Source organism: Robertmurraya sp. DFI.2.37, from assembly GCF_029211245.1.
In the GTDB taxonomy this organism is placed as follows: Bacteria; Bacillota; Bacilli; order Bacillales; family Cytobacillaceae; genus Robertmurraya; species Robertmurraya methanolica_A.
In genome coordinates this window covers 1-57,126 of record NZ_JARGEJ010000027.1, presented here as the reverse complement: position 1 = coordinate 57,126, position 57,126 = coordinate 1, and the positions used below count along the sequence as shown (strand labels likewise).

Genomic DNA, 57,126 nt, shown 5'->3' with positions numbered 1-57,126 from the left:
TAGCCGAAACCATCTTTCAGCTTTCAAACATGTGTTCAAAAGCATTATCCGGTATTAGCTCCGGTTTCCCGAAGTTATCCCAGTCTTATAGGCAGGTTGCCCACGTGTTACTCACCCGTCCGCCGCTAATCATCGGGAGCAAGCTCCCTCCGATCCGCTCGACTTGCATGTATTAGGCACGCCGCCAGCGTTCGTCCTGAGCCAGGATCAAACTCTCCAAAAAAAGAGTAAGATTAGCTCTTATGTTTATAATAAACGTTGGCTAGTTTCGGCTCTCACAAGAGTGCCTCCACTATAATTTGTTGACGTATGATTTGTTTAGTTTTCAAAGTGCAATTATCTTTTCTTCATTAAAAATATTACTCAGTGTATCGCAAGAGCAACTTCCGTTTCTCAAGCAACTATATTAGAATAACATCCATCTCCATCAGTGTCAACAGTTTTTTAAAAATAACTTCAAACAACTTATTGGAGAAGCAGATTTCTATTTTAACATGCATCTGCCATTTCGTCTAGTAGTAATTCGCAATAACTTCTCACGAAGACGACTTACTTATGATATCATCCTGATCGTCATAAGGCAATCAAAAATTCGTGGTAAAATTATGTAATTAAAACGACCTCACGAATTCGCAAGGCCGTTTTTTCATCTAGTCTATGACTTAGAAATCGTAATGATATCCGCTTCACCCATATCTACTTCACCTTGCTTGTTTAAAACAACTTGTTCACCCTCAGCTAGGTTTGTAAAAACAACTGGTGTCATAATAGATGGAACTTTATCTTTAATCGCTTCAAGATCTACCTTTAATAAAGGTTGACCTTTCTCAACACGGTCATCTTCATTAACTAAAGCTTCAAAGCCTTCGCCTTTTAAATTAACCGTGTCAATTCCTACATGAATAAGTATTTCTCGACCGGAGTCAGCTAAAATTCCTAAAGCATGCTTTGTCGGAAAGAAATTAACGATTTTACCATCGACTGGTGAAACAACAACTCCCTCAGTCGGTACTATCGCAAAACCATCACCCATCATTTTTCCAGAGAAAACCGCATCTGGAACTTCAGTAATCGACTTGATGTCACCTTTTAATGGAGAAACAAAATCATCTTTGCCCAATTTCATATCAGTAGGAGTTACATCTTCTGTTTGCTCCGCACCTTTAACAGGGGCTTTTTCAACAGGGCGAGGTCTCTTTCCTTCCATTATATCTTTCATCTGCCCTTTAATCGTTTCAGAGCGTGGTCCAAATATTGCTTGAATATTGTTTCCTACTTCAAGAACACCAGACGCACCTAATTTTTTCAAACGTTCTTTATCTACATTTCCAATATCATTTACAGATACACGCAAACGTGTGATACAAGCATCTAAATGAGAAATATTTTCCTTCCCACCCATTGCATCAAGAATATCGTATGGAAGATCACTTGTTTTCCCTTGTGAACCTTCATCACTTGCGTCCGCTTCTTCACGGCCAGGAGTTTTCAAGTTAAACTTGCGAATGGCAAATCGGAATCCAAAGTAATAAATAACCGAAAACACTAGACCAACCGGGATAACTAACCAAGCGTTTGTTTGCGGGTTAATTAATCCGAATAAAATATAATCAATTAATCCACCTGAGAAAGTCATACCGATTTTTACATTCAACAGGTGCATGGTCATAAATGACAAACCAGCAAAAATAGTGTGAATCCCAAATAATACAGGTGCTACGAATAAAAATGAGAATTCAATTGGCTCAGTGATCCCTGTTAAGAAAGCAGTAAGGGCGGCAGATGCCATCAATCCTCCAACGACTACCTTTCTTTCTGGACGAGCCTCATGATAAATGGCTAACGCTGCCGCTGGTAAACCAAACATCATGAAAGGAAATTTCCCTGTCATAAATGTTCCAGCTGTTAAGTCTTGTACATTATCTGTAATTTGCGCCATGAAAATACGTTGGTCACCACGTACCAATTGTCCTGCCGCATTTACATATTCACCGAATTCATACCAGAATGGAGAATAGAAAATATGGTGCAATCCAAAAGGAATTAGCGCTCGCTCAATGACACCGAAAATAAAAGCCGATAAAGTCAAATTAGCGTGAACCATGTTTTGCGAGAAAGCATTTAATCCGTTTTGAATCGGCGGCCAAATAATCAGCATCAATAATCCTAAAATAACTGCTGATCCTGCTGTAATAATCGGTACAAATCGCTTACCTGCAAAAAAACCTAAATAAGATGGCAATTCTATTTCATAAAAACGATTGTAAAGTGATGCAGCAATGATCCCAACAATAATACCGCCAAATACTCCCGTCTGTAAGGTCGGAACTCCAAGAACACTAGCATAATTTAACCCATTGACATCTTCTGCTGTAATGCCAAGAGTCGTCCCCATTGTTACATTCATGATCAGATATCCGATGATCGCCGCTAATCCAGCAACACCGTCACCTCCAGCTAAACCAACAGCTACCCCTACAGCAAATAAAACAGGTAGATTACCGAAAACGATATCACCAGCGTTTTGCATAATAGATGCAACCAAATCGACCCCGCTATTATCTAAAAAGGGTGCTAATTCAAGCAAGGCCGGGTTTCTTAGTGCAGCTCCCAACGCTAGTAAAATACCTGCAGCCGGTAGTAGTGCTACTGGTAGCATTAATGCTTTACCAACTTTTTGTAACACTCCAAACAACTTTTTGAACATGTTGCAAACCTCCTATTAATATTTTTCAACTCATTAAGCTTATTTTGAAAACTCCACAAAACATTAGCTTTGAAAGCACAAAAAAGGCATGAGGAAAAAATAACTGAAATAGAACCGTTTGGGCTTATCGTACCCTTAACAGTCTAATTCAATTACATTTTTCACTCATGCCTGATCGAATCAGTAACACGTGATATTGAAACCGAAAGGCTTCTTTCGGAATTTAATTAGCTATTTAACCTTTTTTTGAAGGCGCTGTAAATGCATGGTCAAGTACACTGCTTCAGCATTATAAACAGGCTTCCTTAGCTCTTGCTGCATAACCTTAATGAGTTTCCATGAAAGATTGTAACACACCGGATATTCTTCCTTCAAGAGCAAACTTATTTTTTCTGGTTCTTCCACTTTTTCCCCTGAATGAACCCGTTCAATAGTGAAACGAATGTGGCGTACAAGACGCATATAATCAACGCTTTCCTTATCCAATTTAATTCTCAATCTTTCCTCAATCATGTCCACCAACTTTGTGACAAGTTGGGAATGACGATTCACATCTGAAAGATTTTTATTCATGACAGCAGAATGGATATGAAGAGCGATAAAACCAACTTCCCCTTCTGGAAGCTTTACGTCTGTTTTCTCTCCAATCAGCTTCACAACATCTCGGGCAATATCATATTCAAAGGGATAGAGCGCTTTCGTTTCGATCAAAAAAGGATTGCTCATTTCCATCCCTTTTGAAAGTCTTGAAACAGCGAAGAATAGATGATCAGTTAGCGCAACATGAATATGCTCGTTCAAAGTTGCCTTTGTTCTCTTCTTGATTAATTCAATACAAGAAATGAACACTTCTAATAAATCATTATCTAAGAAGGGCAGAAGCTTTATATAATTCTTTTGCTCTTTTTCGTCTTTCAAAACAAATAGCTTTTCCACAACGGTCGGATCAATGCTATCTCCTTGCTTGCGATTGAAACCGATCCCTTTTCCGATGATAACAACTTCCCCATATGTTGGATGATTACCAATTAACACATTGTTGTTGAGCGCTTTCAATACTTTTAATTGTTCCATCGTATCTCCTCTTTCATCACACCCATTCCTTTATGCTATATAAATATTGATAAAGAATCAATAAGAAATAATACAAAATAACGAAAAAAGAACTACACATTAAAGTGCAGCTCTTCTTTCAGCAATTATTATTTCAAGAAAATAAAGTAAAGAACAAAGATGACAAATAATCCGTACATGATTGGGTGAATTTCTTTAGTTCTTCCTTTTACAATCATTGTAATGGGATAGAAGATAAAGCCGATCGCAATTCCTGTTGCAATGCTGTACGTTAATGGCATCGCAAGAATTGTTAAAAATGCAGGAACGGCAATTTCAAATTTTGTCCAATCAATTTTCCCAAGTGACGCTACCATTAAGACCCCAACAATGATCAATGCCGGCGCAGTGACCGCAGAAGTAACCACTGATAACACAGGGAAGAAGAATAATGATAGTAAGAATAAAACAGCCGTTACGATCGAAGCAAATCCCGTTCTCGCACCTGCAGCAACCCCAGCAGATGATTCAATGTATGAGGTTGTTGTTGATGTACCAAGCACAGCACCTGCAACAGTTGCAGCCGAATCTGCGAAAAGAGCTTTACCCGCGCGAGGAAGCTTATTATCCTTCATAAGACCAGCCTGATTTGCTACACCAACTAAAGTTCCTGCAGTATCAAAGAAGTCTACGAATAGGAATGTCAATACAACAACAAGCATTTGCGTTGTAAAGAACGAACTGTCTCCAAAAGCGCCAATTGCCGCACCAAAGGTCGGAGATATATCTGGTATTGAGTCAACAATTTTATCAGGTCTATCAATTAATCCAAAAAGCATTCCGACAATAGCAGTAATGACCATTCCGATAAAAATTCCACCATTTACGCCTCTTGTCATTAAAATCACTGTAATGATGATTCCGAAAACAGCGAGTAGAACACTTCCATCATGAATATCACCTAAAACAACTAAAGTCGCATCGTCATTGACTATTATTCCCGCATTTTGAGCGCCGACAAACGTAATAAATAAACCAATACCAGCACTTACTGCATATTTTAATTCCGCTGGAATCGCATTAATGATTTTTTCACGAACTCCTGAAAGAGTTAATATGATAAAGATAATCCCGGAGATAAGCACTCCGCCTAGAGCGTGCTGCCAAGGAATCCCCATTGTTAACACAACAGTGAAAGCGAAGAACGCATTCAAACCCATTCCCGGTGCTAAAGCAATCGGATACTTAGCAATCAATCCCATTAAGAGAGAACCGATAGCTGCTGCCACTGCAGTTGCTACGAACACCGCTCCCATATCCATTCGCATTTCATCTGGCAAATCTGGAATATCCGCTAGAGAAAGCATAATAGGATTTACAACTAAAATGTAAGCCATTGATAAAAAGGTAGTTAAACCACCGATAATTTCGCGTCGATAGTTTGTACCGAGCTGTTCAAACTGAAAATAATTCTTCATTCCTTCGATTCCCCCTAAAAAGTTGTCAGCGCTACTTCATATTTTTAAGAATAAATAAAAAAACGCCCCATAAATACCAGGAGCGTTGACAACGAGCTTGTGAAATAATCGAAAAAAGAAAAATAAGAGCATTAACCGTTCGATCATCACTTACTTCGTAGTCAAGCCATTTACGGTAGCCTGGTAGAAACTTTTGGGCCATATCCCCAACATTATACGATGTACACGACAATATTAAATTCTTTCTCATTTTAACAAGGACAAAGTCCTACGTCAATATAAAAAAGCGAACATTATTTAAAAAAATTTTTTTATTGTTCGGATATTATTGTTTAGTTATTGAAGAAAATTTCTTCTTTTTGGCCCGCTCCATTACTTGCTTCATATTCCAAAAATCATTTAAGGCTTATTTGCTATAATAAAAGTAAAAGTATCGGTTACAAAACATACCTAATCATCCTAATTTAATTTAAAAATTGCCGATCTGTAAGGATAAAACTAATTTGTTTAGGAGTAGAAAAATGAATGAAATTTCAATATTGATTGCCGATGACGAAAAGGAAATCGCCGACCTCATTGCAATACATTTAAAAAAGGAAGGCTTCCATGTTATTAAAGCATCAGACGGACTAGAAACAATTCGTATTGTGGAATCTCAATCAATTGATTTACTAATTTTGGATATCATGATGCCGAAAATAGATGGATATGAAGTGACCAAACGGATTCGTGAAAAATATAATATGCCTATCATTTTTTTGAGTGCAAAAACACCTGATTTCGACAAGGTACATGGGCTTGTTATTGGAGCCGATGATTATATGACTAAACCATTCACTCCGATAGAACTGATTGCTCGTGTCAATGCTCAGCTCCGCCGTTTCATGAAATTAAATCATATAGTTAAAGATAATAAAGGTGATTTAGAATATGGAGGCTTAGTTATTTCGCTTGAACAGCGTAAAGTTACTTTATATGGCGAAATTATCGAACTAACACCAAAAGAGTTTGATATTTTATATTTATTAGCAAGTCATCCAAACAAAGTTTTTAATGTAGAAAATATCTTCACACAGGTGTGGGGAGAAGCATATTTCGAGAGTAGAAACACCGTTATGGTCCATATACGCACTCTGCGGAAAAAGCTTGAAGAAGATACACGAAAAGAGAAATGGATCAAAACAGTTTGGGGAGTTGGGTATGCATTCAATGGTTAAAATATCCCGTAGTTTTCGTGCAAAAATGATACTATTATTCGGAATAAGTATGTCTTGTTCAGCAAGTATTACCTATTTACTCTTTAAAAGCTTGCAGTTCTATTATCACACCAGTGTTCAACACGAAGATTTAATGGCTCAAATTCGCATTCTGATAGGTAATTTTGGAGATTTTAATCTTTTTTCATTTTATTTATTTTATTATCTTTCCTCTTTTTCTTTTTACTTACTAAACCTTATTCTATCTACTTTAATGAAATTTCAAACGGAATTCGTTATCTCGCGCGCGGTGACTTTAATCATAAAGTGCATATCCCATCAAATGATGAATTTAGAGATATCGCTCTAGACATTAATTTAGCAAGCGAGAAATTGCAAGAAGCGATTCAACGAGGAGATTTTTCAGAAAGCAGCAAAGATCAGTTAGTCGTAAATTTAGCGCATGATTTACGCACTCCACTTACCTCTGTACTTGGATATTTGGATTTAATCCTTAAGGATGAGAACTTAACTAAAGAACAAGCCAGACATTTTTTAACCATTACTTTTAATAAATCCAAACGATTGGAAAGACTAATTGACGAATTATTTGAAATTACTAGAATGAACTATGGAATGATTACCCTTAAAAAAAGTAGAATTAATTTAACCGATCTCCTTAATCAATTAAAAGAAGAAATGTATCCTTTACTTGAAAAAAATCGTTTGACTGTTCGCTTGGATTGCACTCCTCATCTATTCATTGTAGGGGATGGAGATCTACTGGCACGTGTTTTCGAAAACCTTCTGACTAATGCTGTTCGTTATGGAAATGATGGTCAGTACATCGATATTAACGGTTTTATAGACGAAAGCAACGCTGTCGTTCAAGTAATCAATTATGGAGGAAGCATCCCTTCCGATGAACTTCCACATCTCTTTGATATGTTCTACACAGGGGATAAATCGCGAACGCATAAAGAAAATAGCACAGGTCTTGGATTGTTTATAGCAAAGAATATTGTGGAACAGCATAATGGAATGATTACTGCCGACAGTAACGTTATAGAGACTTTGTTTGAAGTACGGTTGCCAAGAGAAGAGTAACTCTATCTAGCTCTAATTTCTTAATTTAAGAAAAATTTAAGATTTGCCCTGACTAATATTTAAATAGTTTTACCTATACTTTACCTAGCATAAAAGAATATGTTAGCAAAGGATAGAGGTTACATGAAAAAATTTATAACGTTTATGTTAGTAATTGCAGTAGTAGTGATGTTTTATTTATTTAAATTAGAAGATAACAAAAATACAGAAATGAAGGAATCGAATGATTACGTTAGTCCAAACATCGATATCATTGAAGAAAAAATAGAAAGGGATACGACCGATTACACCAGTCCACATATTTATATGATCGATAGAAAAACAGGGAATGTGGTTCATGAAAAAAATGCGAAGGAAAAGGCATATCCCGCATCGCTTACAAAAATAATGACGGACATCGTAGCACTTGAGCATATTAATGATTTATCGGAAACTGCCCCTATAGATATAGATACATATAAAAAAATGGTGGCGAGAAACTCTTCAATGGCAGGTTTTTTTGGAAGAGAAAAAGTAACCTACCGTGATCTATTGTATGGTACGATTTTAAGTTCAGGCGGAGAAGCCGCTAACTCCTTAGCCGTTCACATCGCAGGAAATGTGGACAGTTTTGTTCAAATGATGAATGACAAAGCGGATGAAATCGGCTTAAATGATACGCACTTTACTAACCCAGAAGGTCTCCATAATGAAGATCAGTATACGACGGCATTTGACATGGCCAAACTGTTAGATTATGCATTAGATAACGGTCATTTTAAAGCGATTTTTACAAAAAAGACATTTTTAACAACGTCAACAGCGGAGCATCCTGATGGAATTTTGTTAGAGTCCTCTGTTCTTAAGTTTCTTAATAAAGAAGAGCAAAACGGATTTGAAATTATTGGGGGTAAATCCGGCACAACGTCCGAAGCTGGACAATGCTGGGCAACACTTGGGTTGGTAAACGGTCATGAATATATATGTATTGTCATGGGCGCTCCATTAAAAGATATTCGTAATCCAGATAGAGCCCAAATCGCAGATACGCTAAAGCTATATACAAAAGCCAAGTCTAACATATAATCAACATAACTTGTAGATGATATCGCTCCCTTAAGGGCTGGTCCGCCCCACGACTGTGCCACTGATTTTAATAAGTCACAAAGCTGGAATGAGTAATCATTTCGGCTTTTTAATCTTTAAAACTCTTTTTTGTAAAAATTCAAAAAACAACAAATAAATTTTATTTTGAACATTGATTTTATTTTAAGAGAATTATTGATTATGTCTTTGATTATTTGGCAGTTAAATTATCGGTGGTCTTAGTTTTTGGGACATCTCTTGAGACTTCTTCACTATTGTTAGCAGGTGCCAGATTAGAAGAATACACTTTAACTAATGGAGTTAATTTGCCTAATCCATTTTTTAGCTCTTAAAAAATTTTGTAAACTAATTCTCCCTCACCCTCTAATTCTATTTGGGGATTATCGACTGTAATATTTAATTTAAAAACTCCCATAAGTTCTTCCCCTGTCGAGAAATTAACATTTTATTACACTTAGTTAGATAGTACCTCATTTTATACATTATGCAAGATTTCGGATCGTAGATAGTATAATTACTCATTCAGAAATGAATAGTATGTAAAACTAAAAAGATTAATTATATAAAGCCCTGAAAATCGATTAAACAGTAAGTTATAAAATTCCATCATTCTATAAATTATTACTACGGATGTTTTGGAGGTATAGAATCTAAAGTATAATTAAAAAAGAGCCGAACTCCCTGTAACAAACAGGGGTCGGCTCTCCTGCTACTTATTCCCACTCAATCGTAGCTGGTGGCTTACTTGTAATATCATACACTACGCGGTTAACATGGCTTACCTCGTTGACGATGCGCGTTGAAATGACTTCGAGTACATCCCACGGAATTCTTGCCCAGTCAGAAGTCATTCCATCGATAGAAGTAACGGCACGGATGCCGATCGTGTAATCATACGTTCTTGCATCGCCCATTACACCGACGCTGCGAATATCCGGAAGAACAGTGAAGTATTGCCAAATATCACGGTCCAACCCAGCTTTCTTTATTTCTTCACGTAAAATCCAATCGGATTCACGGACAATTTCTAGCTTGTCCTCTGAAATTTCCCCGAGAACGCGAATACCAAGACCTGGTCCTGGGAATGGCTGTCTCCAGACAATCTCATCAGGAATTCCTAATTCTGTTCCTAAAGCACGTACTTCATCCTTAAAGAGCGTATTCAACGGCTCGATTAGCTTAAATTGCATGTCCTCTGGTAGTCCACCAACATTATGATGTGATTTGATTGTTTGCGCTGTTGCTGTCCCACTTTCAATAATATCCGTATAAAGAGTTCCTTGTGCTAAGAACTCAATTCCTTCAAGCTTCGTAGCCTCATCATCAAAAACATAAATGAATTCATTTCCGATAATTTTACGTTTTTTCTCTGGATCGCTAACCCCTTGGAGCTTAGATAAGAATCGCTCCTTGGCATCGACTTTAATGACATTCATGTTAAAGCCGTCAGCGAAAGTTTTCATAACACTATCAGCTTCACCCTTGCGCAATAAACCGTGATCGACGAAAATACAAGTTAATTGATCACCGATCGCTTTGTGAATCAAAACTGCTACAACAGAAGAGTCAACTCCACCGCTAAGGGCACAGAGAACTTTTTTATCTCCAACGGTTTGACGAATTTTTTCCATTTCAATTTCAATAAAGTTCTCCATTGACCAATTCCCTTGACACTTACAAACATTGAATACAAAATTTCTCAATAGCTCATTTCCGTATTGGGAATGACGCACCTCAGGATGGAACTGCACCGCATACAGATTGCGAGATTCATCGCTCATCGCCGAAATCGGACATGAAGGACTCGTTGCATCAACAGTAAAGCCAGCCGGTGCTTCAACAACAAGATCGCCATGACTCATCCACACAATTTGCTTCTGTGGAAGCTGGCCAAAAAGTCTTGTCTCATTTTCAACTTTAATTTCAGCCTTTCCATACTCACGATTCTTCGCCGGCTCCACTTTCCCATTAAAATGCTGAGTCATGAGCTGCATTCCATAGCAAATTCCCAAAATTGGGAGTCCTAAATCAAAAATAGCCTCATCTGCACGGAAGGAATTCTCATCATACACACTATTTGGTCCGCCTGAAAAAATAATTCCTGTCGCATTCATTTGTTTAATTTCTTCTGCTGTAATCGTATGTGGATGAAGCTCACTATAAACGCCAAACTCACGTATTCTTCTTGTGATTAACTGATTATATTGACTTCCGAAGTCCAACACAACTATTTTTTCTTGTCCTTGTAAACCCTCAATTGTCATCTCTTTCGTCCACCTCGTTATATAATCTCAGTACTAGTTTGCCTCATTATGTGTTTATAAACCCTGCAAATGAGGTTCTAGCAAGTGTTATTCCATACCGTGTTTTATCCATCCTTCATATGAGTGACCATTCTATCTCCGCAATAAAAAAACTAGAGTCTCCTCCAAAAAAATGACGTGAAGGCAGAATTCTAGTTTCGTAGCTAAAATAGAATATTCCTGCCTTCATAGTCAAATCATTTAAGGTGATTCGGTAGAGACTCTCGGACCATATTACCGAGGATATATGAAGGATTCATGTTATAAACGCTCATCGTTCCAATTAAGACATATTGTAACAACATGAAGATCGACAGGTCAAGCTATTGTTTTTTTAATTAAATTTTCCCACAATTCTTTTGTATTTTCCCAGCTACCCTCTTGCAATTTTCCCTTATAAAGATACTGCTCATAGGTTGAGGTTAATGCACTCATCTCCCCACTGGAAAAATAATGATCGACATAGCGGGCATATTCCCTTAAGGTTTGTTCCTGATTTCTCTTCAAGCCGTATCGATTTAACTGTGTTAATAATGCAATATAAGCTTCAGGGAAATCCTCGTCCTTTTTTCTTCTCCTGTAGCGGAAGATTAAAAAGTAAGGAAGCCATTTTAATCGTTTTTTATACAAAATATAGGTTGTTAAGGTAAGCACCGCAATCGCAGCTGCAAACCACAGCCAATTTGTACGCAAAAATTGCGTAGTCTTATCGAAAGTATCTTTCCATGAAAAAGAGGTTTGGGCAGATTGCTCAGGGGCATCCGTTTCTTCTGGTTTATCCACTTCCGGTGCCTCCGGCGCTTCTAAAACATCATCCTGCTGACTTGGCTGCTCACTGTCTAAATCAAATGTAAATTGAGCGTTATTCGAGAATCCTTTCGTCGGCTCAAACGGCACCCAGCCTACTTCAGGAAAAAACACCTCTACCCATGAATGGGCATTATTATTCGTAATAACATACAGCCTCTTACCGGAGTCTGTCATCCCGCGAAAATCACCTTCCGTGTAACCCTTAACCCAGCGCGCTGGAATTCCAATCGACCTTAGCATCACAACCATTGAAGTTGAAAAATTGTCACAGTAGCCTTTCTGCGTCTCAAATAAAAACTGATCTACATAGTCTTCATTTCTTCCTGGAACTGCTACGTCCTTCTGATCATATTGAAAATCTACACGGCCAAAATAGTCTTCGATCGCTTTCGCTTTCTCATACCAATTCTCTTTGTCCTGTGTAAGCTCTAACGCCAAGTCTCTAACTCTCTCAGGCAACTCATCCGGCAGTTGTGTGTAACGGGTAAGGAAATCTTCTGTTAAAAGCGGATGGTTTTGATCAACCGTACTCATCATCCCACGAACGCTAAACCTTGGCGATTCATATTCCACTGTATACTGACCGATACCTGAGAGGTTTCCTAAATCAGCACCGCTTATTTTTTCCAAGCTTAAATCCACTTCATATGAATGACCAATGTCATTTTCAACAAATTTCAATCCTAGCGGATAAATAATATGAGGATATTGAAGAAACGGTCTTATCGTCGCTGTTCTTTCATCCACGGTCATTTCTTCATCTGTATAGTTAGAAATTGGAAACTCTTCTCCTTGAGCAAAGGCAATCTTTTCTCCATTCTCTTCAGCAGTAACCCAACCTTTTCCTGTATAAACATCTTTCGTTTCAACCTTCCAATACTGACGATGATCCGCTTCTGTCTCATAAACAACGGTATCATCCGGCATGAACGGACCTCCCAAAGTGGAGTCATCGATTCCATACCCAACCTTTCGTATTCCCCCGGTACCATTTCCATCTTCACGAGTATCTTGTGAATAGGATTTAATATACGGAACCGGATCAGGCCAAATAGGACTTGCCTTCGGTGCAGCATAACCAATAATAATACTTACGCAGACCATCCCAACCAATGGAATAAGCCATTTTCTCGCGAAAGCAGCTGGCATTTGCAGCTTCTCCCGATCTAAAATCCGATAAAATGTCAAAATTCCCATGAGCGCAAAACCAATTACGATCGTTCGGACAATGGCAAATTGAGCTTCATAGGGAGTAAACGTATCAAGGACGGTAATGTATAACAAGGTCATAAAAAAGAAAACGAAGATTTGCCTTCGACTTATGAGCCAATATCGAAGCAGGTAAGCCATTAGCCCAAGCAAGATAAAAAACAGGATGCTCCGAAAATCATCGGTTAAGGACATCCAGTTCCCTTGAAAAACGACGCGCATGTTCTCAATTACTGAATCTGTCATATAAAAGAGCCATTTTAGCTTAAAAAAGGAGTCTTCAAAATACAACAGATTTATAGTGTAAAGAACATAAAGAAGCTTAATGCCATTTCGGACAAAAATATTGACCTTAAAATAAGCTAAAACAAGGGATATGACTAGAAAAATGATAAAGACAGTTAAGTTAGCCGTATCCGTCAACTGTTTTAACGGTCTGAGCCATTCCCATAATAAAAAAAAGCCACATATATAAAGCCACATATTCAATATTTTGCTTTGTAATTTCCCTCCGTTCATCCTCTACCCACCTCCAAGAAAGCCTGGGAGAACTGGCCATTATGAACAAATACGACTCGTACGCCTCTTGAGTTCGCTTCACTTTTTAAGGCAATTTCTTTGTTACCGATCGTTTCTTGCTCCTCTTTTAGCAAATATATCGTCATCATTCCTTTTCTCATGGAAAATTGACTTGCTTTCTCTACTAACTCTTTCGTTAATTGGGAAGTGATTAACATAAAGGAAGCATTTTGCCACATCATAAAGCTCTCACTATCAAGTACAGCATCTAATGTTACTGGACTTCGATCCTTTACTTTCGCCAAATGGTAAAAAAGTTGCTGCTGATGACTCTCACCACCTTGGATCGGAAATAATCTTCTCTCCTCTCCATAAGTAAGAAGTCCAACTTGGGCCCCTTTGCGCAAAATCCCTCTCACCAGCGATGCGGTAAATGAAACAATTGCCTCAAATCTGATATCTGGAGCACAATCCATCATTAAAAAAACATCATGTGATTTCCGTTGTTCAAATTCTTTTGTCATAATGTCATTTCTTTTCGCCGTCGCTTTCCAATTAATCCACGAATAACGATCGCCCGGCTGATACTCTCTAATTCCAATCGCCATGGAAGTGTCCCTCTGCACTCTTTCCTTTGATGCAGTCATTCCCTGCTCATAATGATTGTCCATTAACCGATAGATGATTTCTTCATAAGCAGGGTAAACAAGAAGCTTATCATTTTCTGTTTCAATGTGAATTTGTTTTTCTATGAGCCCTAAAGGATCACCGAACTTAATGTGAATTCCCTTTAAGTGATGTTCTCCTCTTGGAAGGGATTCAATCACATACTCAAAATCTATTTCCTTACGAAAATGGGGATAGACAAAAGTCTTCATCTGACCTTTCTGAGTCGGAGCCAATAATTCATTGCTTAAATCATCCTCAATTATCATATAAAAAAGAGGAAAAGATGAGGGGCGTTTCAACTTGATTTTTACTTTAAGTTTTTCGCCTGCATGGTATTCTTCTTTTAAAAACTCCCTTTTCACTGTCATGTGCCGAACTCCATAAAACACCAGGGCTAGACTATATAAAGCAAAAGGAAGAAAACTATAAAATAGAAACCAACTCACAAACCCTCCCTGAAACATTGCATAGGAAAAGGTCAAGACAACTAAAAATAATAGGACTAACAGCTTCCACACAGGCCTCATTCGACTCATAAATTGTCTCATTTTATTTCACAAGCCTTTGAACTGGAATCGGCACCCGAGCCAATACGCGCTCCAGCACATCCTCAGCTGAAATTCCTTCAAACTTCGCTTCCGATTTTAATATAATTCGATGAGCAAGCACATATGATGCCAAAAATTGCACATCATCTGGTAGTACATAATCACGTTTATACATATAAGCATATGCCTGTGCCGCTTTCATAAGCGCAATCGAACCACGAGGGCTAGCACCTAAGTAGACACTGCTATTTCTTCGTGTTCCGTTTACGATATCGACAATGTAACGTTTAATCGTATCATCTACCGTTACAAGTTTAATATTTTCTTGTAGTTCTCTAAGATCGTTCAAATCGATAACCGACTCTAGCTCTTCAATTGGCGTCGTCCTTTGAGCACGACTAAGCACTTCCATCTCTTCGTTCACATCAGGATAGCCCATTTTCATTTTTAACAAGAAACGATCAAGCTGGGCCTCTGGTAAAGGATAAGTTCCTTCGTATTCAATAGGATTTTGCGTCGCCATGACAAAAAAAGGCTTCTCCAAACGATGGGTTACTCCATCAACGGTTACACTGCTCTCCTCCATTCCCTCCAGCAATGCCGACTGAGTTTTAGGAGAAGTACGATTAATTTCATCAGCTAATATAATATTTCCCATTATCGGACCTGGGCGAAATTGAAATTCTAATTCCTTTGGATTGTAAATAGACACACCTGTCACATCGGACGGAAGAAGATCAGGGGTGAACTGAATGCGTCGAAACTTGGCATTCACCGATTTTGCAAGCGCACGAACCATCATTGTCTTTCCTACACCTGGGACATCCTCAAGTAGGACATGCCCACCTGATAACAGCGCAACTAAACTTAATTCTGCCACATTTCTTTTTCCAATCATTACTTTTTCTATATTTTCTAAAATCCTTCCGATCGTCGGATTCATTTGTTCGTGTGTCATGCTTTCCCTCCCGCAATTTGCTTTTGATGTTTTCTTCTATTTTAACTTATTTTCGATATGATTCTGCAAAATTCCTCTTAAAAGGAGAAAATTAACAATGTATTAATGTAGTTAAAACCTCTAGCTGCTCTTCTCTTACCCTTGTTTATTGTCCAAATAACCTTGTACTTTAGAGCTCATATTTATAAATTTCTTTAATTTCAAGCTAAAAATAATACTTATTAATTAGACGCTTCCTACTAATGAAAGTTTCAACTCAGCCATTTAAGTCCTCTTCGTACTACTTGACCTTTTCTGAGAATAACTTATAATAGTTAATGCTGATTATTGGAAAAACACAGCGATGTTTAAAGGAAAATTCGTGGACAACATTTCACATAACGAACAGCTTCTGGAGCATTTCCTTTCACGTGTGCAATTAATTATGTCCAAGTAGCTCAGCAGGATAGAGCACGTTCGAGTCCGCTTCTCTGATTTTTCTACAGCGTACTGATTGAGCCTCTCCTTGAGTGTGCTTTCTGAAATCAGGACGACAGCTTCCTTTTGTGTGAGTAAATTATCATAAATATTATTTCAATATGTCCCAGTAGCTCAGCAGGATAGAGCACGTTCGAGTCCGCTTCTTTGATTTTTCTACAGCGTACTGATTGAGTCGCTCCTTGAGTGTGCTTTCTGAAATCAGGACGACAGTTTCCTTTTGTGTGAGTAAATTATCATAAATATTATTTCAATATGTCCCAGTAGCTCAGCAGGATAGAGCACGTTCGAGTCCGCTTCTCTGATTTTTCTACAGCGTACTGATTGAGCCTCTCCTTGAGTGTGCTTTCTGAAATCAGGACGACAGCTTCCTTTTGTGTGAGTAAATTATCATAAATATTATTTCAATATGTCCCAGTAGCTCAGCAGGATAGAGCACGTTCGAGTCCGCTTCTTTGATTTTTCTACAGCGTACTGATTGAGTCGCTCCTTGAGTGTGCTTTCTGAAATCAGGACGACAGTTTCCTTTTGTGTGAGTAAATTATCATAAATATTATTTCAATATGTCCCAGTAGCTCAGCAGGATAGAGCAACAGTTTCCTAAACTGTAGGTCGGGGGTTCGAATCCCTCCTGGGACGTCCTGTATGTTTTAAAGTGTTTTAACGAAAAACGCCAACCCCAATTGTATCAAGGGATTGACGTTTTTTATTTTTCTCAAAATCCTGATGAAACTGAAGTTTTTGATTCTATTTTGCATTTTTCGCATTTGATTTTTAGGTTTCAATTAGTTGCTCAGATGATTAATATTCGCATTCTAATTTTTTGAAATCTTTTTTATCCCATGTAAGTACAGGGAGATTTTCTTTTGATTTTACACTTAGTAATGCGTCGGCAAAATCAACGTTTTTTTCTGCAAAAACTTTTAATGCTTAAATTGAAATACTTTCTTCTACTTCCATTATTTCTGCGTCTAAAATTTCTAACAAATATTCGCTTATCAAATGTTTATCTAACTTGTAGAATGACTTTAACGGCCAATAACATTCTGCGATAACTATTGTTGATATAATTAGTTCTGTTTGATTCGTTTCTAATCTTTTAATTAAGTTCTGTATTGCTTGAAAATTTTTTTCATTATCTTTTGTGAGGATTCTAATTAATATATTTGTGTCAACAAGAAACTTATTCATTATCTCCTAAAATGTCCTCTCTATAGAATTTCTCAGCAACATCTTTTTGTGCTACTTCTCTCATTATTTCAATATCAATTGGTTTCTCAATTTTTATTTTTCCTATGATTTCACTGAGTTTCTTTTTTTGATCGGTTTTAGATTAAAAGAATCATTTGTTTCTTTTTATCCAGAATATGGATATAACCAAAGAATGACTCAGGTAATGTTACCTAAATTTTTATCTACTTCTACCTTTTCGTTTCTCCCTGTTTTATTATCCATTTTCCTGCTGGATTCATTTTGTTTAGCTTCTTGCTTACCGCCGCTGGCAGCGAGAATCATTATAGTCGCTAAAAGTATCATTAATGTTATCAAGTATTGCTACCAAAGCATATGTACATAATGAAAAATTTAAAGTTACAAATCACCTACATATTAGTGCTTACGTCAGGGAATTTTATCCTTAACGAGGAAAATATAATTTCTTTATTAATCACTTTGCTATTGAATCGTTTTTGTCATTACAGCTGCTAATATAAAATCGTTTTTATTTACATTTTTAAATGCCAAAATTTCGTTTTTAACTTGAAGTACACAATTAAAAAATGAACGAACTCTAGTTGGATCCCAATTTAGGAGGAAGTGCAACCATGGCAATTAATTTCATTCGAGTTTTATTAATTTCTTCTTTAGGGAGCTTATATTTTATTCCTCGAAAAACAATTAAGCGATTTTTGCCAGTAACTACTCTGTCACTATTAATCACAATGACCATTAATTTTATTGGAGCACACTTTAATTTATTTAAAGTTAAAGGCGGAATCTCAAATAAAATCATTAATATCTTGTCTCTTGTTTTGTGTGGTTTTTCTGTTGCTACAATTTGGACATTCAAATTAACATACGGGAAATTTTGGTTATATTTACTGACAAATTTATTGCAAAATTTGCTTTTTTCATTTCCATTAATAACTTTTTTTGAAAAAACACAATTTCTTAACTATGTGAAGTTTTCCCGGTATCACCATTTATACCTCTCAATGGCAATGGCTTTATTTTTATATGGTTATCAAAAATTTATTGATAAGTAAGAGCCAAGAGTTTAATACAGACTCAAATTCGTATTTTAAAACCTAAATTTTTCACTTTTTTCTGACAAACACCTATATTTTTAATTATTGTTTATATGCCAAGCACTTGAAAGCATAAAATTAGGAATAACAAAAAAGGCGGAGTGCGAGTGAAGACATCTAATCATAAATTTATTTTTTACACCATTGAAGGTTCTAAAATAAAATCAATCTTTACGTATGATATTATGTTAGGAACAACCCTTTATTATGTTTTTAAAGCGCTTTTTTCAATTGAAATTCTTTCATTAATTGGTTGTATCGTTGGAACAGAAGCTGTGAAAAGATTACGAAACTACAAATTTACTTAAAATTAGGTTTCCTCTCTATCCTAGCTCCGTATTTGCCTCCGCTTAGTCTCACTTATTTCACACTCCCTTGTCTCAAAAGCGCTTTTTTCGTATAATTGACCATAAAATAAGGGGAGACAGATATGATCATTAGAAAAATTGAAGCAAGCGATGCCGACCAATTTCTGAAGCTATGTAAACAATTAGATGTAGAGTCAAAATTTATGATGTTGGAGCCACAGGAAAGAAACACTACAGTAGCACAGCAAGAAGAAGCGATAAAAAATATGCACAAAGACGGTTTGTCCGTTATTTTTGTTTGTGAGATTGATGGAAAGATAGTCGGTCATCTTACAGCAAATCGAGAAAATTATACAAGAATGAAGCATAGTGCGTATATTGTGATCGGAATCCTTAAAAACTTCACCGGTAAAGGAATAGGGACGCAATTATTCAAAGAGTTAGAGATATGGGCATCTCAGCACCGGATTCACAGACTCGAACTGACAGTGATGTGTCACAATACGCCCGGTATTGCACTTTATAAGAAAATGGGTTTTGAAATTGAAGGCGTGAAAAAACATTCTTTAAAAGTCGATCAGCAGTTTATAGATGAATACTATATGGCAAAATTATTGTAAGCTCCACTTTGCTCCTCCAAACAATGCTCACTCATCTCATGAAACTCGGCTTCACCCAAATTGCCTCTCGCTTCAATCTATATTAAACTTTTATTAACAATACAAGATGATAAAATCGGAGGAATTTGAAATATGAGTGTGTTGGTTTTAGGTGGGGCTGGTTATATAGGCTCTCATGCCGTTTATCAATTAATTGACCAAGGTGAAGAGGTTGTCGTTGTTGATAATCTCGAGACAGGGCATGAAGAAGCGGTTCATCCAAAAGCAAAATTTTATAAAGGGGACATTCGTCATCTTGAGTTCCTACGATCCGTGTTCGAAGAAGAAACGATTGATGCGGTTCTCCATTTTGCAGCCCATTCTTTAGTCGGAGAATCGATGGAAGTTCCACTTAAATACTTTGATAACAATGTTTATGGAACACAAGTTTTGCTTCAAGTAATGAACGAGTATGATGTAAGGAAAATTGTCTTTTCTTCCACTGCAGCTACTTACGGTGAACCCAAGGCTATTCCCATTTCAGAAACGATGCCGACGAACCCGACGAATACATATGGAGAAACAAAACGGATGATGGAAAGAATCATGAGCTGGGTCGAGAAAGCACATGGAATCAATTATGTTTCCTTACGCTATTTCAACGTAGCTGGCGCTAGAGAATCTGGAGAAATCGGAGAAGATCATTTTCCCGAAACTCATTTAATCCCGCTCCTGCTCCAAACAGCACTTGGGCAGCGACCACATATTACCATCTTTGGGGAGGATTATGACACTGCAGACGGGACATGCATCCGTGATTACATTCATGTAGAAGATCTCATTGCTGCCCACCTCTTAGCATTGACATATTTAAGAGAAGGTGGAAAAAGTGATATTTTTAATCTTGGTAGTAGCCAAGGTTTCTCTGTCAAAGAAATGATTGATACGGCAAGACAAATCACAGGTAAAGAGATTCCCGCTTTGTCAGGACCACGCAGAGCTGGCGATCCTAGTATTTTAATTGCAAGTTCAGAAAAAGCGCAGCAAGTGTTAGGCTGGACTCCTGTCCGCACCTCCATCACGAAAATTATGGAAGATGCTTGGAGGTGGCATTCTACACATCCAAACGGCTATCTAAAAGAGAAATAGCTTGATGATCCACTATAATTTAGGAATGACATGCCTCTAATCATAAGTGTTGCACAACTCAAATAAGTATGTATCGGAGATTTTTGTGATATATCGGCGGAAAATTGATTTTATCGGCGTTTATGGTGATATATCGGTGAAAAAATAAATATATCAGCGGATCCACCTTAACTGTTGAAAAAGCTGTGGCAAAATGGCGTTAACACAGCTTTTTCGTGGTTAATTTAACTCTTTTTTTACTACAGACAAAGCAGCAGCTATCACCTGATGCATATCATAGTACTTATACATCCCTAATCGGCCACCAAAAATGACTTGTGGTTGTTCGTCGGCAAGTTTGGCATACTGCCTAAATATCTCATTGTTTCGGGTATCGTTCATTGGATAATAAGGCTCATCGCCCATCTCCCATGTTTTCGGATATTCTCTCGTGATGACGGTTTTCGGCTGATTGCCAAATTCAAAATGCTTATGCTCAATAATTCGTGTATACGGGGTTTTGGCGTCCGTATAATTCACGACCGCATTCCCTTGATAGTTTTCCTGATCTAAAACGGATGTTTCAAATTGTAGACTGCGATATTCTAATTGGCCAAACTGATAATCAAAAAATTGGTCAATCATGCCCGTATAAACAATTTTCGAATGATCTTTTAAATATTCCGCTTTATTCGCAAAGAAATCCTTATTCACTTCCACCTCGATTTTCTCGCTGGAGAGCATTTTCTCAATAATTTGTGTATAGCCTCCGATCGGAATCCCTTGGTAGCGATCGTTAAAGTAATTATTATCATAAGTAAATCGCACAGGAAGACGTTTAATAATAAACGCAGGTAGCTTGGCTGCTTTTCTCCCCCACTGTTTTTCTGTATAACCCTTAATCAGCTTTTCATAAATATCAATCCCCACTAAGGAAATAGCCTGTTCCTCTAAATTGGTAGGGTTCTCGATATTGGCTTCTTTTCTTTGTTCCTCAATTTTTGCCTTTGCCTCTTCAGGAGTCGTAACGCCCCATAATTTATGAAAGGTGTTCATATTAAAGGGCAAGTTATAAATCTCCCCGCGGAAATTTGCAATAGGACTATTCGTATATCGGTTAAACTCGGCAAACTGATTGACATAGTCCCATATTGCTTTATCATTCGTATGAAAAATATGTGCCCCATATTTATGCACGTTGATCCCTGCGATATTTTCCGTATAAATATTCCCACCAATATGCGCTCTTTTTTCAATTACTTTTACTTTTTTTCCTTTTTTGGCTGCCTCATAAGCGAACGTACTGCCAAACAAACCAGAACCGACAACTAAATAATCAAAACTCATACTAATATTCCTCCAACCAATAATTAAGCAAAAATAGCTCTCTATGAGATTCTTTCATAGAAAGCTATTTTTATATGAACATTAATTGAATCCAACCAATTTCTGTGATATTTTATAGGCTCCTACTGAAATACTGCGTCCAAACCTACCTGGTAAATTCATTAAGTGCCCCATCATACCATAACGAATATCATGATACAACTCTGAGTCTTTTTCCTTAATATAGTTCCATAAATCTTTTTTCTTCTGGATATTTTCGGCTGTCCCAGAGCGGATCAAAAGGATTGCCGATACAACTGTAACAATTTCAAGATGATGGAATAAATACTGGCGCAAATTTGGATTTTTAATTGTGCTTAATGGAATCGTATCGATCATCAACTTATTCACTTTAATCTGTTGGTCAATTCTTTTAATCATGATCTTTTCTTGAACTGACTGGTCTTCTCTGCCAATATAGTATCTATAAAACTCCACATTCATATAGTACATCGTCTTAACATAGTTAAGAGGAACATAGACAAATAAATTGTCAACATAAAAAGTATGCTTCGGTAACTCTAACCCGCAGTCTCTTAACAATTGTGTTCGATATATGAGCGAGTGCATTAAAAGATACTGTCCTTTGCGAAATGGCACTATATCGTCCCAAGTGAAAACTTCTCCAATTGGCAGCACATTTTCATATTTCATCACTTTCTTGTACTTTGCGCCTTCTTTTTCATAAACGAAATTGCTAATCAGCATGTCGATCGTTTGATTTTCTGCTGTAAATTCTTGCAGCTGATGCAATATTTTCAGATAAGCTCTCGTATCAACCCAATCATCGCTGTCAACCACCTTCAAATATAAGCCAGTTGCATGACGAATACCTGCATTTACAGCTTCCCCATGTCCACCGTTCTCCTGATGAATCGCCCTGATGATTGAAGGATATTTTTTAGCATACTCATCTGCAATTAAAGCGGTATTATCAGATGAGCCATCATTCACTATCAGCAGTTCAACACTTTCACCACCAGGCAAAAGAGATTCTATGCAATATCTCATATAGGCTTCTGAATTATAGCAAGGAATTACCACTGATAATAATTTCATTACTCGCACTTCCTTTACTTGACCTCGTTTTCAGGCTCTTGCTTGAAAATAATTTTAAAAATCGGAAAGAACACCCAGAATGAAATAGCACTATTGATAATCATCGTTATAACATCTGCCGTTGTTTCCCCGACTGCTCCCCAGCCCCAAGTATTCATCAATAGGTTGTAAATTGGAGCTTTGTAAAAGCCTTGTGCTGCCGCTGCCCCTATTGTTATGACAATATAGGCAACTAAGTACCAAAAAGCAGCTTTCCAAATATTACTGTTTGATTTAAATGTAATACTTCTTTGGGCAAAAAAGTTAATGACTTGGGCAATAGCGATCGTAATCTGCACCGCAAGGAAATAAGCAAGACCGCCGCCGCCACCGGCAGCAAGGGCTCCAGCGGCATAGTCAAAAACGTAATATGGACTGCCGTCAAAATTGTGACCAAACTGCAATACTTGAAAATTTGTAGTGACTAAGGCTGTCTTCGCGAAAATACTCTTAAAAACAGGCATTAATACTAACTGTAACACGGTTATCCCATTGCTTAACATAAAGAATACAAGGAACTGGGCAATATTAGGATGTTTTTCTTTATAATTGTTCCAAAATCCTACTGTCCTAGCAAGAACTTTATTATTTTTGTTATCCAGGTTGCTCATTCTATTCTACATCTCCTTCTCCACTCTTGCTAGGGGCTGTTCTATCTTTATCTTTTTTTTCATCTTTTTTCTTTCTCTTAACACATGTCTCAAGCCTTTAAAAAACTGACCATTAACAATCATTAAAATACCATCTAACATCGGCATATTGATGATTCCTCCAGTCATTCTCGCTACACCTCTAAACGGCATATGATAGACTGACATCATAATTAAATTAGCTGTACTTCGTTTCCCAATTTTCCATAAAAACTTATGGGCAAAAGTAATGGCATGAAAGGCAAATCTTGCAAAAGTACCCTTTGCGTACTGGCACTGGGCAATCGTATCATTGTATCCAAGCGGACGGGTGCGATCCCATTTCGAGGCTGGGGCTTTATAGCCTAGCAGCTCCTCAAATTCCTCCACGCTCACATTATTCGCTTTACCAGAGTAGTAGCTAGGTAGCTTCATTTTCTCATACGGAAGTGGTGCACCTGTACCTGCAACAAAATGAGAATCTACTAAGCGAATATCTTCGCTTGATGCACCAATCATAATCTCATACTCAGCTTCTTCAATTTCCCATTTATTTGTCTTTATATTGAAATAACGGAATGTTTTGTCATCAAACGGGATCAAGACCGTTTTCGTTTCACCGGCATTCAAAAATACTTTCGCAAAGCCTTTTAACTCTTTTTTCGGTCTAAAAATATCTGTCGACTTACATCCTACGTATAGCTGAGCTACTTCCATCCCAGCCATCTCCCCAGAATTCGTTATGTTAAACGTAACTCCTTCGGTTGTGACATGGATATTTGTATACTCAAAGCTTGTATAACTGAGTCCAAATCCAAACGGGAAAAGAACATCCACATTTGCCGTATCATAATAACGATAGCCGATATAAAGACTTTCTCGATATTCTACACTAACTTCTTTCCCCGGAAAGTTGTGATAAGAAGGGGTATCCTCATAACGAAGTGGATACGTTTCTGCTAATTTCCCCGAAGGATTTACAACACCGGTAAGAACTCGAAGAATTGCCTTCGTTCCAGCCTGTCCAGCTAAGTATCCATGAACCAACCCTTTCACCTTATCAATCCACGGCATTTCTACTGCTGCTCCACATGAAAGAACGACAATTATATTTTCATTCACTTCATGCAAAGCCGATAATAAATCAACTTGATTCTGCGGTATCTTCATGTTTTGTCTATCTAAGCCTTCCGCTTCGGTTACTTCATCAAGACCCATATATAAAAGAACAACATCTGCCTCTTTCGCAAGTGCACATGCTTTATTTATCTTCTTCCAACTATTTTTCCCGTAACGATCAAATCCTGGTTCATAACCAATGCTTGTAATCCCCGAATCGTTAACGCAATCCAATGTATTATCAAGTCGCGTTGGATTAACGATTGATGACCCTGCCCCTTGATAGCGTGGATTATGGGCAAAATCGCCAATAATGGCAACCTTTTTATCCTTTTGCAGCGGTAAAATATGGTCGTCATTTTTTAGCAGTACGATCGACTCTTCAGCAGCTTTTTGGGCGAGCTTATGATGTTCCTCAACATCGAATTCTCTCTGTGGTTGTTTGTAGACCTCTTCGGTTGTAAAAATTAACTCTAATAATCGATCTACACATTCATCTAAGACTTCTTCTTTTAGATTGCCACTCTTAATGGCAGCGATTATTTCTTCGTTTGTTTCACCTGCTGTCGTTGGCATCTCCAGCTCATTACCGGCAATCAGTCCTGCTACACGATCATTGCTGCCACCCCAATCCGTCACAACAACTCCATCAAATCCCCATTCATCACGGAGAATTTCGCGCATTAAGTGGATATTTTCATTGGTATAGGCGCCATTTAGCATATTGTAAGCAGACATAACTGTTTTTGTTTTGCCTTCTTTTATGGCGATTTCAAATGCTGTTAAGTAAATTTCCCGCAGTGTCCGTTCGTCAACAATCGTATCAATTGACATCCGTCTTTCTTCCTGATTGTTTACGGCAAAATGTTTCACACAAGCTGATATTCCGTGGGATTGGATTCCTCTAATCATGCTTGCAGCCAGCTTACCTGCTAGATATGGATCTTCACTAAAATATTCGAAGTTTCTCCCAGCAAGTGGATTTCTCTTCATATTGATCCCTGGACCAAGAAGGACATTCACTTTTTGGGCAAGTGCTTCTTTTCCTAAATAATCTCCTATTGTTTCTCCTAGTTCAACATTCCAACTATTTGCTATTGTTGCAGCAGTCGGATAACAAGTTGCTGGAATACTTTCATTTAATCCCAAATGATCTGCAGCAGCAGCCTGTTTGCGAATTCCATGAGGTCCATCGGCTAAAAAAATGCTGTTAATGCCGAGACGCTCTATGTCCATCGTTTGCCAGAAATCTTTACCCGACATTAAAGATGCTTTTTCTTCTAAAGTCATTTTATTTACTAGGTCTTTGTATTTCATTTTCATACCTCATTTATATCTTCGGCGGTACTCCCATTTTAGGAAGTACCGCCGAAATAAATTAATAAAAGTTATACGTGCTATCACAGCTTAAAACATTTATTTCATCTTTTTTGAAATCACTGCTGTCTATAATTTATTCATGATCCATTTTCCAAGTTCTAGAAACTGCATAAAGTACATTTTTACTCGCTCTATATAAGTTTTTAGTCATATTAATCTCAGTTTCTGGATTTTGAGCGGCCTCTAACATATCCTTATTTTGGCCCGCTCCTCCTTGCCATACTGCCATCGCGTCTAAGGTTACATCTCCACCTGCTTGAAGCATTTGCAATACATTCATGTGCCCATACATATTCGCATCAGTAATGACAAGACCTTTAAAGCCCCATTCATTTCTTAACACTTCAGTAAGAAGCCCTTCATGTCCACCAGCCCATGTTAATCCAATATAGTTAAAGGATGACATGACCCCAAGACTTCCACCTTCTTTAACAGCAAGTTCAAATGGTTTTAAATAAATTTCTCTAATCGCTTGTTCATTAGACCATGTAAAAAGTTGATTACGAACCCCTTTCTCACGTTCATTAAGTGCAAAATGCTTAATATAAGTGATGACACCCTTGTCAGTAGCGCCTTTTACCACTTGTGCGGCAATCTTACCGGAAAGAACTCCATCCTCACTATAGTATTCAAAATTTCTACCATTAAATGGTGTTCTATGAATATTCATTGCAGGCGAGTACCAACCACTATAACCAAATGCTTGTGCTTCAGTACCAACACTCGTTCCCATTAAATGACCAGCATCCTGATTCCATGTAGCAGCCGTTATTCCTGGTGAAGGATACGTAACCCCTACTCCTTCAACTCCCATTATCGGCCCAGAGTAAATATTGGAAGCGATTGCCATTGAACCATCAGGTTGTAGTGTTTTGGGAACCCCTAGTCTTTCAAGTTCAAGCAATTGATAAGCTCCGGTTCCACTAAGGTTAGTCATTTCCTCTAGCGTTAATTGTGAAAGAAATTCATCCCACTTCGGATCATCATACTCAACATCTACCATATCGGAAAGCATAATTGTTTTATCCAAATTCTGTCCATATTTTGGCATATCCTCTGACGTAAGCCCTAATTCTTTATCAGTCGGTAATTCGAACGACATAGCATCAAGTATTTCTTGTGTTGCAGTAAAGTCAGACTCTTGTGGTCCAGTAAATGCACGACTTTCTTGATTCCATTCTCTTGTTAAATAATCGTCAATATGATAAGCATCATCAAAATGATTCGTAGCTACCTGTTGATCTGAAAGCCTCTTACCATCGTTCTCGTCATTATAAACAATTGCCTTATCAAGAGCGTATATTTCTGAATCAAGTTTTGTATGAGCATCATCCATCAGCATGATCTCATAATCACCCGCTTCAAGGACATACGCTTTATTCTCCTTATAATCGTAAGATGCCATATCCTCTACATTAAACTCGAGTGAATATATTTCTGTTGCTCCTGGTTCAATTTCATTTGTTTTTTTGAATTCAACAAGATTTACTGTTGATTTTTCAATAGCACCTGTATAAGGCGGGTTATAATAAATTTGAATCGCATCTTTACCTGCTATATCTCCTGTGTTCTTGACCGCAACACGTAAAGTAATCACATCATCATCTACATTCATTTCGATGATTTCTTTTTCAAATGTTGTATAGCTTAAGCCGTGACCGAACGGAAATACAACATCAGCATCATAGTTATAACTCTCATCGGTAGCATGACGCGTTTCATAATATTTATATCCTACATAAATTCCTTCGTGAAGCTGATTAAAATACCCAAATTCCTCAGGAGCATTTGTATAATGATTTAAACTATCCGACCATTTTCCATCATCATCTATTTCCATATAATTGTTGGCCGCAGGCATACTCATGACATCAGCAATCCATGTATCAACTAAATGACCTGAAGGATTTACCTTACCATTTAAAATTCTAGCCAAAGATTTTGTCCCTGTTTCTCCAGGATATCCGATCCAAATAACACTCTTAATTGCAGGATAATCCTTTAAAAAGTCAAGTTCCATAACATTCGCTGAATTAATCACTAAAATTACATTCTCAAAATTGGACCCGACAACATCAACCATATCTTTTTCTTCCGCTGTAAGTTGAAGTTCTTTCGGACCTAGTTCAACCATTTCTCCTCCACCACGACCTACTACAATCATAGCAGTGTCAGAGAATTCCTTTGCATGATCTATTAAGGATTTTCCATCATTGTATAAAGAAGTATCTTCGTATGCACTTTTAGGGATCTCTGGCAGAATAAGATTCGTTGCTTCTCCTAAAATCTCTGAGTCGCTCTTATTCTTTGGTGCAGAAGTTTCTTCGATTGAAACTTTTCCTTTTTTGTAAAAATTGTAGTGAAGATATAACAAGTCTTGATTTAATTCAAAGTTTCCATCACTACTTTGAAGAGCATCTTCAAGCTTAACAGCACTTGTAACGTCTGTTGCTGTTGATCCACCTGAATTAAATAAAGTTACGACAGATCTTGTGCCGAATACATTAATTTTTGCTTTTTCCTTTTCAGAGGTTTTAATTGGAAGGAGATTATCGTTATTTTGCATTAACACAAATCCCTCATCCGTAATTTTTTCAATGGATTCAATTGCCGTTGAATAAGACAATTTTTGCTCTTCTGTATCAGGCTTAAATTTAGCTAATAGCCAATAACCTGATGAGGTAATTACAAACCCATATAACAGAATCCCACCGAGTAAAACAACAAGTGCACTTAAAGCGATGAGTATGTTTCTTTTTTTCTTACTCATCTTTACTTTTTCGGTTTTTTCCATATAAATGCTCCCCTTTAATATTGCTTTTTCTTTCATCACCAACAATGACTACGCTTACATCAATAACAAAATGGCAGAAATATTGACATAGTCATATAGGAATTCAATAGAAAACGCTTGCTTATCAAATTCCCTTAAACTATCTCTTCCTATTGCTTCACTTCGAAATGTTAACACATTTTTTCAGAGATGTTACAGAGCCTGCACAAACTGTTAGATTTTTTGCATGAACTGTAAGCATAAAAAATAAGAAAGCCTGAATAGGCATCTTAACCCATCCAAGCCAAATTATTTTTTAGACAAATCATTTATTCCTTTATGTCAATTGAGGCATTAATATTTTTAATTCAAACCATTGATCTTTCTTCGCTACATTGACAACACCGTTGTATTTTTGCACGGAATAGCGAATACTTTTTAAGCCGTAACCATGGTTAAATGTATCTAGCTTCGTCGTTGTCGGCAATCCACCTTCAAGATTAAGTTCTCCTTCAAAGTAATTTTCAAAGCGGATCATAATGAACCCCTTTTGAGAAAAAAGCGAAACATGGATTAATCTCTTTTCCCGATCAGCAATTTTTTGCACATACTCAATCGCATTATCAAGGGCGTTCCCAAATATCGTACAAATATCGATGACGTCCATCCCATTCAACAATGAACCATCTGCAACACAAGTTAATGTAATCCCATTCTTGATACAGTGCATATTTTTACTGGTGAGCACAGTATCCAACACTTGGTTTCCTGTTTTATTTTGAGCTTCATACGCCTTAATTTCATTTTCCATTTGCGTCAAAAATGCATTTCGTTTCTCCGGATCTTCCTCAGCTCTTAATGCAATAATCTGATTTTTTAAATCATGATACTTATAATTAATCATTTCAATACTTTCTCTCGATTGCTGGTATTGTACGTATTGATTTTGAAGGATATCGTTTACTGCTTTTAACTCATGCTTAATCCTTAAGTCGTTTAATTGAATATGGTAGGCATATAATATGGAAAAACCCCCCAAGTCTACTAATGTACGAATATTAAATATCTCCTGAGCATACTGTCCACTAAACGGGGTACGAGACGATACAAAGCTTAAATTACTAATTCCAAAAACAGCAACTCCGATTAAAACTGTTGACCATAGTTCCCCCTGTCTAATATTTAGCTTTCCTTCGTCCGGTATATGACGTTTTTCTAAAAACCAGATAAACAAGAATAAAAGTGCAAAAATAACAACCAAAAGAGTTAAATCTAAAATCAAACGATTTCCTTCTCCACCTACAAAAAAGAAATGCACTTGCCACTCTAATGAGGCAACAAATTCTGCTGCCACAAATGCTCTTACGCTAAAATAACCTACTTCTAATGGATTGATGTCGCAACACATATAAATGAATAAATACATGATTCCGATCGCGACAATCATACACGGAATCCAAAAGACAATCGGCAAATCTTTTGTAACGATTAAAAAAACAGACTGAAGAATGAGAATTCCAGCTGCAAAAGAATAAAACTTCCATCCGCTCAGCCTCTTCTTTAAAACAGAAATATAAATCATGCAAGCAATCCATTCAGCCAACGCTGTATAAAACCGTGGAATATCGGGAATGACATCAATCACTTGATCACCTCACCCCAATAATGGGACAATGCTTCCATAAATGCCTTTTTTCTATTTCGACTTATAAGAAGTTCCTTCCCCTTCACAATGGCACAATTATCGTTCATTCCTTCTACATGCTCCAAATTAATCAAATAGCCTTTATTCCCACGAAAGAAATGAAAGCTAGATAACTGTTTTTCTAATTCCTTTAACGTTCCTGAAGTAATAAAATCTCCTGCCTTGGAAGAAAAAATAAGGTTATGCCCCTGGCTTTCAACATAATAAATATCGGAAATTTTAAACCGTTGTATGCCCCCTTTTACCTTTATTGTAAGATGCTGCGTTTCCCTTTTCTTCATTCGTTCTGCCGCCCGATGTAATCGCTGAGAAAATTGGAAATACGAAATCGGTTTCAAAACATAATCTAGCGCATCAACCGCATAGCCTTTGATCGCATACTGCGCCAAATTCGTAATAAAAATAATGACTACTTCCGAATCCTTATTTCGAATTTCCTCTGCTGCGGACATGCCATCCATAAATGGCATTTGTATATCCATTAAAATGATGTCAAATTGCGCCTGATAGTTTTCAACAAATTCATCGCCGTCAGTATAGGTTTCAATTTCAATTTTTTCGCCCCTGTCTTGCTCAAACCTGCGAAGAAACTCGAGCAACTGTTCTTGATAATTCATTTCGTCTTCGACTACTGCAATTCGTATCATTTTATCCCTCCTTTATAAAAAGGTCATTTTATATGAAGCTAAGAACAATTTATTTTAAAATTTGGTACTAATCCAATATGGTTATGTACATACATTACATAATCAGCCAATCTTTTGAATATAGACGAGCGCCTAAGGACGCCATTTAGAAATTGACTATACTAATTATAAAAGGATTCTACTATATCACGAAAGCCTTCAATTATAATAAACTATCGTTCCTTTTGCCTATTATAAGACAAGAATACCTTTTTAGCATCTAGAGCTGCTAAATCTTTTTTAACAGGAAAAACGTTATACCATGAACGACCATATCATAAGAAACAGCTGGATCACCATGCAACTTATTTCGCTTATAACCAACAATAGCAATTTTTGATTCTTTGATTGCAGGATCACGTAGTCAATAAAGCGAAAACAAGGCCTAGTCCATACCTAAACAAAAATTAAATTGCCAAAACGCTCAAAATAAAAGATAATAACTTTAGTACTCCATAAACCATAAATAGAAAAAATTACCAATCAGGTGATCTATATGAACACAGCTAATATTTATTTTGAAATTAGCGATCTTGAATACACAGATAGTGGTTACCGTATTTCCGTGTCTTATTCCTTTTGGAAGCCGCTTATGAACTATATTTTAGCTATGTCTGATTCGTTAGAAATTAGATGCTGGAATGATGAAAAAGAAGTGATAAATGAGTTAAAGGAAAGATTCTTGACGGAGCTTGTCTATAAAGTGGATCGGAATGAAACGGTATATTCCGGAGCATTAACACCAAAGATCACAGAATATCTTACTTCTAATTTTCTTGGCGATGAAAACCAGCTAAAATGGTTTTCCTTATTCTTCCGTAGAAAAGGTTGTTTCTTTTTTTCCTCTGAACATAATGGGACCGAATTTGTTGGTTATGATTTAAATCCAGACCAAATTGAAGCCATAAAAAGACTAATACCTAACAATATAAACTTTCATACATGGTAATCTTTCTAAAAAAAACGAATAGCATCGATTTTGATTTCTATTCAAAAGTCGATGCTATTTTTAATTTAATATGCTTATTCTCCTTCCTTTGGATTTGAGATAGCACCGATAAACAAAATTGTACCGGACTGTTCATCCGTCATGACTATCACAAATGGCCGATTCACCTCCATGTAGAATGGCTCGTCAGCAGTGACTTTCGCTGATTCCTCCATTGTTACTGAAGTTACCGCAGCCGCTTCCGCCCCTTCTTCATTCACGTTGAGAAATGTTTTCTGCTTTACCTCACTAATTGCCACAGAAGAAGCACCTTCGAACATGTTTGAGAAATTTGCATCATCATTAAACGCTGAGGGCATTCCAAGAGCGATTAACGCATCATTTAACAGTGTTTCATATTCTATTTGAAACTTCGGGAGGATCATCGTTCCTTCCTTTTTTTGAAAGTGAGAATTCCACTTTATCCAATTATCATATGAGAATATTTGTTCAAGCTCTTCTAAACTGGAGCTTTCTCTCGGCAAGAATATTTTCATACTCATTTCTCCATCGCCGTAAGGAAGAGACACTGCTTGAAAATCCTCGTTCTCCATGTAGGGTAATTCTTCATTAAGAGACATTGCAGGAAGCTCATTAATAGTCTCACCATCGCTATAAAACGGACGATTCTCTGTTTGATTCTTATTAAAACCATACTTCCATTCACCATGAAAATAAATGGCGTTAATAAGCATCGCCACTAATGACGGATTCAATTGATCCGAAACAATTTTTTCTATTTTTTTATTTGTGTTTTCCTTAACCCAATTGTTAATCTTCTTAGCTGATTTAGGCGCAGAAGGATCAATTTCTTCGATCATGGCATTATAGTAATCTTGATTATTTTGAGCAAAATCAGCTTGAAACTGATAAGCCTCATTTAGCCATATTGAATTGGCCACATTCAATTGAATTTTCTTGGAGTCCTTTTGCAGCATCGATGCCATAGATGCATTAGCCTGATTCAACTTCTCTGCATCTATTCCTTTACTATTTAAAACATTGGTCATTTCATCTTTCGTTACACCATCTGCTCCATTAAAAACCATTGATAATGCCATAAATAAACTAATAGGTGAAATCAAAATATTTCCATCATCATTTGGTTTCACCTTAGAGAATAATTCAAACCCTAATTGATTATTAGGTGCAACGATTTCCTGATAGTCATCTTTTCGAAAATCTGCGTTACTAGTCTCTTTCCCACAGCTTGTTGTCAATATTAAAAGAGTAATCAAAATACTAAGCATGTTTAACTTTTTCAAGCTATTCACCACGCGATCTGTTTATTGCATTAGACTGTAAAAAGGAAGGATTCGTTACGCGTTCATCTCTGTTAAATAGTACTGGTTGATGAATAGAAAACGAATTTTTAAAAGAGTATATAACTGAAGATGAATTCATGCTTAAATCCTTTACAACAAATTGATTTTAAGAAAGGAGGTGTTCCCATTGGCTAACAACATAAATAAACCTCAAACGAAACAAGTGAAAGAGTTTAACAAAGAAGGATCAAAGTATCATCAAGAACATGCAGGAAATGTGGAAGGATATGGAGAGCCGCATCCTGTGGATGGCAAAACAACTAAAAATAAAAAATAATTCGTTATGGTTGAAGAGTGAATGATCTCCCATTCGCTCTTTTTCAGCTTTTGGTGTCGCTTCATTTTATAGTCCGGCTCCATCATTTCTCTCTATCAGTGACAACCTATTGTTTAAGTACTTTTGGCTAGTCGAGTAGCCATTGTGTATTGTCATCACGACAATTGATAAAGAACAAAAAATCGTGTGTATTACTTAAACGAAGGTGAATTCCGGAAAAATCGTGATTAATTCCGGAAAAAGCAGACGTATTTCCGGAAAAATTGCCTTAATTCCGGAATTTTACCCTACAATTCCAGAAAACAGCTCAAAAGCGTGGAGCAAGCTTTGTCCTGCGAGGATGAATCAAAGGAGATTTCTTTTTTACTCAACGTCGGATAAACAATACAGCACCCGTTCTTGCAATAAAGAAAACTTGCGCCTGTAAATATCCAAGTGCCGGTACATGAAGTTTGTTAGACTCTTGTTCCAATTCATGCTAAACGAAGATGGACCCATTAAAAAATGAAGCTTCACGCTAAATTCACATCTTGCTGTACACAGAATCTATTTCCCCATAAATCATGGAAGTGTAAAAACAGGTTTCCAAGTCCATCATCAATGATATCCTCCACGTATACATGATGTACTTTCAAGTGCTCGTATAGTTTTTCAATATCAGAAGCTTGAAACGCTATGACATTGTGCTCCCTCCCGTTTTTCATAAAATTTGCATTCGTACCTTCATCACTCGTTTCATTTAAAAATATCATCTGACCTGAAGGAAGATTTAACTGTGCCAGCCCCTCCTCCTTTGAATACCAGACCAGCTGCAAACCAAGAACCTCTTTATACCATGAAATGGACCTCTCCATATTTCTGACAGGTATTTCATTAAATAATATTTTTTCGAGCATCGCCTTGCCTCCCCTATATAAATAAAAAATTACAGTGATGAACAAATAAATACGATAAAATTCAATAATACATATTTAGTTTAAAATTAATTTTCTCAATATTCAATCTGAAAAATATGCAAGAAACCTCCTTTCCTTATAATTGGATCGGAGGTTTCTAACATATTTACTTTTATAATTTAAATTGCTTAATTAAATCTTGAAGATTTTCAGCTAAGTAAGCTAAGGAATGGGCTGATGATGCAATTTCCTCCATCGCTGCAAGCTGTTCTTCCGTCGCTGCTGTCACTGATTGTGTACTTGAAGCAGCCTCTTGTGAAACCCCTTGTACTTCCACAATCGATGTATAGACATGATCTGTTCCTGTTAGGAGCTCTTTAATTAGTTCCGATACTTGATTGATTTGCGGAACAACACCGTTAATAGCTGTCTCGATTTGCGTGAATGTCTTGCCAGCTTCTCCTACAACGGCAATCCCTTCTTTAACTTCAACAGTAGTATTATTAACCGTATCCATTGTTTCTTCAGTATCTCTTTGAATTTGTGCAACCAACATAGAAATTTGTTCTGCAGAGTTTGCAGATTCCTCTGCGAGCTTTCTTACCTCGTCAGCAACAACCGCAAACCCTTTTCCATGTTCACCAGCTCTTGCAGCCTCAATCGCGGCATTTAATGCTAGTAAATTTGTTTGTGCTGCGATATTAGTAATAACCTCTATAATATTGCCAATCTCTTTTGAACGTGCAGATAATACATTAAAAGACTCAACAAGTGAAGTCACCTTATTATCAATGAAATTCATCTGTTCATTTACTTCGGTAATTACTTTTCTTCCATCTCCAGACATTTGCGCAGCTTGATGGACTGTTTTAGATACTTCTTGTGTATTTTCATAAATTTGCTGAGTGCTATTATTTATTTGATTGATAACGCCTGTACTTTCTTCAATGTGTTTAACCTGATCCTCAGCTCCTACAGCTAGCTCTTGAATCGTTTCTGAAATATGCTCACTTGATCTTGTACTTTGCTCAGCGCTTGCACTCAATTCTTCGGAAGATGCGGCAACCTGTTCAGAAGTTTCTCCCACAGTGCGAATAACCTTATTCACACCTGCAATCATGTTATTAAAGGATTGATTCAACATGCCAATCTCATCTTTTGAATCATAACGACCGACCACGGTAAAATCACCCTTTTCAGCTAGTCCTAATAATTCTTGTATGTTCTTGATCGGCCTTGTAATTAATCCAGCAATTAACACACCACCAATAGCAGTAATCAATATAGAAATAATGATTACGATAATTACTGTTACTGTAGCTTGATCCGCATTGGACACTGCTTGTTCGTAGGTTGCTTTTGCATTAGACGAATTTAAAGTTATAACTTCATCTATAAGTTCATTCAATTCTACTCTTTTATTTTCAATTTCTTGTTGAAACAACTGATACGCCTGCTCATTTTTATTTTCCATCGCTAAACTTTTTACATATTCTCTCGCAATATTCAGATCTGCATTAAGCGTAACTAACTCATCAAAATGCGACCTTATTTCAGGTATTAGTTGCATGGAAGATAATTCGTCTACTACTATTTGCGAATTTTTGATCGATGCATCAATGTTTTCGTTTAAATATTGATTTCGTGCAGTATCCTCCGTTATTAACAGCTCTAATAAATAGGTGTTGATTGCTCTGTTATTGACATTGATTCCGCTAAACAACTCACTCGGAACCAACTGCTGCTCATAAATTTCAACCGAACTTTTGGCAGTATCAGCTAATCTACTAATGCTAACATAAGAAATAACAAGGACGGAAATAGCAAAAAATAAAATAAGACAAAGTAATTTGTGTAATACTTTCATATTTTTAAAAATTTCATCGCTGTTCTCCCTACAAATAATTTAATTTTGAATGCATTAATGACCCATTCCTATTGATAAATAGAATGGGCCATTTTATTAAAAATCTTTTCCATTTTTATTACTTTTTTTCGCTATCTTTCCCTTTCGCCCAATCCTAAAAAAAACGTAAATACTAGAGCGAAATACCTATCGATTCTCCCCTTTCATACAAATCTTGTCTACAATTTTTTTGATGTGTAAGCAAATATTATCACAGTTAAAATGAGTTTAATAGTTTTATTTTTTTCTAATTAGAAAATTATTTCGATTCAGTTTCACAATGAACAAATACCCATTAAAAACACAAAGGGGCATGCTACAATTTAAGCTGTAGAAAACAGATTCTATCAGCATAATGGTAAATTTCCACTCTGTTAATTGCAGGGAAAATCGTCATAAAAACAATCCTATCTTTGTTGCGAAGGAATCCTCCGATTGGAAACCTTCTTACTTGTGTACTTATTACGATAGAATTTATTCTATTTATTGGAGTGTTTCATGAAAAAACTCTAACGTCATCTTATTAATCTTTTTATGTTGCATTCTCCCTGTCATCCCTACCCAAGACGTAATAGGTGATAGTAACGGAAAGTCACTAAAATCTAAATGCAGGGCTCCCTCCAGTGAAATAACATTTTCTTTTCCGCTGATCTTTTCAACTTTCTGATAGTAGTCTTCCAAATACTCTTTATCATCGATATAATTTGCCACTCGTTCTGTATCACTCATAAGCGTTAAAAAAGGCTGTTCTACTCCCAATTCATCCGCTTTCCCATATGGAAATCCATCCATATTGATTCCTGAACGAAACCGATCATCAACCGCTAATGTGTGACTTGCGGTTGCTCCACCAAATGAATGTCCAAAATATCCTACTTTCCTCAAATCTATCTGACCTATAAACTGCTCTTGTTGAAGATCAATATCGCCTTCTGCAACTTGTTCCAGCCAATTCAACACACTTCTTGCGTCCTCACTCCATTCAAAAATATACGGATCCATGATCTCTCCACTCTCGCTAAACTCTATATTTGCCAATCCCGGTTTTGTACCATCAGGAAAAACGGTTCCAGGTGAGTAATAGGTATGATCAATTCCGACTACTATATAGCCATGACTTGCAAGCTCAATAACTTGAAATTGATTTTGGCTTCTGTTACTTCCTAGTCCATGCGAAAAAAAGATAAGTGGATATGGTTGGTCTCGGTCTAAGAGGTCTGCTTCTTTATATGCTGGAGTTTTTTGCTTTGCAAATGATTGTAATAAAAATCCCGGTATGCCATTACTTTCAGCAAATTCTTTCATAAATAATGAAGGATGCTCATGGTAAGGTGCTTTACTTGTATTATTTACATCTTCAGTTGGGTACCATAGCTGGACCATGATCCTACGTGATTGTTCGATATTAGACCACCGTTCATCTCGTGTATGATCCACTACTTCGTAGGAATGTGTGCCCACTTTATAAGCTCCACTTGGTTCAGCAATGGTATACCATGGAAATAAGTATCCTGGTAACACGAGAGCAAATACTAGCAATAATGCTGTCAGTATGACCTTTCTTAAATTGCGGACCTTGTGGTGTATCTTCGTAAGCAAGATGGTAAAAGCGATAGTAAATAGATACAAAGGTATCATCGGCCAACGCCAGCCGGATATCCATATTTGTAAGATGATCATCATCCATTGCAAAATAAGTAATATTTTCAAAACGTTCTGATTTTTAATCACCCAAAAACATAGTTGTCACCATAATGACGGAAAATAATAATTCCAATAAAGTCAAGAAAACACCTCAATTCTAGTTTTCGTATTTATTCTTATAATTAAGATAACAATATTGTTAATAATTCGGAAAGCTATATTTTTATTAAATTAGATCAAACGTTTGTTTAGAATATAAGATGTTATTAATTTTATTAGATTTTTATAACTTTTTAGGATAGCCAACTTCACTCTATCAGCACTTTGCCTAAAAAGCTCTCCTTATTTTTGTGCAAGATGCCATTGTCCATATGTAAAGCTAACGCTAGACTATTATTGTAAGCCTTTTCAAAACAAAAGGGAGGTCATAAGGATGGCTCAATTAAAATTAGATCATGTTTATAAAATATACGACAATAAAGTTACTGCGGTGGAGGACTTCAATTTACAGATTGAAGATAAAGAATTCATCGTATTTGTTGGCCCGTCTGGATGTGGAAAATCGACAACATTACGAATGATTGCAGGACTTGAGGAAATTTCTAAAGGCGATCTTTACATCGACGAGAAACGGGTTAACGACGTACCACCAAAGGACAGAGATATTGCGATGGTATTCCAAAACTATGCCCTCTACCCGCATATGACCGTGTACGATAATATGGCTTTTGGATTAAAGCTGAGAAAGTTTTCTAAGAAGGAAATTGATGAGCGGGTCAAGGAAGCGGCGAAAATATTAGGATTAGAATCTTACTTAACTCGTAAACCAAAGGCTCTCTCTGGTGGTCAACGTCAGCGTGTAGCACTTGGTCGTGCCATTGTTCGTGATGCGAAGGTCTTCTTAATGGATGAACCTTTGTCCAATCTTGATGCCAAACTTCGTGTGCAAATGCGTGCAGAAATCGTTAAACTTCATCGCCGATTAGAAACAACAACGATCTATGTTACCCACGATCAAACCGAAGCGATGACGATGGCAAGCCGCCTAGTTGTTATGAAGGATGGCATAATTCAGCAGGTTGGAGCTCCGAAAGAAGTATACGAGAACCCTGAAAATATCTTTGTAGGCGGTTTTATCGGTTCTCCTTCCATGAACTTTTTCAATGGAAAAATTGAAGAAGGCAAATTTGTAACTGGCAGTACAGCAATAGATATTCCTGAAGGGAAAATGAAAATGTTGCGCAGTCAAGGATATGTCGGGAAAGAAGTCATCCTGGGAATCAGACCAGAGGATATTCATGATGAGCAGTTATTTATTGAGGCCTCGCAAGGATCTAAACTTCAAGTAAAAGTTGATGTGGCCGAGCTTACAGGTGCTGAAACGATGATCTATTCTTCTCTGGAGGATCAGGACTTTGTTGCCCGCATCGATTCGCGTAGCCAGATTGCTCCAGGTGAAACCATCGATATCGCATTTGATATGAATAAAGTACATTTCTTTGACAAGGAAACAGAAATGAGAATTCGCTAGCATACCAAAAGCAAGCAGAGCGTAGGCAAAGTCAACAATAACAGATAGCCGTTTCCTTTGAGACGGAATGAAAACATGTATCTTTCGAGAAACAGAGTTCCTATAATCGGTAATGAGCGCCGGGTAAGGCGAAGCAATAAGAAAGTCAAGTGTTTGTAGACAGTCTAAAAGGAGAACCTTTTCACATGAAAAGGTTCTCCTTTTATCGTTATTGAAATGGATTGTAAAAACGATTCCCATCATGAAATGTAATGATAAGACTCGCAACTAAAATCAGAATAAAGCACGTTATGACAAAATAATCACTCTTTTGAAAAGGTCGGGAGCTGTACCACGTTCTTTTTTTGTTTTTCCCAAAACCGCGAAGTTCCATCGCATTGCTAATGGTTTCAATTTTATCTAAGCTAGATAAAATGAGCGGAATAATGATAGAGGCGGCATTCTTCACACGCTTTGGCAGCTTTTCCTTATTCGACATATCCAGTCCTCGGGCCTGTTGGGCCAGAGCGATATTACGAAAATCTCTTTGCACATCTGGAATATAACGAAGTGCCAAAGAAACTGCATAAGATATTCGATAGCTAATTCCAATCTTATTTAATGAAGCAGCAAATTCACTTGGATGTGTCGTTACAATAAAGAGTAATGCCACAGGGGCAACTGTAAAGTATTTTAAGGTAATATTAAATTGATAAAAAATCTGTTCCAGCGTTACATTGTATCTCCCTGCTATTTCAAACAAAACATGGCTTGTACCATAAATCTTGACTCCTTCTTGAGGAGAAAACCCATAAATCGCCACATTATTCAGCAGCAAAAAAATGAAAATAAAAATGAGAACAAAGGAAACCTCCTTAATCTCTATCTTTGAAACAATGAAAATCCAAATGCTCATGAGAAACAAAAAAATAAGGATGCGGGTATCATAAGTAAGCATTGCCGCCGTAGACCAGAGGATAAAGCATAGGAGCTTTGTAACACCAGTTAAGCGATGCACCGCCGTATTTCTTTCAATATATGAGAGCATTTCTACTGCCATTTCCCTCGCTCCTCCCTATCAAAGACAATGAAGCGTTCCACAAACTCCTTTGGATCCTCTATGCCGATGCGCTCTGCTAACTCAAATAAGGATGTTTCATTTAAATTAGCTTGTTTAATAAGTTCTCTATTCGTCAACACAGCCGCTGCAGAATCGTCAGCAATGATTTGTCCATCTGTAATGACAATAGCTCTCGGTGTGTACTCAAGCATAATATGCATATCATGAGTAACCATGAGAATCGTCATTCCTTGCCGATTTAATTCAACTAAGAACTCCATAATCTCTGTATAATGGCGAAGATCCTGTCCAGCAGTTGGTTCATCAAGAATGAGGATTTCCGGCTCTAAAACAAGAATCGAGGCAATGGTGACTCGTTTTTTTTGCCCAAAGCTTAAAGCTGAAATCGGCCAGTTTCGAAACGGATAAAGGCCGCAAACTTTCAGTGTTTTTTCCACTCTCTCTTTAATTTCGTTTTCCGGGACACCACGAATTGTTAATCCTAAAGCAACCTCATCGAATATCATATTTTTTGAAATCATATGATTGGGGTTTTGCATCACCATGCCAATTCTAAGAGCTCTCTCTTTAATCGAGTCCCCAGTCACCTCTTGACCATGAAACATAATTTTCCCTGACTGAGGCCTTTCAAATCCACAAATCAGCTTCGAAAGAGTTGATTTCCCTGCTCCATTCTTACCAATGATGCTGACCATTTCACCTTTTTGGATGGAAAAAGAAAGGTCTCGAATGATTTCCTGATCACCGTGATATGAAAAAGACAGGTGTTCAACTTCTAGTACAGGTGGGCTGCTTTTTGTCCGCCCTTCTCTTTCCACGTTTTCATACCATGCTATCAGCTGTTCTTGACAATCTTTTAAAGCAAATGTACGCAATTGGGAAGGACGCATCTCTGCTGTCAATGAACACCCAGCGTATTTTGCTGCTTTCACATATAATGGTTCTCGAATATGATGCTGTTCTAAAATTGAACCTGCCAATATTGTATCCGGGTGCTCATCAGCAATGATTCTCCCCTCATCTATAACGATAATGCGATCAACATTTCGGTGTAAAACATCTTCTAAGCGATGCTCAATAATGATGATCGTTTTATTCATCTGCTCATGAATCTGATCAATGAGTTCAATGGCTGATTTCCCTGTCGTCGGATCAAGATTTGCTAACGGCTCATCAAATAATAAAATATCCACTTGGTCAACCATCACTCCTGCTAATGAGACCCTCTGCTTTTGTCCGCCAGACAAATGATGGACTGACGATTGCAAGCGTTTTTCCATATCGACCATTTTCGCAATATCATCGACCATTTCCACCATTTCAGATTGGTCAACACAATCATTTTCTAACGAAAAGGCAATGTCCTCCCCAACTGTTAAGCCAATGAATTGACCATCTGGATCCTGCAGAACAGTTCCAACCATTTTGGATAAAGTAAAAATATCTAAGTCCCTTGCTTCTTGCCCCATAATCGCAAGGCTCCCAGTCACTTCACCTTTATATGAAAAAGGAACCAATCCATTGAGGCACTGACCAATCGTACTTTTCCCGGACCCAGAAGGTCCGACAATCAATACTTTTTCCCCTTCATAAATAGTAAGGTTCAGATTATGCAGCGTGGGCTCTATCTGGCTGTTGTATTTAAAGCTATAATTGCTAAATTTAATGACTGGTTTTTTCATCTTCTTAATCGAATCCTCTCGAAAAAAACTCCTTATAATTCCTTATGCAAGCTGTTGCTTTGGCTGCGCGTTTTGGCATAGGCGAATAGCAAAATAGTTCCTAATACCCCTACCGTAACAATGTTAGATAATCCTGCAAATATACCTTGTGCGAATACTTTATTGGCCGGCTCGGCATAAATAAGAATGTCTAACGCCGGGGCAATTAAAAACCAACCAATTCCTTGAGCCACTACTTGAATAACATTGAATGTAATGACTTTTTTTACGGTAAAACCACCTGCTTCAATGTTTATATTTTTCGCAAACAGACCAATCACCGCTCCTACAAATAAGGAAACAATAACCCAGCTCCACCACACTGACCCATAGGAGATCGCATCATTAAGAGCGTGACCGATAAAACCAATTAACCCTCCTGCAATCGGCCCAAAGACTACAGCCATTAACGCTAAAAATGCATAAGAGGTTTGGATTGAAGTATTCGGAATCGGAGAAGGAATGGAAGCAAATTTGGCTAAAATCATAAATAGTGCAGCTCCAATTCCAATAGCTACGATCGTTTTAATGGATAAATAATTTCTTTTCAATATGTCCAGCTCCTTATCTTTTGAATATTACAATTACTAATTATAAACTCTTTTCTAAATATTTGTTATAGTTTCCCGCATATTCACAAATGAATTATCGTTAATCGTTCGGAAATACGATTAATTATAACTTATATTCTGAACTTTTCGTATCGAAATTGTCCAATTGACCCCTGTTTCTACATGATATGCTTTTGCAAAAGAACCTTGGTTTAGAGCAACGCCTATATTATCTAGAGAATTAACATATAAAAGCGGTTCTCCTAAATGGCTGTCTGCAAAAGAACGGCCAAAAGTCATAATATTCTTATAAACCTGACGTGTATCATTTTCTATCGTCACTTCAAAGGAATCACCATAAACGACATCTAATTGTTTAAAAAGTTCTCTCTCGATATTGGTCCATAAGTTTCCAAAACGAACATCAAGAATATCAATGCTGCCACTCACGCCCCCTTTAATTAACTTTGCTTCAGATACTGGCAATTCAATAATTGAATCAACCTCTACCTCAGGACCAACTTGTTCGTACGTGATGATTCCTGTTGCCAACCTTGCACCCGTAAATGCATATACATCACGGCCATGGAATGTATATGATTCGCCAGATTTTGGAAGTCGATTTACCTTCTCATCAATAATTCTTGCTTCAACAATTCCTATTTCCTTCTTAATTTGCGTCAATGTACCATTATCAGGAGTGACAATATAGTGATTGGTCGCTGTTTTCACCACGACACTCCTTCGTTCAGAACCAACACCAGGATCTACAACAGATACGAAAACGGTCCCCTCCGGCCAATAAGAAATCGTTTGATAAAGGCGATAAGCCCCTTCCCAAATATTGTATTGAGGGATGTCATGAGTTAAATCAAATATTCGTATAGCTGGATGAACGGATAACGCAACTCCATACATCGCGCTCACAGCACCGTCACTTATCCCAAAATCGGTTTGTAGCACTAAATAGTTATTCACAATAATTCCTCCCTATTAGAGAAATGGAAGTGCCTTGCTCATCGCCGTGCAAACTGGAAGACTTTCCGACTAAAGATAAAAGTTGACTTATCGTAAAGAGGCGCTATGCAGCTTGCTAGGCGATAGGCGTTGGAGCTAGACCATTCTCTAAATTAAAAATTTAATGTTTTGCAAAGAAATAAAAAAACACGTCTCTATCCATCACTGGATAAGGACGTGTTTATCATTCACGTGGTACCACCTTACTTCACTGTTTGCTCACACAAAACAGCCTCAACGAGTACATGGGCATTCTTCTCCCAGATACTGTGGTATTGATAACGAGTACCAAATCTCGTCGGAACCTACTAATATCAAATGTGATATGTTCAGCACGAAACTCAGAGGCCATTGTTCAGATTCGAATTTTTGCTTCTTTTCAGCTACCGAAGCTCTCTGTGTAAAATTGCTAAATCCTACTTTTTCTCTTCATCGTCTTTCATTTCTTAAATTTCAATTAATTTTAAAATTGATTATAGAGCATTCCTTTCGAGAGCGCAAGAAGAATTTTTTAATTATTTTTTGGGTGGGTAATTCTTGTCCATAAAACTCATAATAATGCTGATTCTCTTTTTTTAAAACTTAAAATGTAAAGGAGAGTTATTCATGGCAAAAGATAAAGTGAGAAAACCTGTTTATAAAAAATGGTGGTTTTGGTTATTAGCAATCATTATCATCATTGCCCTAACCCAATGTGGTGATGAGGAGGCAAATAATAACGAAACGTCCAACGAAAACGCGCAGACAGATGAAACGACAAACAATGGAGTTAAAGGGGAAGAAACGAACAATGAGCGTGATAACAAAGATTCGGCGGGGGAAGAAGAAACTGATACCAAAATCAATGCAGGGGTTTATAAAATCGGTTCCGATATTCCTGCCGGTGAGTATCTTGTCTTTGCCAATGGAGCCGGCTACATCGAGAGCGCATCTGATAGTACTGGACAATTGGAAAGCATTATTTTTAACGACAACTTGGCGAGCGGCGGTCACACTTATGTAACGTTAAACGAGGGGGAATATTTCAAGCTACAAGGTGCAGATATGTATCCAGTTGATTCAGCTCCATCAATTATTCCAGAAGACGGGCTCTATGAAAATGGAATGTTCAAGGTAGGGCAAGATATCCCCGCAGGTGAATATAAAGTAATTTTAGACAGTGCGATAGGGATGGGCTATTTAGAAGTTTCAAAAGACAGCAGGCACCAAATCGATAGTATTGTCACTAATGAAAACGTTCAATCGGATATGTATATTACGATTAGCGACGGACAATATGTTAAACTTCAAGATGTCCAAATCCAGAAGTAATATGAAAAGCTGGTGCCTTAAAACGCACCAGCTTTCCTCACTTATATTTTAAACTTCGCAAGTTCATTTTGCAGCGCTTCAGACATTTCGCTTAACGACTTGGCTGATTCGGAAATTTCCTCCATCGATGCAAGCTGCTCTCTGGAAGCTGTAACGATCATTTGAGTCCCTTCAGAACTTTGTGTTGCGATCGTTTGAACCTCTTGAACAGATGCTGATACCTCTTGTGTATTGGCTGACATCTGCTCAGAAATGGCAGAAACTTCATGTATTTGCTCTGCAACCCGAATTTCAGCATCTAAAATCTTTTTAAAAGCCTCACCTGCTTCATTGACATCCAATGTTCCTGCATGAACCTCTTTTACAACTCTCAACATTGACTGAATCGAATCATTTGTGTCTTCCTGCGTTTTCTCAATCAATTCTTTAATTTTCCCTGCTGACTCTTGCGATTGCTCCGCTAATTTTCTTACTTCATCTGCGACGACAGCGAAACCCTTCCCATGTTCACCTGCTCTTGCTGCTTCAATTGCTGCATTCAAAGCAAGTAAATTTGTTTGACTTGAAATATCAGTTATCGCTGTAACAATGTCACCAATTTGTTTCGATCTCTCCCCTAACTGTTTAATAATTGTAGAAGTCGACTCGACTGTTCCAGAGATTCGACTCATCTGTTCTACCGCTCGATCAATCTTTGCATTTCCATCTTTGGCAATATCAGTAGATTGCTGCGACATAGCTGCGACCTCTGAGGAGGACTCTGCGATTCTTTGAACACCGATGCTTACCTCTTCCATCGCTAGCGCACTGTTAGTCGCAACTTCTGCCGAAACTTCAGAGCCCTTGGCAACTTCATTAATATTATTAACAACATGCTCCGTGGCAGCCGTTGTTAGTTCAGCACTTGCCGACAATTCTTCCGATGATGCAGCTACTTGTTCAGTCACTTTTTGCACACTCTCTACCAAGCCCTTTAAACTTACAGACATCAAATTAACGGAAGTACTTAACTGTCCGATTTCATCGTTAGAGATTATTTTTAAATCATCGCCTGTGAAATCCCCTTTGGCAATTTGATTCATCTTATTGACAACATGATGAACGGGTCTCACAATATAATTAGCAAGGAACAGAGCAACTGCTACGCCAAGAACAATCGCGATAATCGTTAAAATAATCACAAAGCTATTCATGGCAATTCCTCGATTAAGCAACTCTTTGCCGCTTTTTTCGACCATTTTTTCCTTCTCGTTCACTCTCTCATCAAAGGAATCCATCAATTGCTGCCCGATCGGACCTACTTGATCATTGACGATTTTCAAAGCCAATTCACGCTCGCCTCTGTCATAAGCAGTGAACACTCGCTCCTGAATAAGCATGCCCCAGTTGTTACTTGCATATAGAAGCTGATCCAGCTCTTTGGAATTATCCATTTCCAATAGCTTTTCTTCTAACACCTTACTATTCCTAGTATATTCATCAAAAAGCTCTTTATCTTGGGTATCTCCAAATAAAAGGAATCCCCTCAACATCGCCATTCGATTGGCGATATTGTAACTCATTTGTGACTCATATGTAAGGGTCTGAACATCCTCTTGAATCGTTTTTTCTATTTGACGATTAAGGCTGTTTACATTAAAAAGAACACTCGCTCCTAAGATAATGAGCAATAATAAAACAACCCCATAACCAAGCAATATTTTCGTTTTTAAACCCTGTCCTTTTATGTTTATAAACGATAGCTTTTTTAAAGAAATACTTTTCAATCGAAAGTTTTTCTTCTGAGAACTTTTTAATTTCTTAAATTGAATTCTTTTTCTCATATACGAATCCTCCTCTGTTGATAGTGGCATCTTTGGCGAAATGTTTCGATATTTCTTTCTATAAGATTTTTCACATAATACTGTTTATCTTCGTTGCTTCTCTTATTTTTTGTTCTTTATTACTATTTTCATATACAAAAAATGTACATGAGTAGATTTTACTGTTTTAAAAGACCTATTTCCATAAAAACATTACGGTTTGCTTAAATTCAGAATAAGTGGTATATTTTAAAAATTTAAACACGCAAAAAAGAGCTTACACATTTCGTAAACTTGTAAGCTCTTTTTCTTTTAATTTTTAAAATCGTTATTGTAATATACCTACATGAAACAAGTCATAATGGCTGCTCATGAATAACTAGCACTAATTTAATTTCTTACCCCTTCACTTAAGCAAACTGTGGCAAATACTCTTTATGTGCCTCTAGCATTTCATCAACAATTGCTTTTGCTAATGTATCTGATGCAACTAGTGGATTAATCGTTAAAGCCAATACGGCTAAATGATAATCCCCAGTGACGGCCGCTTCTGCTGCAATTCGTTCGAAGGATTTAATTTGTTGAACAAGCCCCCTGACAGAGATAGGTAGATCACCCATCGCTATTGGTTTCGGTCCTTCTTTTGTAATAACTGCACTAATTTCAACTGCCGAATCATTAGGGATGCTGGCGATTGCTCCATTATTGATTGTATTGACAGGCTGAATATCCCGTTTATCATTATAAATGCTTGAAATAAGACGTATCGCAGCATCAGAATAGTAGGCCCCTCCCCTTTTTTCCAATTGAGGCGGTTTAATATTAAGCTCCGGATCTTTATAAAGCTCGAATAAATCCTGTTCCAGCGCCTTGACTACTTCTGCACGCGTTCCTTTTGTTTCAGCATCCTTCTTCGTTTTTTCGAACATTTCCTGTGATTTATAATAATAATTATGATATGGACATGGAATCGCATTTAACGCTTTTAAAAATTCAGGCTCCCAAGCAATACCTTGAATATTTTTCACAAAGCTGCTGTCGTCAAGCTCCGTTATCATTTTTATCACTTCACCTTTAACACTCTTTCCATCTAAATAAACTTCTAAGCCGTAGACCATATGATTCAGACCAGCGAAATCAATGCGTATTCGGGAATGATCCACCTCCAACAGTTTGGCAATAGCCATTTCCATCCCTATTGGTACATTACAAAGACCCACTACCTTCTTAATATTGGAATAGCGAAGCACCGCTTCCGTGATCATACCTGCGGGATTGGTAAAATTGATAAGCCAAGCATCTGGACATAACTCCTCCATATCTTTACAAATATCTAAAATAACAGGAATAGTTCTTAAGCCTTTAAACAAGCCGCCAGGACCGTTAGTTTCTTGGCCCAAAATGCCATATTTAAGCGGTATCCTTTCATCTTTTGCCCGCGCATCGAGCAGCCCGACACGGAATTGCGTAGTTACAAAGTCAGCATCTTTCATTGCTTTTTGTCGATCTAAAGTGAGATAGACCTCGATAGGAAGATCTGCCTTTTTCACCATTCTCTTAGCAAGATTTCCGACAATCTCTAGTTTTTCCTTCCCTTCCTCCACATCGACCAACCAAATTTCCGACACAGGTAATTCCTCATATCGTTTAATAAGACCCTCAATCAATTCCGGAGTATAGCTTGAACCTCCACCTATTGTTGCGATTTTCAACCCGTTTTTCACCTTATAATGCCTCCTCTATATGATATTAGTTTAGTATTTTCATCTTTTCTCATAAGGATAGGAGCCTGTTCAACCAAGACTCCTATATCTCGTAAACGATTTTTAAGATTTAACGGTAAAATATAAGGCACTTCCCATTGGAGAGCTCTTCAATAGCTCCTTCACATACTTAACGGATTCTTCTTGCGACAATTCAGTTTCTACAATGATATTCATATCAATCCTATTTAATTGAGATACCGTTATGTGTATCTTTTCATCACGATAGTGGTTAATAAAATCATATAAATACTTGATCTGTCCGCATGAAACTTGTAATGGATGTTGATTCAACAAGAAATCATTCCTTTCAGCAGTTTACATTGGAACATCTGAATCTTTGTTCGTTGTCTTAATGGTTGATTCCATCGCTTTATTTGCAGCCATAACGAATGGGATATAAATAAGTGTCGTAACTGCCAGACAAGCAAAGCCAAGAATTAGCGCTAACCAATTTCCGCCTGTTCCTAAGAAAGCAATTAATGGACCAGGAGTTGTCCATGGAACGGAATATGCAATTGGTGGAATAAGCTCAAAATGAATCGCTGTCCATCCAATAAAAATATTTACTGCTGGAGCTAAGATGAACGGAATAATTAAAATTGGATTTAAAACGACCGGCAATCCAAAGATGATTGGTTCATTTATATTGAATAAACCTGGTGCAACTGACAGTTTTCCAATATCCCGATATTCTTTCCTCCTTGAAACAAGGAAAATCGCAATGATCAAACCTAAGGTCATACCTGAACCACCATAATTAGCAAATGCATCATTGATTGCCCATGTTGTTGGGTAAGGGGCTCCCCAAGCTGTACCATTGGCAGCAACAAAATTTAAGTTTTCAATATTTGCTTCAGCAAACATCGCTTCCCGAATGGCTGCAATTGTATTTGGACCATGAATTCCAAAAATCCATAGCAAATTTGAAACAACTGCTAAAACAATTAAAGAAATGACGTTATCGCCAATGTTTTTCAATGGAGTTTGGAGCATTGCATAAATAAATTGGTGTAGCCCTTCTTCATAAAAAGCGTTGATCACCGCATTACCGATGGCAAAAACAAGCGTAATAATAACGATAGGGAATAATACCTTAAATGATCTTGCTACAGCCGGCGGCACTGATGGTGGCATTTTTATTTGCAATTTCTCCGATTTTGAAAGTCTACTAAAAAATTCACCAACTAATAGTCCAACTATTATGGCAACAAAGAGTCCTTGTGCTCCTACCCATTGTGTCGAAAGGTAATTTGCACCTTCTACATTCAAATAAGCAGGATAGATGATAAAGAATGTTGATAATCCCGTAATCCCAGATAATAGCTCATCTGCTTTTAATTCAATCGCAATATTTCTAGCAATCAAAAAAACGATAAACATCGAGAGGATGTTGGTGGAACCGTTTAATACTGGTGTGAACACTTGCTGGTAGTCTGCAAGATTAGGAAATAGCTTATGCAAAAAAAGGATTTTTGCAATAAAGCCGTCTGGAGCTAAAATAGCAAAGTTTAATAGCAAAACCAAAGAACCAGCTAACGTAATGGGAAAAGCTAAAATAAATGCATCACGAATCGCTACAACATGCCTTTGTGAATTTAACTTCGCTGCAATTGGGACAAGAAATCTTTCCATCCCTTTTTCAAATTTATCCATAACCCCCATAGTGATTCACTCCTTATTTTCTCTCATTATCAACTGATTAGTTCAAATGCTCTATTTAATACTTTTTCACCGTCCATCATGCCATATGCTCTCATATCGATTACTTCTACAGGAACCCTCCCCTTTACTAAAGAATCAACTTGGGCTTTTTGATACCTTACTTGAGGCCCTAATAACACCACATCTACCTCATCTACTACTGAACTTGCTTCTGAGATCGGCAATGCAAAGATGTCGATTTCCTCTCCCTTATTGGCTGCAGCCTCCTTCATTTTGTTTACTAAAAGACTAGTCGACATACCAGCTGCACAAACTAATAAAATTTTTTTCATCCTCATTCCTCCCTAAATTCTCCTTAATCCAAGAAAACGATTTCATTTTTACGCTGTTTTTTTAAAAAAATCACTCCTTTCAAGAATGCATGACTGCATCGGTATTATTCAGCCTTTTTGTAAATAAGCTTATACATATCAATCATTTCCTTTGCTAAATCCTTTACCGTGATTGAATTCATCAAATGATCTTGAGCATGTACCATCAATAATGATACCAATGAATGATTCCCTTTAACTTCTTCCTGAATGAGTGACGTTTGAATATGATGAGCTTGATTAATTGCTGCTTCAGATTCTTTTAATTTTACTTCTGCCCCAGCAATATCCCCACTTTTGGCGAAAGCAATCGCCTCCATTGCCAAGCTTCTCCCATCCCCTCCATGTAAAATAATTTGGAAAATAGTCTCCTCAGAAATAGTTGTCATTTTATTTTTCCTTTCCCTAATTATTAACTGTCGAGCCCTTTATAACTAACAAGTTGGATTCCATGATCTTTAATAAAAGAAAGTATTCTGCGGTCGGTTAAAATGTCCAATTCTTTTAATCTTTCCTTCGTATAAGAACTACCGATAATAAGTGCTGTATCGATGAATGCCGGGTGAGTCATAACCTCTACTGTTTTGTAATTCAATAAGCTCTCAAATAACATCAGCGTCCCTTCCACGGTTAGGTGATTCCCGTAGAACTCTCGACAAAAATATTCTATCGGCTGGAAATCCCGATCATCATTTCCACTAGCTCGAATAGGAAGATTATACTTTTGGGCTACTTTTCTAAAGATCGGATAAAATTTTTCTAGAGCATGGACATGATGGTGGGAATCAATATGCGTTGGCTTCAAACCATAGGAATAAAATAATTCCATTTGACTTATGAGTTCCTTCTCTACATCTTCAAGGGACGCAAACTTCTCGATCTCTGAAATAGAATGGAACGTTCCATCTCCTTTCACTAATGAGGTTACATCTGCTCTAATCGGTTTCCCACATGTTAAAACAAAGTGGATGCCGACCCCTAAATTCTCGAATTCCTTTGCCAGCTGTGCCCCATGCCTAGCTCCTTGCATATTTACCATTAAAGTGGCAGATGTAACAGCCCCATCTCTATGAGCCTCAATAATCCCATAGTTAACTGCCTTGGAATATCCAAAATCATCAGCATTTATGACCCATTTGCGCAACTTTATCATCTCCGGTTCGACTGCAAATCTTCATAGGATCCTATAATTCTATTCTATTATGAAAGCGTTTTATCTCTAGTTTTTGTTTTTCCGTTGGGCTCCGGAAAAGAATGGAACCATTTTATCAATCTGGCCATTTAGGGGCCTTTAACAAAGGGAGCATTTCTTCAAATGATTTGCTCGCGATTAACCTTTGAAGCATTGTCCGATTATCAATGATGGCAATTAATTTCTGATACATTTGATCCAAATCATTTCTTCCACCCTTTCGGATGTTTAAGAGGCAAACAAATTGGACCATTTGCCCCTTATGCCATTTAATCGGTCTTTTCAGCGTACAAATCGTCCAAAATGTTTCTTTCGTCACCGGAGTCATTGGATGAGGGATCGCCACTAATTCACCGAAACAAGTTGGAGCCAGCGCTTCTCTTTCCAGAACAAGATTAACGTAATCTGAAGAAACAAGACCTTGGACATACAACTGCTGACAAAGAAAATTGATCACTTCGAATTTATCCCTTAGATCTTGGTGAATAAATACTCTTTCCGGATGCAGATAGGATTCAACTTGATACATATCCTCCTTTAAAAAACAACTAATCTTTTGTTTATCAGCATCATCTAAAAAGGGATTTACTACTAGAACAGGCACTTGCATGGATTCTTGAATAGGAATTGTGCTAATGATTAGATCAATGGAAGCAAGATTATAAGATACTAAATTGTAATAATTAATCGTATCCACAATTTCAACTTCACGTTCGAAATGATTTTTCAACCGATAATAAAGCAGCTTTGCACTTCCCACACCGGATGCGCAAACAACAAGTACTCTTTTTAGTTCCTTTCTTCTTGTTTTCTTTCGTTCTAAAGCCACGCCAATATGAAGAGCAATATAAGCGATCTCATGCTCAATTACTTCTATTTTGATATGCTCTTCTATACATTTACTGGCTATGATTGCCCCATCAAATGCAATTGGATACTTCGTTTTGATTTCATTAAGAAGTGGATTTCTAATATTCATTTTATATTTCAAACGATTTATCGCTGGTCGAATATGCAAAGTGAGAGCTTGGATAAATTCAATATCATCGCTAAAATCCCAATTTAATTCGGCTTTAAGCCGTTCTAATATGGTTCGGACTATTCTTCCAACTTCATCGTATTCGCTTATTTCTTGCAATTCTTTTTCGTTAAGCAATTTTGTACCTAATAAATGGATGCTAATGTAATCCCTTTCAGTGTGCGGAAACGTAAGGCCAGTGAATCGCTCTACTTCCTGAAGTATTTCACTCGCAACCATCTTTTCAAATGGATATTGATTAATCGTTCCATCCTCAAACTGTTCAATAATCAAGCCTTCCTCCACTCTTCTACAGGCTATCGTTATATGAGTGGCTAAATTAGTTAGCGCTATATCCGAAATTTCAATATGATAATGGGCTAATTTGGCGATTAAACTTCTCTTTACCTTTTCATAAAGCTCCTCATTAAGAAACTGAAAGGAATCGCTGTCAACAAATAGATCATTACTACGATTCAATACCGCGTTTGATAAGCACTGTCTTTTCATATACTCATCGCCATCTACTTTCGTTCCATAATACGGACGGTTCATTAGCCTCAAATTGTACTTTTTTAAAATCTCACGAACAACTTTTAAATCGTTTTGAATAGTTGAAGGCGAAACAAATAACTCATCGGAAAACTTTTCTAACTTTATAAAGCTCTTCGTTAACAATAATTGTGTGAGCATATGATTGACCCTATTTTCCTGGTCAGCGTAATTCATTAAACTCGTATTTGATTCAGAAATGAGCTTACCAAAAGCTGTTAAGAATCTTTGCCGATCTATTATTTTGAGGATGTATCCTTTTCCTCTCAAGGACTGAATTTCAATACCTAGAACGCTTGATTCCTTTTGAATAAATTTAATATCGTTTCGCACAGTTCGATCACTAACGCCTATCTCTCTTGCTATCCATTCCGAGGTAATAGATTCATTTACTTTAGATAACACGGTGATGATATCTTTTTGACGTTTAGAAAACATCTTCTATTCCTCCTTATTTGGATGCTCAAAAATTAACGCTGAAAAATATATCGAATATTCAGTATTTTCACCATTGCATTCTTTCTCTTTTCGCTCCACATTATGACCCGAAATGCAATTGTTCCCCATTTGTTTTTATCACATGTTGATACCAATAAAACGACCTTTTCTTCCTTCTCTCCATCGTCCCGTTTCCAGCATTATCTTTATCAACATAAATAAATCCGTACCGTTTCTCCATTTCACCGGTGCCAAAACTTACGATATCAATACATCCCCATGGAGTGTATCCGATTATCTCCACACCATCGCGAGTGATTGCCTTCTTCATTTCTTCTATATGCTGTGTCAAATATTTTATGCGATACTGATCATCGATGGAGCCGTCCTCTGCAACAACATCCTTCGCACCCAAGCCATTTTCAACAATGAATAATGGTTTCTGATAGCGCTCGTATACAATATTTAGTGTATAACGCAGTCCCACAGGATCAATTTGCCATCCCCACTCACTCACTTGCAGATAAGGATTTCGAATCATATTGGCGAATTCCCCAGGTACATTCTTTTCCTCTACTTCACGGGAACTGACAACAGCGGACATATAATAGCTGAAGGCAATATAATCGACTGTTCCATCTAGTAAAATTGCTTCGTCCTCTGGAGAATACTGAATTTCATAGCCTTGATGCTCCCAATACCTTTTATGTAGGTAGGTATTTTCCCCCTAACATGAATATCACTGAAAAACCAGCGATTACGCATAGCTACAACCGATTCCATGACATCATTAGGGTGACAGGAATAAGGATAAATCGGAACATATGCCATCATACACCCCATTTGAAATTCCGGGTTAATCTCGCGAGCCAATTTAATCACTTTTGCACTTGCAATTAGCTCATGCAACGCTGCCTGATACATGATTTCTTCCCTGTTGTCCTCTTCTTGAAAAAGAATGCCAGAGTTCGTGAAAATATGTAGATCATGGGTTGTATCAGTTTGATTATTAATTTCATTGAATGTCATCCAGTACTTTACTTTATCTTTATATCTCTTCATGACAATCTCAGCAAATTTGACAAAGTAATCAATCACTTTCCGATTCCTAAAGCCCCCGTATTTTTTAACGAGATGATAAGGCATCTCAAAATGAGAAAGTGTAATAATTGGTTCGATTTGATACTTTCTTAGCTCAGTAAAGATATCGTCATAAAACTGCAATCCAATTTCATTAGGTTCCTCTTCGTCGCCTTTCGGAAAAATTCTTGACCAAGCTATTGAAGTACGAAAACTTTTAAATCCCATCTCCGCAAACAACCTAATATCTTCTTGATAATGGGAATAAAAATCGATAGCTTGATGACTAGGGTACTGGTATCCCGTCAATACACCGTCAGTAATCTCACGTGGAACGCCATTTCTTCCCGCCGTTATAACATCTGCAATACTAACCCCTTTTCCATCTTTATCCCAAGCTCCTTCCGCTTGATGGGCTGCGATCGCTCCACCCCATAGAAACCCTTTTGGAAAACCATTTGCTCTCATCACGTGTTCTCTCCTCTAGTTACAACCTGTAATCGCTTTAATTCATTATAAAAGGAAGCATCGGAGAGATCATTAAATCCCGTATCTAAAAAAACATGTTCCATCATATAAAAATTGTTCCATAAAAAAAACAAATAAGAATCGTCAGGGCTCAGCATTCGGTTAAATGATCATAATTAGGAAAGAACTTATTGTTGAAGCAATTTTTGAATTTTCCTTCCAATCATTTCTAAAATAAATACAACAGGAACTTGCGAAGTAATATTTAATTCATTTTGCACCATTATCAATGGCATATAATAAGCGATATTTAAATCAGATAGCTTCGCTAATGTACAGGTTTCATAATTTGTTATGCTAACAATCTTTGATGATTTGCGTTTAAAACGGCTGACCTGTCTTAGCGTCTCTTCTGTTTCTCCAGATACAGACAATACGATAGTGACGGATGAATCATAATAGCCGTCAGGTACAGGATAAAACGGGTCATCTAAATATTGAGCGAATTTTCCAATATTAGAGAAAAACCGTGCCCCATATTTACCTAATGAGCCACTGGATCCAACCCCAATAAATAAAACTCTATCTTTATTAACAATCATCTCCGCTGCGCGATCTAACAATTGATCAAATTCTTGATTATTGATCTTTTTAAAAAAATCAATCATTTGTGCCGCATCCTCAGTAGGCATGGCAACACCGTTGTTATCATTAAGCGTTTTTAGCTTAAATTTAAATTCAGTGAACCCATCACAATTCATTTTTTTACAAAATCGTAAAATCGTTGTCGTTGAAACATGCGTTTGTTCTGATAGATCGCGAATGCTCATATGGTAAACTTTATCTGCATTTGATATTACGTAATTATAGACAGCCAGTTCAAGCTCATTTAAACTGCGAATCTCCTGCAAAGAAAACATATGCTCCATCCTTTTAACGATATTTTAAACTGCTAGCTATAGAAACATTATCGCACTTCAATAATTCTTTTGTCACATATCCAATCATTTATTGAAATCGCTTTATTACACAATATCATTGAACCGTTTTTCAATATAAAAAAAGCTTCTGATTCCGAAGAGATGATGTGAGAAAACACTTTTTTATCGCTTCATGGAATCAGAGAGAAGATGAATCAAAAATCAACGGCAAGATACAACAAATCCATTTAAAAAAAGCTCCAAGGGGTACCGACCCCCAGAAGTTAGAGTAATAAATCTAACTTCTGGGGGTATTATTATGGCCAAATATAGTGAGGAATTTAAAATAAAGATTGTTACCGAATATTTGAATGGAAATCTTGGATACAAACG

The 57,126-nt window shown here is 37.2% G+C and carries 43 protein-coding genes, 1 tRNA gene, 1 rRNA gene, 2 pseudogenes, 2 riboswitches and 1 other annotated feature; of the genes and pseudogenes, 12 read left to right on the top strand and 35 right to left on the bottom strand.

Translation table 11 applies throughout. From position 1 onward, the window contains the following. The 4 genes from PZE06_RS14970 to PZE06_RS14955 all read right to left on the bottom strand — a co-directional run. A 16S ribosomal RNA gene (locus PZE06_RS14970) occupies positions 1-223 on the bottom strand; the annotation flags it as partial. Positions 224-655: 432 nt separating this feature from the next. Further along, complete coding sequence (ptsG, locus tag PZE06_RS14965; RefSeq protein WP_150916803.1) at positions 656-2,707, bottom strand: glucose-specific PTS transporter subunit IIBC; 2,052 nt, start codon at positions 2,705-2,707, stop codon at positions 656-658. Positions 2,708-2,938: 231 nt separating this feature from the next. Beyond that, positions 2,939-3,781 carry a glucose PTS transporter transcription antiterminator GlcT gene (gene glcT / locus PZE06_RS14960; protein WP_150916801.1) on the bottom strand — a complete coding sequence of 281 codons (843 nt, stop codon included), beginning with the start codon at positions 3,779-3,781 and terminating at the stop codon, positions 2,939-2,941. Between the two features lie 128 nt (positions 3,782-3,909). After that, entirely contained in the window at positions 3,910-5,238 is a 1,329-nt protein-coding gene (locus tag PZE06_RS14955) for an NCS2 family permease (RefSeq protein WP_150916799.1), read from the bottom strand. A 138-nt stretch (positions 5,239-5,376) separates the two neighbouring features. Further along, positions 5,377-5,478: riboswitch (purine riboswitch) on the bottom strand. Between the two features lie 281 nt (positions 5,479-5,759). On the opposite strand from PZE06_RS14955, the gene PZE06_RS14950 reads away from it, so the two are divergent. The 3 genes and pseudogenes from PZE06_RS14950 to PZE06_RS14940 all read left to right on the top strand — a co-directional run bounded on the left by PZE06_RS14950 (position 5,760) and on the right by PZE06_RS14940 (position 8,606). Continuing rightward, positions 5,760-6,455, top strand: a complete 696-nt coding sequence (locus tag PZE06_RS14950) for a response regulator transcription factor (protein ID WP_150916797.1) — start codon at positions 5,760-5,762, stop codon at positions 6,453-6,455. Beyond that, positions 6,448-7,541 (top strand): annotated as a pseudogene (locus tag PZE06_RS14945) (sensor histidine kinase). The gene PZE06_RS14950 and the pseudogene PZE06_RS14945 overlap by 8 nt, the downstream one beginning before the upstream one ends. Positions 7,542-7,664: 123 nt before the next feature. Further along, on the top strand, positions 7,665-8,606 hold the full coding sequence (locus tag PZE06_RS14940; protein ID WP_225310699.1) for a D-alanyl-D-alanine carboxypeptidase family protein: 942 nt from the start codon (positions 7,665-7,667) through the stop codon (positions 8,604-8,606). Positions 8,607-9,340: 734 nt separating this feature from the next. Here PZE06_RS14940 and guaA read toward each other — a convergent pair. The 4 genes from guaA to PZE06_RS14920 all read right to left on the bottom strand — a co-directional run bounded on the left by guaA (position 9,341) and on the right by PZE06_RS14920 (position 15,643). After that, positions 9,341-10,891 carry a glutamine-hydrolyzing GMP synthase gene (guaA, locus tag PZE06_RS14935; protein ID WP_150916795.1) on the bottom strand — a complete coding sequence of 517 codons (1,551 nt, stop codon included), beginning with the start codon at positions 10,889-10,891 and terminating at the stop codon, positions 9,341-9,343. Between the two features lie 208 nt (positions 10,892-11,099). Beyond that, positions 11,100-11,201: riboswitch (purine riboswitch) on the bottom strand. Positions 11,202-11,248: 47 nt separating this feature from the next. Continuing rightward, complete coding sequence (locus PZE06_RS14930) at positions 11,249-13,468, bottom strand: DUF4129 domain-containing transglutaminase family protein (protein WP_150916793.1); 2,220 nt, start codon at positions 13,466-13,468, stop codon at positions 11,249-11,251. After that, the gene (locus PZE06_RS14925) at positions 13,465-14,685 is read right to left on the bottom strand and encodes a DUF58 domain-containing protein (RefSeq protein WP_150916791.1); all 1,221 of its coding nucleotides are present in this window, start codon (positions 14,683-14,685) and stop codon (positions 13,465-13,467) included. The genes PZE06_RS14930 and PZE06_RS14925 overlap by 4 nt, the downstream gene beginning before the upstream one ends. 1 nt (position 14,686) lies before the next feature. Next, complete coding sequence (locus PZE06_RS14920; protein WP_150916789.1) at positions 14,687-15,643, bottom strand: AAA family ATPase; 957 nt, start codon at positions 15,641-15,643, stop codon at positions 14,687-14,689. A gap of 1,042 nt (positions 15,644-16,685) precedes the next feature. On the opposite strand from PZE06_RS14920, the gene PZE06_RS14915 reads away from it, so the two are divergent. Next, positions 16,686-16,759: transfer RNA gene (locus tag PZE06_RS14915), tRNA-Arg, on the top strand. 291 nt (positions 16,760-17,050) lie between these two features. Here PZE06_RS14915 and PZE06_RS14910 read toward each other — a convergent pair. After that, positions 17,051-17,311, bottom strand: a complete 261-nt coding sequence (locus PZE06_RS14910; RefSeq protein WP_150916787.1) for a PIN domain-containing protein — start codon at positions 17,309-17,311, stop codon at positions 17,051-17,053. Positions 17,312-17,509: 198 nt separating this feature from the next. Further along, positions 17,510-17,668 carry a hypothetical protein gene (locus PZE06_RS14905; RefSeq protein WP_191963238.1) on the bottom strand — a complete coding sequence of 53 codons (159 nt, stop codon included), beginning with the start codon at positions 17,666-17,668 and terminating at the stop codon, positions 17,510-17,512. A gap of 275 nt (positions 17,669-17,943) precedes the next feature. On the opposite strand from PZE06_RS14905, the gene PZE06_RS14900 reads away from it, so the two are divergent. The 4 genes from PZE06_RS14900 (at position 17,944) to galE (ending at position 20,482) form a co-directional block, all read left to right on the top strand. After that, positions 17,944-18,384 carry a hypothetical protein gene (locus PZE06_RS14900; RefSeq protein ID WP_150916785.1) on the top strand — a complete coding sequence of 147 codons (441 nt, stop codon included), beginning with the start codon at positions 17,944-17,946 and terminating at the stop codon, positions 18,382-18,384. 149 nt (positions 18,385-18,533) lie between these two features. Continuing rightward, complete coding sequence (locus PZE06_RS14895; RefSeq protein WP_150916783.1) at positions 18,534-18,734, top strand: hypothetical protein; 201 nt, start codon at positions 18,534-18,536, stop codon at positions 18,732-18,734. A 122-nt stretch (positions 18,735-18,856) separates the two neighbouring features. Further along, positions 18,857-19,354: a GNAT family N-acetyltransferase gene (locus tag PZE06_RS14890; RefSeq protein WP_150916781.1), complete on the top strand. Its 498-nt coding sequence runs from the start codon at positions 18,857-18,859 to the stop codon at positions 19,352-19,354. Between the two features lie 132 nt (positions 19,355-19,486). Further along, entirely contained in the window at positions 19,487-20,482 is a 996-nt protein-coding gene (gene galE / locus PZE06_RS14885; protein WP_150916779.1) for a UDP-glucose 4-epimerase GalE, read from the top strand. Between the two features lie 219 nt (positions 20,483-20,701). On the opposite strand, the gene glf is transcribed toward galE, so the two are convergent. From glf to PZE06_RS14850, 7 genes are all read right to left on the bottom strand, one after another. After that, the gene (glf, locus tag PZE06_RS14880) at positions 20,702-21,808 is read right to left on the bottom strand and encodes a UDP-galactopyranose mutase (RefSeq protein WP_150916777.1); all 1,107 of its coding nucleotides are present in this window, start codon (positions 21,806-21,808) and stop codon (positions 20,702-20,704) included. Between the two features lie 81 nt (positions 21,809-21,889). Beyond that, positions 21,890-22,906 (bottom strand): glycosyltransferase family 2 protein, encoded by a 1,017-nt coding sequence (locus tag PZE06_RS14875; protein ID WP_150916775.1) that lies wholly within the window; start codon positions 22,904-22,906, stop codon positions 21,890-21,892. 14 nt (positions 22,907-22,920) lie between these two features. Further along, entirely contained in the window at positions 22,921-23,556 is a 636-nt protein-coding gene (locus PZE06_RS14870; protein ID WP_150916773.1) for a hypothetical protein, read from the bottom strand. Positions 23,557-23,562: 6 nt separating this feature from the next. Continuing rightward, complete coding sequence (locus tag PZE06_RS14865) at positions 23,563-26,010, bottom strand: glycoside hydrolase family 3 C-terminal domain-containing protein (protein WP_150916772.1); 2,448 nt, start codon at positions 26,008-26,010, stop codon at positions 23,563-23,565. A 136-nt stretch (positions 26,011-26,146) separates the two neighbouring features. Then, a complete protein-coding gene (locus tag PZE06_RS14860) occupies positions 26,147-28,867 on the bottom strand; it encodes a glycoside hydrolase family 3 N-terminal domain-containing protein (protein WP_150916769.1) in 2,721 nt (906 codons plus the stop codon). Positions 28,868-29,183: 316 nt separating this feature from the next. After that, positions 29,184-30,491 carry a GHKL domain-containing protein gene (locus tag PZE06_RS14855; protein WP_225310700.1) on the bottom strand — a complete coding sequence of 436 codons (1,308 nt, stop codon included), beginning with the start codon at positions 30,489-30,491 and terminating at the stop codon, positions 29,184-29,186. Then, complete coding sequence (locus tag PZE06_RS14850) at positions 30,488-31,198, bottom strand: LytR/AlgR family response regulator transcription factor (protein ID WP_150916767.1); 711 nt, start codon at positions 31,196-31,198, stop codon at positions 30,488-30,490. Before PZE06_RS14850 ends, PZE06_RS14855 begins: the two co-directional genes overlap by 4 nt. A gap of 535 nt (positions 31,199-31,733) precedes the next feature. Here PZE06_RS14850 and PZE06_RS14845 point away from each other — a divergent pair. Beyond that, positions 31,734-32,186 (top strand): hypothetical protein, encoded by a 453-nt coding sequence (locus PZE06_RS14845; protein ID WP_150916765.1) that lies wholly within the window; start codon positions 31,734-31,736, stop codon positions 32,184-32,186. Between the two features lie 74 nt (positions 32,187-32,260). Here the strand turns inward: PZE06_RS14845 and PZE06_RS14840 are convergent, their stop codons facing one another. Continuing rightward, positions 32,261-33,490, bottom strand: coding sequence for a serpin family protein (locus PZE06_RS14840; RefSeq protein ID WP_150916764.1), 1,230 nt, complete (start codon positions 33,488-33,490; stop codon positions 32,261-32,263). A 187-nt stretch (positions 33,491-33,677) separates the two neighbouring features. Here PZE06_RS14840 and PZE06_RS14835 point away from each other — a divergent pair, with 187 nt between their 5' ends. Beyond that, positions 33,678-33,827, top strand: coding sequence for a hypothetical protein (locus PZE06_RS14835; RefSeq protein WP_191963239.1), 150 nt, complete (start codon positions 33,678-33,680; stop codon positions 33,825-33,827). A 512-nt stretch (positions 33,828-34,339) separates the two neighbouring features. On the opposite strand, the gene PZE06_RS14830 is transcribed toward PZE06_RS14835, so the two are convergent. The 3 genes from PZE06_RS14830 to PZE06_RS14820 form a co-directional block, all read right to left on the bottom strand. Further along, positions 34,340-34,723, bottom strand: a complete 384-nt coding sequence (locus PZE06_RS14830) for a VOC family protein (protein WP_150916761.1) — start codon at positions 34,721-34,723, stop codon at positions 34,340-34,342. Between the two features lie 172 nt (positions 34,724-34,895). Further along, positions 34,896-36,590, bottom strand: a complete 1,695-nt coding sequence (locus PZE06_RS14825; RefSeq protein WP_150916758.1) for a methyl-accepting chemotaxis protein — start codon at positions 36,588-36,590, stop codon at positions 34,896-34,898. 522 nt (positions 36,591-37,112) lie between these two features. Beyond that, positions 37,113-38,267 carry an alpha/beta hydrolase gene (locus PZE06_RS14820; RefSeq protein ID WP_191963240.1) on the bottom strand — a complete coding sequence of 385 codons (1,155 nt, stop codon included), beginning with the start codon at positions 38,265-38,267 and terminating at the stop codon, positions 37,113-37,115. Between the two features lie 439 nt (positions 38,268-38,706). On the opposite strand from PZE06_RS14820, the gene PZE06_RS14815 reads away from it, so the two are divergent. Beyond that, positions 38,707-39,804 (top strand): ABC transporter ATP-binding protein, encoded by a 1,098-nt coding sequence (locus PZE06_RS14815; RefSeq protein WP_150916755.1) that lies wholly within the window; start codon positions 38,707-38,709, stop codon positions 39,802-39,804. Positions 39,805-40,012: 208 nt separating this feature from the next. Here PZE06_RS14815 and PZE06_RS14810 read toward each other — a convergent pair whose 3' ends face one another. The 4 genes from PZE06_RS14810 to PZE06_RS14795 form a co-directional block, all read right to left on the bottom strand. Continuing rightward, positions 40,013-40,843, bottom strand: coding sequence for an energy-coupling factor transporter transmembrane component T family protein (locus PZE06_RS14810; protein ID WP_150916753.1), 831 nt, complete (start codon positions 40,841-40,843; stop codon positions 40,013-40,015). Further along, the gene (locus PZE06_RS14805; protein WP_150916751.1) at positions 40,834-42,546 is read right to left on the bottom strand and encodes an ABC transporter ATP-binding protein; all 1,713 of its coding nucleotides are present in this window, start codon (positions 42,544-42,546) and stop codon (positions 40,834-40,836) included. Before PZE06_RS14805 ends, PZE06_RS14810 begins: the two co-directional genes overlap by 10 nt. Before the next feature lie 32 nt (positions 42,547-42,578). After that, on the bottom strand, positions 42,579-43,136 hold the full coding sequence (locus PZE06_RS14800; protein ID WP_150916748.1) for an ECF-type riboflavin transporter substrate-binding protein: 558 nt from the start codon (positions 43,134-43,136) through the stop codon (positions 42,579-42,581). 120 nt (positions 43,137-43,256) lie between these two features. Continuing rightward, positions 43,257-44,114, bottom strand: a complete 858-nt coding sequence (locus PZE06_RS14795; protein WP_150916746.1) for an SAM hydrolase/SAM-dependent halogenase family protein — start codon at positions 44,112-44,114, stop codon at positions 43,257-43,259. Positions 44,115-44,321: 207 nt separating this feature from the next. Continuing rightward, positions 44,322-44,595 (bottom strand) — a binding site (T-box leader). A gap of 164 nt (positions 44,596-44,759) precedes the next feature. On the opposite strand from PZE06_RS14795, the gene PZE06_RS14790 reads away from it, so the two are divergent. Then, the gene (locus tag PZE06_RS14790) at positions 44,760-45,464 is read left to right on the top strand and encodes an Rv1352/Rv1906c domain-containing protein (RefSeq protein ID WP_150916744.1); all 705 of its coding nucleotides are present in this window, start codon (positions 44,760-44,762) and stop codon (positions 45,462-45,464) included. Between the two features lie 41 nt (positions 45,465-45,505). Here the strand turns inward: PZE06_RS14790 and PZE06_RS14785 are convergent, their stop codons facing one another. The 10 genes and pseudogenes from PZE06_RS14785 to PZE06_RS14740 form a co-directional block, all read right to left on the bottom strand. Beyond that, positions 45,506-47,287, bottom strand: a complete 1,782-nt coding sequence (locus PZE06_RS14785; protein WP_191963241.1) for a methyl-accepting chemotaxis protein — start codon at positions 47,285-47,287, stop codon at positions 45,506-45,508. Positions 47,288-47,676: 389 nt separating this feature from the next. Beyond that, positions 47,677-48,990 (bottom strand): 6-phospho-beta-glucosidase, encoded by a 1,314-nt coding sequence (locus tag PZE06_RS14780; protein ID WP_150916740.1) that lies wholly within the window; start codon positions 48,988-48,990, stop codon positions 47,677-47,679. Positions 48,991-49,092: 102 nt separating this feature from the next. Continuing rightward, on the bottom strand, positions 49,093-49,326 hold the full coding sequence (locus tag PZE06_RS14775) for a hypothetical protein (RefSeq protein WP_150916738.1): 234 nt from the start codon (positions 49,324-49,326) through the stop codon (positions 49,093-49,095). 21 nt (positions 49,327-49,347) lie between these two features. Beyond that, positions 49,348-50,694 carry a PTS sugar transporter subunit IIC gene (locus PZE06_RS14770; protein ID WP_150916736.1) on the bottom strand — a complete coding sequence of 449 codons (1,347 nt, stop codon included), beginning with the start codon at positions 50,692-50,694 and terminating at the stop codon, positions 49,348-49,350. A gap of 29 nt (positions 50,695-50,723) precedes the next feature. After that, a complete protein-coding gene (locus tag PZE06_RS14765) occupies positions 50,724-51,026 on the bottom strand; it encodes a PTS sugar transporter subunit IIB (RefSeq protein WP_150916734.1) in 303 nt (100 codons plus the stop codon). A gap of 104 nt (positions 51,027-51,130) precedes the next feature. Further along, positions 51,131-51,454 carry a PTS lactose/cellobiose transporter subunit IIA gene (locus tag PZE06_RS14760; protein WP_150916732.1) on the bottom strand — a complete coding sequence of 108 codons (324 nt, stop codon included), beginning with the start codon at positions 51,452-51,454 and terminating at the stop codon, positions 51,131-51,133. Positions 51,455-51,477: 23 nt separating this feature from the next. Next, positions 51,478-52,218 carry a chitin disaccharide deacetylase gene (gene chbG / locus PZE06_RS14755; protein WP_150916730.1) on the bottom strand — a complete coding sequence of 247 codons (741 nt, stop codon included), beginning with the start codon at positions 52,216-52,218 and terminating at the stop codon, positions 51,478-51,480. Positions 52,219-52,333: 115 nt separating this feature from the next. After that, positions 52,334-54,265: a BglG family transcription antiterminator gene (locus PZE06_RS14750; protein WP_150916728.1), complete on the bottom strand. Its 1,932-nt coding sequence runs from the start codon at positions 54,263-54,265 to the stop codon at positions 52,334-52,336. 100 nt (positions 54,266-54,365) lie between these two features. Next, a pseudogene (locus PZE06_RS14745) lies at positions 54,366-55,813 on the bottom strand (6-phospho-beta-glucosidase). Between the two features lie 188 nt (positions 55,814-56,001). Beyond that, positions 56,002-56,733: a MurR/RpiR family transcriptional regulator gene (locus PZE06_RS14740; RefSeq protein ID WP_150916726.1), complete on the bottom strand. Its 732-nt coding sequence runs from the start codon at positions 56,731-56,733 to the stop codon at positions 56,002-56,004. Between the last annotated feature and the right edge of the window lie 393 nt (positions 56,734-57,126).

What these genes read in the sequence shown, in the direction of transcription:
- ptsG (WP_150916803.1), bottom strand. Translation starts at nt 2,707, where the DNA reads ATGTTCAAAAAGTTGTTTGGAGTGTTACAAAAAGTTGGTAAAGCATTA.
- glcT (WP_150916801.1), bottom strand. Translation starts at nt 3,781, where the DNA reads ATGGAACAATTAAAAGTATTGAAAGCGCTCAACAACAATGTGTTAATT.
- PZE06_RS14955 (WP_150916799.1), bottom strand. Translation starts at nt 5,238, where the DNA reads ATGAAGAATTATTTTCAGTTTGAACAGCTCGGTACAAACTATCGACGC.
- PZE06_RS14950 (WP_150916797.1), top strand. Translation starts at nt 5,760, where the DNA reads ATGAATGAAATTTCAATATTGATTGCCGATGACGAAAAGGAAATCGCC.
- PZE06_RS14940 (WP_225310699.1), top strand. Translation starts at nt 7,665, where the DNA reads ATGAAAAAATTTATAACGTTTATGTTAGTAATTGCAGTAGTAGTGATG.
- guaA (WP_150916795.1), bottom strand. Translation starts at nt 10,891, where the DNA reads ATGACAATTGAGGGTTTACAAGGACAAGAAAAAATAGTTGTGTTGGAC.
- PZE06_RS14930 (WP_150916793.1), bottom strand. Translation starts at nt 13,468, where the DNA reads ATGAACGGAGGGAAATTACAAAGCAAAATATTGAATATGTGGCTTTAT.
- PZE06_RS14925 (WP_150916791.1), bottom strand. Translation starts at nt 14,685, where the DNA reads ATGAGACAATTTATGAGTCGAATGAGGCCTGTGTGGAAGCTGTTAGTC.
- PZE06_RS14920 (WP_150916789.1), bottom strand. Translation starts at nt 15,643, where the DNA reads ATGACACACGAACAAATGAATCCGACGATCGGAAGGATTTTAGAAAAT.
- PZE06_RS14910 (WP_150916787.1), bottom strand. Translation starts at nt 17,311, where the DNA reads ATGAATAAGTTTCTTGTTGACACAAATATATTAATTAGAATCCTCACA.
- PZE06_RS14900 (WP_150916785.1), top strand. Translation starts at nt 17,944, where the DNA reads ATGGCAATTAATTTCATTCGAGTTTTATTAATTTCTTCTTTAGGGAGC.
- PZE06_RS14890 (WP_150916781.1), top strand. Translation starts at nt 18,857, where the DNA reads ATGATCATTAGAAAAATTGAAGCAAGCGATGCCGACCAATTTCTGAAG.
- galE (WP_150916779.1), top strand. Translation starts at nt 19,487, where the DNA reads ATGAGTGTGTTGGTTTTAGGTGGGGCTGGTTATATAGGCTCTCATGCC.
- glf (WP_150916777.1), bottom strand. Translation starts at nt 21,808, where the DNA reads ATGAGTTTTGATTATTTAGTTGTCGGTTCTGGTTTGTTTGGCAGTACG.
- PZE06_RS14875 (WP_150916775.1), bottom strand. Translation starts at nt 22,906, where the DNA reads ATGAAATTATTATCAGTGGTAATTCCTTGCTATAATTCAGAAGCCTAT.
- PZE06_RS14870 (WP_150916773.1), bottom strand. Translation starts at nt 23,556, where the DNA reads ATGAGCAACCTGGATAACAAAAATAATAAAGTTCTTGCTAGGACAGTA.
- PZE06_RS14865 (WP_150916772.1), bottom strand. Translation starts at nt 26,010, where the DNA reads ATGAAATACAAAGACCTAGTAAATAAAATGACTTTAGAAGAAAAAGCA.
- PZE06_RS14860 (WP_150916769.1), bottom strand. Translation starts at nt 28,867, where the DNA reads ATGGAAAAAACCGAAAAAGTAAAGATGAGTAAGAAAAAAAGAAACATA.
- PZE06_RS14850 (WP_150916767.1), bottom strand. Translation starts at nt 31,198, where the DNA reads ATGATACGAATTGCAGTAGTCGAAGACGAAATGAATTATCAAGAACAG.
- PZE06_RS14845 (WP_150916765.1), top strand. Translation starts at nt 31,734, where the DNA reads ATGAACACAGCTAATATTTATTTTGAAATTAGCGATCTTGAATACACA.
- PZE06_RS14830 (WP_150916761.1), bottom strand. Translation starts at nt 34,723, where the DNA reads ATGCTCGAAAAAATATTATTTAATGAAATACCTGTCAGAAATATGGAG.
- PZE06_RS14825 (WP_150916758.1), bottom strand. Translation starts at nt 36,590, where the DNA reads ATGAAAGTATTACACAAATTACTTTGTCTTATTTTATTTTTTGCTATT.
- PZE06_RS14820 (WP_191963240.1), bottom strand. Translation starts at nt 38,267, where the DNA reads ATGATACCTTTGTATCTATTTACTATCGCTTTTACCATCTTGCTTACG.
- PZE06_RS14815 (WP_150916755.1), top strand. Translation starts at nt 38,707, where the DNA reads ATGGCTCAATTAAAATTAGATCATGTTTATAAAATATACGACAATAAA.
- PZE06_RS14810 (WP_150916753.1), bottom strand. Translation starts at nt 40,843, where the DNA reads ATGGCAGTAGAAATGCTCTCATATATTGAAAGAAATACGGCGGTGCAT.
- PZE06_RS14805 (WP_150916751.1), bottom strand. Translation starts at nt 42,546, where the DNA reads ATGAAAAAACCAGTCATTAAATTTAGCAATTATAGCTTTAAATACAAC.
- PZE06_RS14790 (WP_150916744.1), top strand. Translation starts at nt 44,760, where the DNA reads ATGGCAAAAGATAAAGTGAGAAAACCTGTTTATAAAAAATGGTGGTTT.
- PZE06_RS14785 (WP_191963241.1), bottom strand. Translation starts at nt 47,287, where the DNA reads ATGAGAAAAAGAATTCAATTTAAGAAATTAAAAAGTTCTCAGAAGAAA.
- PZE06_RS14770 (WP_150916736.1), bottom strand. Translation starts at nt 50,694, where the DNA reads ATGGGGGTTATGGATAAATTTGAAAAAGGGATGGAAAGATTTCTTGTC.
- PZE06_RS14765 (WP_150916734.1), bottom strand. Translation starts at nt 51,026, where the DNA reads ATGAAAAAAATTTTATTAGTTTGTGCAGCTGGTATGTCGACTAGTCTT.
- PZE06_RS14760 (WP_150916732.1), bottom strand. Translation starts at nt 51,454, where the DNA reads ATGACAACTATTTCTGAGGAGACTATTTTCCAAATTATTTTACATGGA.
- chbG (WP_150916730.1), bottom strand. Translation starts at nt 52,218, where the DNA reads ATGATAAAGTTGCGCAAATGGGTCATAAATGCTGATGATTTTGGATAT.
- PZE06_RS14750 (WP_150916728.1), bottom strand. Translation starts at nt 54,265, where the DNA reads ATGTTTTCTAAACGTCAAAAAGATATCATCACCGTGTTATCTAAAGTA.
- PZE06_RS14740 (WP_150916726.1), bottom strand. Translation starts at nt 56,733, where the DNA reads ATGTTTTCTTTGCAGGAGATTCGCAGTTTAAATGAGCTTGAACTGGCT.